Source organism: Acidaminococcus nyctereutis (assembly GCF_052216985.1).
GTDB lineage: Bacteria > Bacillota > Negativicutes > Acidaminococcales > Acidaminococcaceae > Acidaminococcus > Acidaminococcus fermentans_A.
In genome coordinates, this window is record NZ_JBQOUY010000005.1 from 54384 (window position 1) to 112054 (window position 57671).

The following is a 57671-nucleotide window of genomic DNA, read 5'->3' on the forward strand; positions in this document are numbered from 1 at the left end:
TTTTCATGAAAATATTATATCATGGAAATCCTGCCGCAAAAACAACGTACCAAATTCGATTTGAGTCAGCTAAGGTGCTTCTCAAAGGCTCTTGATATCCTGAAGTAAATTTTTTCTTTTCCCGACGGATAGGGAATCTGCACGTCTATACAGGTATCCACCCAGCAAAATAAGCAAAAAACCAGCATCCCGGTCAATTCAGACTGTTGGTTGCTAGAATGAAAATCGAGTCAGCATCAGTCCCGGAGTCAGCAGGACCGATGATGGATATCCTTGGACTTCCCCTGCTGCAGGGAAACCAGGAATCGGGTAAAACAGTCGTTGTAGAAACGGAAGTCTGCAAACACAGGACTAGTGTGCTTTTCTGCAGATTTCATCCGTTGTTCCGCTCGTATACTGCCGTGGAATCCGTAGGATCCCGACAGCGATTAAGGTTCCCAGCCATAAGATTTACTCCTCCAGTCCCTTCCTCACCTTGTCCAGGGCCCTTTTATAGCGTCCATAAAGCGTTGACACTGGACTCCGGAAGGCCTTTCCCAGGGATTTCCAGGGGGTCCGCTGGCCGGCAGCAAGATAGACGAGCCGCTGTTCGGCGGGGGTAAGGCATTGGAGCGCGTCCTGTAGTTCCCTCCGTTGTAGCCGCAAGGTAAAGTCTTCCGTGTAACATGGTTCCTGAGTCTGGTCATAGAGTTTCTCCTTCAGCCGGAACCGGAAGCTGTTTTCCACATACTCTTTTTTCACGTAAGCGGGTTGACCGATGAGATTGGTCACTTCCACGTAATCCAGTTTAGCTTCTCCAGAAGCCTGTTTCTTTTCTTCCACCACCATGTCTCCTTTCCAAAGACCCTGGCAGCCAGATGGCTGTCAGGATTTTTTTCTTTTTGATCACTTTTTCTTTTCTTACTCTATCCTAACCTAAACTAACCTGTGGCTTCCGTTGGTATGCCCGCTGGTATGTCAAAACCTGCAGAGCCAGGCTGGATGGGCTTATCCCTCCTCCTTTCCAAAATCTTTTCCGGCTGCCTGGCTGTCATCGGGCTGCCAATTGTCATCCGGTCCGTCATACCACAGGGCTTCCCCCTGGCTGTCATCCAGGCTGTCCCAGGGGATGCCAGGCTGGCTGTCAAGGCGGCTGCCCGGATGGCTGACATAAGATTTACAATTATCCAGGACAGCGTAGCTTCTATCACGTAGAACTGTAATGTAGCGTTTCTCCTGGTGGATACTCGGGGTGTACCGATCTTTGCGGATCCAGTTGTGCTGCCCCCAGTGGGTGATGCAGAGGACTCCGCTGATGAAGGGGTTCACAAAGCCGGATCGTTTCAGCTCTTCCAGAGATTCCCTCTGACATCCGCCGAGCCTCACGATGCCCAATTGGTCATACGGCGGCAGGCCATAAGAAAAGCACTCCTTTCTCTTTCGCAATATTCTGTCTATAAGAAAAGCCAGGACCCATGGAAGAGACCCTGGCTCCGGGACAGCATTCACCGGTTGTCCCTGTCGTTTTTTCTCGCTTCCCTCCTTTGCTTTCCTTAGGGCAGAATGTCCATCATTTCTTCAATGGGCAGATTGGTCACTTTGCTGATTTCTTGCAGAGTCCTGATGGATGGCATGTACTTGGGGTTCTGTTCCCTGGTGGCTTTCTTCATACGGGGCAGGGTACGGACGGAAATCCCCGTATCTTCTGACAGCTGTTTCATGGTGATCTCGTGGAATGTGAGCCAGAAGAAAAGTGATTGAAATACAGGCATCTGCAGCATCTCCTTTAAATAAGGTTTTAGTTATAGTTCTTATTATACTTATGCAGAAATATCTGTAAATACTTTGGACACATGTGTCCGCTCCGCCCGAAAAGATGCGCCGGAAAACAGTTTGAAGTGTAAACCCTGTAAGATACAGGGAGTGTATCGTCCATGTGGTGGCAGGGGGACTGGCTCGGCTCCGTTCGAAAAAAAACTCGAAAAAATCTCCCTTCCCGTCTCTTATCCAGTGTAAGGAGGCGACGATATGGAAGAAATCAGACGGCAGGACCTTCTGGACCTGGCCTCCAGGGCCTGGGGGCGCATCCGGAAGATCTATCTCCACTGGACGGCAGGAGGGTACGACCAGCTCTTCCCGGACTATCACCTGTTGGTCCGGGGGAACGGGAGCCTGGTCACCAGCACCCGGGACTGGACGGAAACCCTCCCCCACACCTGGAACCGGAATACCGGCAGCCTGGGCATCGCCTTGTGCTGTGCCAAAGATGCCGTGCTCTATGCCGACGGCACCTTCGACCTGGGGGATCATCCCCCCTTGCGGGCCTGTCAGAAGTCAGACTTCAGATTGTTGGCGATGAACAGGACAAGACCTGCTGCTAAACCGTACAGAGCTGACGTCTGACGGCTCAAGGCCCCTTTGGGGCCGTGTCTGACTTCTTTTTATACCGTCTCAAGGCCCTCTTCTTTTCTCCCCCGCCCCCTTACACTCTCTGACCTGAATCATCTTGCAAACAGTTGACTATGGACGACCTGACCCTGCTGGCCAGCCAGGCTGCTCAGTACGGCTTCCCCATGGTCATCTCCTGGTACCTGTTGGTATGCATGGAAGAGAAACTGGAGAACCTGACCCAGAGCATCGAACGGCTGCGCATGGCAGTGAAGATGGAATAGAGAAAAAGGGGTATTGCACGTGTGTGGCTTCCACATGTGCAATACCCCCTTCGTCATACGTCATACGCTTATGGATAGAACCTGAAAACAATATTTCTTGTATAAATTTCAGTACAAAAAACAGATCTATAGAAGTTGCCAGTCACTACCTGTTGCTGTCCTTCTATAGATCTGTTTTTTCATTCCAACTCAAACGCACCCGTATACAGCTGCCAGTACATCCCTTTTTGGGCCAGGAGCTGCTGGTGGGTGCCTCTTTCTTTGATTTTCCCGTGGTCCAGCACCAGGATCTGGTCCGCGTTCCGCACTGTGGACAGCCGGTGGGCGATGACGAACACCGTCCTGCCTTCCATCAGGGCATCCATCCCCCGCTGGACGATCTGCTCCGTCCGGGTGTCGATGCTGGAGGTAGCCTCGTCCAAAATCATCACCGGGGGATCCGCCACCGCCGCTCGGGCAATGGCCAGCAGCTGGCACTGGCCCTGGCTGAGCCCGGCCCCGGCGCCCTTCAAAACCGTCCGGTACCCCTGGGGCAGGTGCCGGATGAAGTCATCGGCCCCGGCCAGTTTGGCCGCTGCCACACATTCTTCATCGGTGGCCTCCAGCCGTCCGTACCGGATATTTTCCAGCACTGTGGCGGTAAACAGCACCGTATCCTGGAGCACCATCCCCAGGGAACGGCGAAGGGCCCCCTTCCGGATCTGTTTCAGGGGGATTCCGTCGTAGGTTATGGTCCCGGAGGAAAAATCATAGAACCGGGTCAGCAGGTTGGTGATGGTGGTCTTCCCGGCTCCCGTGGCCCCCACCAGGGCGATTTTCTGTCCCGGCAGGGCGTCCAGGGAAATGTCCTGGAGGATGGGCTTGCCCTTTTTATAGCCGAAAGAGACATGGCGGAAATGGACTTCCCCGGTAAGGGGCCGCCGTTCCTCCCGGCCCTTCCCTTGGAGGATCACCCAGGCCCAGTGCCGGACTCCGGCGCCTCCTTCTACTGGCCGCAGTTCCACGGTGCCCCGGTCCTCTTCCGGTTCCTCTTCCAGCAGTCCGAAGATCCGCTCCGCCCCGGCCATGCCCATGACTATGGCGTTGATCTGGGGAGAGATCATCTGGATGTTGGCGGCGAACTGCCGGCTCATGCCCAAAAAGGGCACCATCACCGCCAGGCTGAAGGGCAGCTCGGACAGGGACAGGTTGGGCACCTGCCGTTCCAGGAACAGTCCCCCGCAGGCCGCCACGATGATGTAGATCAGATAGCTTACATTGTTCAGGATGGGCATCAGGATGTTGGAATACCGGTTGGCCTGGTACGACGCCTCATACAGGGCCTGGTTCACCTGGTCGAACGCCCCCCGGGTGGCTTTTTCGTGGTTGAACACCCGGATCACCTTGCTCCCGGTGATGCTCTCTTCCATGAACCCTTCGCAGGCCCCCAGGGTGTGCTGCTGTTCCATGAAATACCGGGCGCTGCGGCCTCCCACCTTCCGAGTGATGGCCACGGACCAGAAGGAGCCGCCTACCACCACAAGGCTCATCCAAAGGCTGTAATACAGCATAATGGCCAAAAGCACCGTCAGAGTCACGGCGGTGACGCACAGCTGGGGAAAGGCCTGGGAAATCAGCTGCCGCAGGGCATCCACGTCGTTGGTGTAATAGCTCATCAGATCCCCCCGCTGATGCCGGTCGAAATACCCCAGAGGCAGGGATTCCATATGGCTGAACAGCTTTTCCCGGATCTTGGCCAGGCAGCCCTGGTTGAACACCGCCAGCAGCTGGTTGTAGACCACATTGGCCGCCAGGGACACCAGGTACAGCAGGGCCAGTATCCGCACATACCCGTAGATTTCCGGCCGGACCGCGGGCCAGGACAGGTTCCGGGTCCAGGCGTCTTCCAGCACCGCTACCACCTTCTGCATGAATACCGCCGGCAGGGCCAGGATCCCTGCATTGAGGAAGATCAGCCCCAGGATGGCCGGCAGCAGTCGGGGATAGAACCCCCACAGGGCCTTGAAGGACCGCCAGGCCATTTTCCGGCTGAGGATCTTTTTCTTATGCCCCATGGCAGCTCCCCTCCTCTCCAGTCAGGTTCTGGGACCGGGCCATTTCCTGGTAGATGGCATCGGTCCGGAGCAGCTCCTGATGGGTGCCGATCCCGTGGATCCGCCCTTTGTCCAGCACCAGGATCCGGTCCGCCCGTTCCACCGAGGAAATCCGCTGGGCGATGATGAAAGTGGTGGTGCCGGGAAGGGCAGTGGCCAGGGCCTCCCAGATGGCCCGGTCCGTCCGGGTATCCACGGCGGAGGTGCTGTCGTCCAGGATCAGGATCTTGGGCCGTTTCAAGAGGGCCCGGGCCAGGCACAGCCGCTGCTTCTGCCCCCCGGACAGATTGGTGCCCCCCTGCTGGATCCAGGTGTCATACCCTTTGGGCAGCCGGCGGATGAAGCCGTCCGCACAGGCCCAGCGACAGGCTTCTTCCAGCTCTTCCTGCCCGGCCCGGGGATCCCCCCACCGGAGATTGTCCGCCACAGTACCGGAAAACAGCAGATTCTTCTGGAGCACCATGGCCACGCTGTCCCGGAGGACTTCCAGCCCGTACCGGCGCACATCCACGCCCCCCACCCGGACAGATCCTGCAGTCACATCGTAGAGCCGGGGGATCAGCTGGACCAGGGAGGATTTGCCGCTGCCGGTGCCCCCCACGATGCCCAGGGTCTCCCCGCTCCGGATGGAGAGGGTGATGTCCTGGAGCACCGGTTCCCCGGTACTCCCTTCATATTGGAAAGAGACGCCGTCGAACGCCACGGACCCGTCCCGGACGGTTTCCACCGGCTGCTCCGGGGAGGTGAGGGTGCTCTGTTCCTCCAGCACTTCCCGGACCCGCTGGACCGATTCTTCCGTAAAGGTGAGCATCACCAGGATCATGGATACCATCATCAGGGACCCCAGGATCTGGAAGCTGTAGGTGAGCAGGGTGGAAAACTGCCCGATATCCAGCAGCTGCCCCCGACTGGTGACGATGAGCCGAGAGCCCTGGGTCAAAAGGAAGATCATGACCCCGTAGATGCAGATCTGCATCAGAGGGTTGTTCAGGGCCACATACCGCTCCCCTTTGGTGAAGAGGGCCTGGACCTTCCGGGCCGTGGCGTTGAATTTTTCCTTTTCCGTTTCTTCCCGGACGAAGGATTTCACCACCCGGATTCCCTTGATGTTTTCTTCCACCTTGTCATTCAGGGCATCGTACTGGGGGAAGCCCTTCCGGAACTGGGCCACGGACAGCACAGCGATTTTATACAGGCCCCAGCCCAGCACGGGGATCACCACCAAAAAGCACAGGGCCATCCGTCCTCCCATGTACCAGGCCATGAAAAAGGAGGCCAGCAGGTTGAAAGGCGCCCGGAAGGCGGTGCGCACCAGCATCATAAAGGCCATCTGGATATTCTGGATGTCCGTGGTGAGCCGGGTCACCAGGGAAGCGGAAGAGAACCGGTCGATGTTGCCAAAGGAAAACTGCTGGATCTGGCTGAACACATCCTGTCGCAGGTTCCGGGCAAAGCCGCAGGACGCCCGGGCACAGGTGATGCCTGCCCAGTAGCCGCAGAAAAGGGCGCAGAGGGCCATCAGGAACAGGATCCCGCTGAAGTGGAGGATCCGGTCCAGGCCGCAGCCTGCCTTGACCTCGTTGATCAGCAGGGCGATCTCATAGGGGATCAGAGCCTCGAACACCACTTCCCCCATCACCGTGATGGGGGTCAGGAGGGCATCTTTTTTGAATTCCCGGAGGGAGCGGAACAGCAGGCTCCAGGATTCCCGCCGAGTCCCCCCGCCTGCTGTTCCAGCACCGTTCCGCATTTTTTCCATAGCGATCACCTATTTCGTTTTCCAACTGCCGCTCAGTTCCCGCTGGCCAGGGCCAGGCCGTATACATGGGCCACGCCGCCCCGCTTCAGGGTTTTGGCCGCCTCTTCCAGGGTACTTCCGGTGGTACAGATATCGTCACAGAGCAGCACGATATCCGGCAGGTCTTCCTGCCGGCCCAAGGTAAAGCAGCCTTGGATGTTCTTTTTCCGTTCTTCCGAAGTGAGCCCGTACTGGGGCCGGGTAGCCCGGTTCCGGACCAGCAGGGTCTCCCAACGGTACCCGGCTTCACGGCACCAGGGCCGGAAGATCTCTTCCGGCAGGTCGTATCCCCGCTGCTTCCTCCGTTCCGGGTCCGTGGGGATACCCGTAACAGCCAGTTTTACGGAAGGAGGCAGCTGCCAGGAGAATTTCTTTTCTCGTCGGACCCCCTGGCTCCACTCTTCCGCCAACCGGGGCAGCAGGTCTTCTCTTTCTCGGAACTTGGCCATCTGCAGGGCTTTTTGGATGCCGCCGGCATAATCCAACAGGAAGAACAAACCATCCAGATGGGGACAGTCCAGACTGCGAGGCTGAAAAGCACGGGGATGCCAGATCCCCCTCCGGCAGGGATCGCAAAGAGCTCCTCTTCCCCGGACTTCCTCCCCACAGCCTGGACAGTGATGAGGGTAGAAAAGAGATTGGAGCAGGGACAGGATGGATGAGAACATGGGACACCTCCGGGAATCGTTCATCGTTTGTGGTTCATCGTTGGACCCCCTACCCGTGCAGGCACGGAGCCCACCCCCCTTGCGTCCATTTCTGTCCGTCCCCTGAAAGGGGCGGGGGACCGTTGCGCTTGCGCAATGGTGGTGGAGTCTGACTTCTTCATTCACCATACCTCTTCAGCCGCTCTGCCAGCAGGCTGTACCGCTTCCGGGTCTTATCGTTTTCCACCGCCAGGCGCAGGGCCCGCTGGCTGCCAGCCAGATACACCTGTTTCTTGGCCCGGGTGATGGCCGTGTAGAACAGATTCCGCTGGAGCAGGAGATAGTGGCTCATCACCAATGGCATGATGACGGCGCCATATTCGCTGCCCTGGGATTTATGGACACTCATGGCATAAGCCAGGCGCAGGTCTGAGATCTCTGCGCCTTCATAGGTCACGGCTTCCCCCTCTGCCCGATCCGGGAAATCCACTGTCACATAAGCCCCCTGGATGCTGCGAACCCGCCCGATATCTCCATTGAACACGTTCTTATCATAATTGTTCCGGATCTGCATCACCTTGTCACCTTCCCGGAGGGCCAGGAAACTGGTATGGTATTCCCTCTTTTCTGGATCCGGCGGGTTCACCCGGGCCTGGATCAAAGTATTCAGGTTCTCCACCCCGCACAGGTTCTTGTGCATGGGGGTCAGCACCTGGACATTTTCCAGAGGGTCCTGCCCTGCCAATCTGGCGTACAGATCCACCACATAATACATGGTCTCTTCTTCCGTAGCGAATTCCTGGAAACTGAAATCCTTCTCTCCCTCCCACTGGGGCATCGCTCCCTGGTTGATCCGGTGGGCATTCCGGACGATGGGGCTCAGTTCCGCCTGCCGGAACACATTCTCCAGGCGGACGATGGGCATGGTCCCGCTGCGGATGATATCCTGGAGCACGGAGCCGGGTCCTACGCTGGGCAGCTGGTCCACATCCCCAACTAAGATCAGCCGGCAGCCCAGAGGCAGGGCTTTCAGCAGGTTGTACATGAGCACGATGTCCATCATGGAAGCTTCATCCACGATCACGGCATCCGCCTCCAGGGGATTGCTTTCATCCCGGCCCCAGAAGGAATCGCCTTCTCCGTTAGGGGTATATTCCAGCAGCCGATGGACGGTCTGGGCTGGCTTCCCAGCACTTTCTGCCAAGCGTTTGGCAGCCCGTCCTGTAGGCGCTGCCAGGAGGATCTTGCATCCCGCCTGTTCCATCACCGAAAGGATCCCCTTGATGACCGTGGTCTTCCCGGTGCCGGGACCGCCGGTGAGCACAAAGACCCCGTGATCCACGGAAGCTTTCACGGCTTCTGCCTGTTCTGGCGCCAGATGGATCCGTTCGTCCTGTTCCCATTCCCGGATGATCTTTTGGTAATCCACCTTCCACAGGGCATTCACATTATCCCGGAGAGCCAGCAGCCGATGGGCGACCCCCTCTTCTGCCCAGTACAGGTATTCTGGGTATACGCACACATGGTCTCCCCTGTCTTCCGTCCGGAGAAGATTGTCCCTCAAGAGCTGCTGGAACACCTGCTCCACTTCCAGGGGATCCAACTGGAGGACTTTGGCCGCCATATCCACCAGCCACCGGTCCGGTACACAGGTATGACCCTGGCTGGCGCCTTGGAGCAGGGTATAGTGGATTCCTGCCCGGATCCGGTCTTCATCATGCTCATCCACTCCCAGATTCCTGGCCAGGGCATCTGCAGTACGGAAACCGATGCCGTCCACTTCTTCTGCCAGGCAATAGGGGTTGTTGCTGATCCGGGTCACCGCCGTATTGCCGTAGAGAGCCTGGATCCGGGGGGCATAATTCCCGCTGATGCCGTGGCTCTCCAGGAAAAAGATCAGTTCCCGATTGTCTTTCAGCTCTCCATAAGAAGCCACGATGGCTTCTGCCTTTTTCTTCCCGATGCCGTTGACTTCCCGCAGCCGTTCCGGAGATTGCTCCAGGATCTTCAGGGTCTCTTCCCCGAACTTGTCCACGATCCGCTGGGCCATGGCCGGACCCACGCCCTTCAAGACGCCGCTGCCCAGCATCTTCACCAGGCCTTCTGCTCCCTTAGGCTGGACAGCTTCCCAGCTCTGGGCTTGGAACTGCCTCCCGAACCGGGGATGGTCCCCCCACTCTCCCACAAGGCGCACCTGTTCTCCGGCAAAAGGAGCCCGCCCCTTATAGACAACGGAAATCGTCCCCACTTCCGGATTTTCTCCCCGGAACACACAGAAGGTCCCTTCTGCAGCCTGAAATACGATATTCTTTATGGTGAGTTCAATAGATACTGGTCCGGACATGCCCCATGGTTCCTCCTGAACATATGTTTTACTTATTATAGCACAGTTTTCCGTTTTTTTTGACAGTGCCTATTGAATTACGGTATAATGAGGAAGCTGAAATCAGGACAAAATTTGAAGCATCCCAAAGGAAGTGAACGCCACGTGATTGGAAAAGGTACCCAAGCTGCATTGGACATGTACCGTTGTATGGAAGAAGTCGTATTCGATAAAGAAAAGATCAGAGATATATTAGAAGAAGCAGCTGAACGCTTCATTCTGAAGGAACTGGCCCTATATGCTACGGAGAATGATGAAGGGGACGATTTTTGCTTCGTCATGCTGTGTACCAATGGCCATATTTTCCTCCATGTATTCCCCAGTTACGGCTATGTGGAAGCCGATGTCTTTACGCTGGAAAGCGCTGCCAGCCCGGAACAGGTAGCGGTGTTCCTGCGCCAGGAGTTCGGACCTGACCAGACCAAACTCACCACCCTGAAGCGGGGAGACTATGGCTCGATCAAAGACATGAAGCCCCAGCGGAAAAAGATGGTCAAACCCATCCGCCGGGCCAAGAACGCTGGCGCCAAACTGAAGAAATTTATGACCTGGAAAAAGAACAAAGAATGAAGAAGGCGGCCAAGGGCCGCAAGAGACCAGCACAGCTGGCTCTGCTAAAAAACTAAGCTGTGGAACCTGCCCGGCCAGAAATGCCGGTCCCTGTTTCACAGCTTCTTTTGCAGACAAAGGAAGAACGCATCATGAAATACATCTGTTGGGATATCGACGGGACCCTGCTCCTGACCAATTATGCGGGAGTCGCCGCCATGAAAGATACCATCAAGGAATTGTACGGCCTGGATCAATTTGAATTCACCTACGGCATGGCCGGCCGGACGGACACCTATATCGCCCGCAAAGCCATCGAAGGCATCCAAGGCTGCTGCAGCCCGGAAGAAATAGCCCATATGCTCACTGCCTACGGCCACAAGCTGCCTGCGTCTTTGGTGGAAAAAAACGGGCACCTGCTCCCCCATGTCAAAGAGACCCTGGAATGGATCCGGCAGGATCCCGGGACCACTTCCCTGCTGCTCACCGGGAACTGTGAAGCCGCGGCCCATGCCAAGCTCCAGTATTTCGGCATCGAAAAGGAATTCGACTATGGCCGCAGTGCCTTCGGGGAAATCAGTGAGCTCCGGGACGATCTGTCCAAGGCATTATGGGAAAAAGTCCAGGAGGCAGATCCTGCCGTGACTCCCGATCAGCTCATCGTTGTAGGAGATACGCCCCATGACATCACCTGTGCCCAAGCCATCGGTGTCCGGAGCCTGATCGTCCTGAAGGGTTCTTCTTATCCAAAGGACCGTCTGGAAGTCTATCATCCCTGGAAAATCATACCGGAACTGCCGGAAGATCCCCGTGACTTTTCTGCCATCCTGGAGGAGGCCTGAACCATGTTTGGAAAGAAATCATTTCTCACGCTCCTACTGGTTTTTGCTATGGCTGTACCCGCCCTGGCCTACCGGCAAAGCGATGTGGACCAGTTGCAGGCCACCCGTTCCTGCCCAGGGGGAGATCTGCGGGGAGCCTATCTGCGGGATGCGGACCTAACCGGTGCCAACCTCCAGGGGGCAGATCTGAGCTATGCCAATCTGACCAATGCCATCCTGGAAGATGCCGATCTGAAAGAAGCCAACCTCCAGAAAGCCAGCCTCCGCAACGCCTATATGGCCGGTTCCGATCTGGAAGGAGCGGACCTATCCAACGCCAATTTTTCCCATACTGTCCTGAACCGCAGCTCCCTGGTAGGGGTCACTGCGTACCGGACCAGTTTCTCCCATGCACTCCTGACTTTCGCCAATCTGTATACGGCGGATCTGCGGGAAAGCAATTTCGACTATGCCAATGGAGCCATGGCGAATTTCTTTTCTGCCAACCTGGCCCGGAGCTGGTTCTTCGGCACTCAGCTGCGGGGGGCCAACTTTACCTCTGCCAATCTGTACAATGCCCGCCTCCGCCGAGCCAGCCTGCCGGAAGCCAATTTCAAGAACGCCAATCTCATGAGTGCCTCCCTGGAAGAGAGCAATCTGAGCAAGGCCGTGCTCACCAATGCCAATCTGGATGATGCCGACCTGAGCCACGCCAACCTGGAAGGGACCCAATTCACCAGTACGGAACTGGAAATGGCATACAGGAAATAGAAAGAAGGGGTTGTTGCACGTGTGAAGACCACACACGCGCAACAACCCCTTTGTTCACATTACCCTCTCCAAGATCTGTTCCGGCCGGTCGATGAGGGCGGTGGGTTCCAGGGCCGCCAATTCATCCCGGTCCCGGAAGCCCCAAGTGACCAGGAAACAGTCCATGCCAGCGTTGTCCGCTGTCTTTTTGTCCACTTCGGAATCGCCCACATATACGGCCTGTTCTCGAGAGATCCCCAGTTCCTCCAAGGCCTTAAACACCGTATCCGGTGCCGGTTTCCGACGGATCTCCCTACTTTCCCCGATGGCCACCTGCAGGGTTTCCGGGAAATACCGGTCCCGGAGTTCCAATACTGCCGGGTGTGCTTTGTTGGAGACGATGGCCATCCGGATGCCCTTCTGCTGCAGCTGGCAGAGCAGTTTAGGGATTCCCTCATAGGGGCGGGTCTCTTCATGGCAGTGTTCCAAATAATATCCCCGGAAAAACTGGAAAACCGCCTGGAACGGCTCCTCTCCGATATCTTCAGGCAGCGAAAGCCGCAGCAGCCTTTCCAGCCCATTGCCCAGGGCCCGCCGCACCTGCAGCCGGGTCCGGGGGGCATAGCCGTATTTCCGGCAGGCTGCATCTACGGCCTTCCACAGATCCGTCAAGGTATCCAGCAAAGTCCCATCCAGATCAAAGATCACTCCTTGATATTTCATGGATATCCCCTCCTCTTTCATGGATGATTGTCCATGGAAGAATCTGTCTTCCATGGACCTACAGGGAAGATGATACCACATCCTGCCAAATTATGATACAATAAAAGAATCAAACTGAAGGAGAGTGCGTCCATGAAAATCGTACGTTCTTTATTCTTATCCGCCATCCTGGTACTGTCAGCAGCCCTGACAGTCTTTGCTTCCCCGGAAGCTCCCACCGATCAGGAAGTAGCCCAGGCTTTCCAAGAAGCCAACACTGTTTTCGAATGGTTCGAACACCATCCGCTAAAAACAGACGGCAAGGGAGAACGAGACACCGGATATATGATCTACTATACGGTAGCCGACAAAAAGTATCCCACTATGCTGGCCCTGAAGACCCGGGTCAATGAATGTTTCACCGAAGCCCTGTCCAGTTTCATCATCAGCGACAGCCGGATGTACCGGGAATTTGATGGGAAGCTGTATGTGGCCCCCAGCGCCAAGGCCCAGGATCCCCGGAAAGGGACTTCCACCATCAACATCGTCCGGGAATCCCCCACCCGCATCAACCTGGAGATTTCCACTCCCATCATGGAAGATCCGGTCCATGGGAAGACCAATGTGGTGGAAACCAAAAAGACCATCTTCCCTTATGTGAAGACCTTGAAAGGCTGGCGTTTCTCCTATTTTGAATCGCTGGAATAAAAAAAAAGGGGGCTGTTGCACGTGTGAAAACTACACACGCGCAACAGCCCCCTTTTTTACACAAATCACTTGCCTTCTGCTGCAATGGCGTCGCTGGCGCAGACAGCCACTACATCCACTACGTCCTGGGTGGAGCAGCCGCGGCTCAGATCCAGGACAGGTTTTGCCAGGCCCTGTACCAGAGGCCCCAGGCAGGTAGCACCGCTGAACCGTTCAACCAGTTTGTAGCCGATGTTGGCAGCACACAGGTTCGGGAAAATCAGCACGTTAGCATGACCGGCCACTTTGGAGCCAGGAGCCTTCCGTTCGCCCACTTCGGGAACCAGGGCAGCATCAGCCTGCAGTTCGCCATCGAAAGCGAAGTCTACGTTCCGGGATTTCAGGATTTCAACGGCTTCTTTGACTTTGTCCACTTCTTCACCGGAGCCGGAACCTTTGGTGGAGTAGCACAGCAGAGCCACTTTCGGTTCTGCGATTTCCAGGGTGGTCTTAGCCCGTTCAGCGCAGCTGACAGCGATATCGGCCAGCTGTTCAGCGGTCGGTTCGATGATGACGCCGCAGTCGCCGAAGACCAGCTTGCCATGGTCGCCCAGGTTTTCTTTGTCGCTCAGCACGATGAAACCGCTGCATACGGTCTTGTTGCCGGGTTTCACCCCTACAACCTGCAGACCGGCTTTGATGGTATCAGCAGAAGTCCGGGTAGAACCGGAAACGACGCCGTCAGCATCGCCCATGGCCAACAGGCCAGCCCCAAAGAAGGTGGTATCATTCAGCATGATTTCCCGTGCTTTTTCCACGGTCATGCCCTTTTTCTTTCTCCGTTCTGCGAAATAAGCACACAGTTCGTCCATCTTTTCATAGGTTGCAGGGTTGACGATCTTCACGCCGTCAAAGCTGATGCCCAGACGTTCTGCATCTTTCTGCAGCTTTGCAGGATCCCCTACCAGCACGATTTTAGCAAAACCTTCCTTCGCAACGATAGCAGCAGCCTTCAGAGCTCTGTCACTGTCGTTTTCCGGCAGCACAATCACCTTTTGTGCAGGTTTAACACGAGCCTTCAGTTCGTCCATAAATGCCATTCCAAATCACTCCTACCCAAATATTAAAAGGCTGGCGCCAAGCGCCCCTTTTCACAGTCTATATTATATCACTTTTTACACCAATGCCAAATCAGAACTTTTCCCAATGTAAAACAGGTAATATTCTGATAATACAGGGGAATAGAGAGGGGGGCTGTTGCATGCGCAACAGCCCCTTTTTGAGGTCTCGGGTCTCGAGTCGTGAGTCTCGAGACCCGAGACCGAGCCGCTATGCGGCTTATGAGAACGGGGGTGTGGATTTTTTCACACCCCCGACCAGCAGCCGCCGTCAATGGTCAGCCGATACCGCCCAGGGCGGCCCCGATGACCAGGGCAGCAATGGCAATGACACAGAACACGTATTTCCCTAAGGGATAGAACCAAGCGCCGATGGACGTTTCCCGTCCGGTATTGACAGCCTTGAGGACGAATTCTTTTCCGCCCACCCAGTAGAACATCAGGCCAGCCAGGACAGCACCCAAGGGGCAGATGTAGATGGAGACCACGTCCATCCATTCAGACACGATGCCCTGGATGAGGAGGGCCGATACACAGCCCAGCACCCCGATGGTGGCTACAGCCGGCATCCGTTTAAAGCCGAACTGTTCCTGGAGGGTAGCGACCGGAGCTTCATACAGGTTCACCAGGGAGCTGACCCCGGCGAACAGCACACAGATGAAGAAGATGATGACCACCAGACGGCCTGCGGGCATGCCGTTGAACACCGGGATCAGATGGATGAACATCAGGCCGGGTCCGCCGGAATAGAGCTTTTCACCGGTGATGGCCATGGCCGGGATGATCACGCAGGCGGCCAGCATGGCGGAAAGCAAGTTGAAGAATGCTACATATTTGGCAGCCCCCACCACGTCTTCCTTATCGCTGAGGTAGGATCCGTAGATGACCGTACCGCTGCCGGCGATGGACAGGGTGAAGAAAGCCTGGCCGAAGGCATAGACCCAGACAAACGGATTCTTCAGCCCCTCCGGATTGAACGTGAAGATATATTAGTAGCCGGCTTCCGATTTATCCAAGATGAACACATAGCAGAGCAGGAACAGGAACATGGTGAAGAGGGCCGGCATCATGATCTTGTTGGCTTTTTCGATGCCGCTGGCAACCCCCATCCCCATGATCAGGAAGGAGCCCAGGCAGGCCACGATCAGCCAGAAGTTGTTGCCGAAAGTAGTGGCTGTGGTTTCAAACAAGCTGGCGATCTGAGGCAGGTCCTGCCCCATGGCCGACAGGCTTCCGGTAAAAGCCAGATAGGTGTATTTCACCACCCAGCCCACCACACAGGTATAGCCGATGGCCAGGGCCAGGGAGCCCAGCACAGGGATCATGCCGATCCATTCCCCCTTCTTCCGGTCATGCCAGCGCAGTTCCGTGGCCGTACCAAAGGCGCCGATGGGGCCGGCTTTGGCGATCCGTCCAAAAGACATTTCTTCGATGACGCCGGTAGCGGCGATCAGGATGACAAAGAAGAAAAAGGGGATCAGGAAAGTCATCCCGCCGTATTTCGATACCATGACGGGAAAGCGCCAGATATTCCCCATGCCGACGGCAGATCCGATGCAGGCTAAGATAAATCCCCACTTGGACTGGAATCCGTCCCGCTGTCCTTCTGCTATGTCAGAGGCTGCTTTTCCTTCTTGCTGTAAATCGTTCACTCTATAGAGCTGTTCATTGATTGCAGTTTGTTCATCCATAGTTTTCTTCTCCTGGGATACAGTAAAAACATTATAGCATTTGGTGAAATAATTTGAAATGATAGAAAATGAAAGCAAATAAGAAAGGAGCGATTCCTTAAGGGGTAAGGAATCGCTCCTGAGCCAGTGGATAAAGAAGCGTGTAGGCGTTCCTTCTCTTTGGAGTTGCCTATTTCTTATTTTTGGTCTTCAGAAGGAGCATAGGGTTCCAGGAAGGCATGGAAGTGACGCATGGGCAGTTTGTGGCCCCAGACGATGCGCATGTTGGGGATGCTGGCCCGGTCTTCGTACAGTGCCTTCACAGCAGCGATCACATAGTCCAGGTGTTCCTGGGTCAGACGGCTGCGGTCGATGGCGAACCGTACCACGTTGGCCAGTTCTGCCTGCTGTTCCGGGGTCTTCAGGTCGTATTCCATGGAATAGTCGCCCAGTTCGGAAACCCGGATGCCGTAGCGGCGGATCAATTCCAGGGAGAAGCCTTCCCCGGCGAAGGTGGTATGATCCCGTTTTCCGTCGAAGAATTCATCCATATTGATGTACACAGCGTGGCCGCCAGCCGGCAGCACAACCCCTTTGACACCGGCTTTGTAGAAGCCCTGGGCCAGGTATTCGCACTGCTGTACCCGTTCGTGCATGTAGTTGAAGTCACAAGATTCATACAGGCCTACGGCCAGAGCCATGATATCCCGGCCGCTCATGCCGCCGTAGGAATCGTTCCCGTAGCAGGAGATCTGTTTCACTTTTAGCAGAACGCCCACGTCGGTCTTGATGGAGCCGTCTTCGTTGAAGTCGGAGAAATTCTTCCAGAACAGGCCTCTGTCGCGGAAGGCCAGCATGCCGCCCATATTGGCATGGCCGTCTTTCTTGGCAGACATGGTGAAGGCATCGCAGTAGGAGAACATTTCGGAAGCGATTTCTGCAATGGATTTATCTTGGTAGCCTTCTTCGTTCATCTTGATGAAGTAGCAGTTTTCTGCCCATCTTGCCACGTCGAATACCAGCGGGATGTTGTATTTATGAGCGACCCGGTTGATTTCTTTGATGTTGCCCATGGAAACAGGCTGCCCGCAGATGGGGTTGTTGGTGATGCAGGTGAAGATCAGGGGAATATTTTCCGGACCTACGCCCTGGATCAGCTGTTCCAGTTTCTCGATGTCCATGTTCCCTTTGAACGGGTTCTTTGCGTATTTGCCGCCTTCGGGGACTTCGTACAGGATTTCCTTATGATACAGGTTCCGGGGGATGGAGCCCATTTGTTTGATGTTCCCTTCGGTGGTATCGAAGTGGCCGTTGGAAGGAATGGTGAACACTTTGCCCGGATGGCGTTGGGCCAGGATCTTCCGGACGATTTCCATCAGGACAGATTCCGCAGCACGGCCCTGTTGGATGATGAAGCTGTTGGGCCGTTCCATCTGGGCAGCGCCGCCGTTGAACAGGCCGCCTTCATATTCGCACAGATAGACTTCGTCCATCATTTTTTCCACGTCCCGGCAGTCGGTGCGGACCAGGTCGATGATCTTCTTCCAGTTCTTTTCGCCGCCCCGTTCGAAGATGTCCCGGAACGTATCCAGCAGTACATAGTAACCGGTGTTCCGTCCATAGGCTTCATCGCCCAGGAACAGGCTGGCCCACTGTTGGTTGGTCATTGCGGTGGTGCCGGAGTCGGAGAGCATATCAACGGTCAACATGCCGGCAGGGAAAGCGAATTCATTGTAGTGGGTAGCTTTCAGGGCCCGTTCCCGCTGTTCTACAGTGACATCAGGGATATCACGGACAGCGAAGGTGTAATGATGAGGAGCAGGGACGTTCAGTGGATACGTTTTCATAAGATATACCTTCTATAATTGGGTGCTGTCACCCGATGGATTATACGAGACACCCCGGTTATCGCAGCTTCTCCACAGAGCATCAAATAACGATGAGCGGTCAGTATCTGTTTGGCACAATCAGGAGTGAGGATAAATTATTGCATTTTAAGTTTATTTTCTTATTTAGTTCCTGATTGCATGTTTATAATACCTTTTTATCAGAAATTTGTCAACGCTTTTCTCGTTTATTTATTTTTTTCTTTTGTTTCAAGATTATTTTATCATTATCGTCCTTGATATGATATTTTTTTATTAAATCGTTGTAATTTTGCTGACTCCATAGTAAAATAGAGAAAAACAGAGTCTGAAGTACAATAAGAAAGGAGACCACGATGTCACCCTTCCAGCTCAGGAAATTCACCCAGCTCGTAGAATTCTTAAGTCTCACCCTAGGACCGGATTACGAAATCGTTCTTTATGATATGAAACAGGAGACACCCTGTGTAGTGGCCATCGCTAACGGCCACATCACCGGCCGGACGGTAGGCGCCCAGATGACGAAAGGCGTCCGGGAGATGCTGGCCCAAAAAAGTTATGAAAAAGAAAAATGGAAGCTGAACTATCAGGGGGTTTCCGCCAACGGCCATCTGCTCCGCTGCTCCATCATGTTCCTCAAGGATAAGGACGGCAGCCTGATCGGCCTTCTGTGCATCAATTTCGACGATTCCCGGTACCGTGCCCTATCTTCCAAAGTCTACAGCCTATGCCATCCGGACCAGTACATCAATGCAGAACCCAGCTTCTTTTCCTATACTGATCTTCATGCCATGGATCTGGAAGACAGAGGGGAACCGCCCATCCTCAAGAGCCCGGAAGCGGTTTCCTTTCTGGCAGCAGCCGTGGAGCCAGCTCCCTCCCAAGAGCCAGAAGCTCCCGGAGAACCTGGCAGTTCCCTGGACACCATCTTAGAGGGGGTACTCCAGCAGGACCTGTCTGCTTCCCCAGTACCTGAAAAAATGCCCCAGCAAAAGAAGCTGGATCTGACCCGTACACTGGAGCAAAAAGGCTTCTTCCTGCTGAAAGGAGCCGTCCCTAAGGCGGCGGAAGCCCTCCACTGCTCCCAAGCCACCATGTATCGCTATCTGGCCCAAATCAAAAAGGAAAAGGAATAAAAAAGGGACTGTGAAAAAATGATTCTTCATTTTTTCACAGTCCCTTTTTCATTCCCCCAACTTCAAGCTTGGATCCGCATTCAAATCCAAGCTGGCGAAATCATGGTTCAGATACTGGTAATATCCCCTCACCCCGATCATCACCGCGTTATCCGTGCAGAGGATGGGTGTGGGATGGACCAGTTCCGCCCCGGCTTCCCTTGCCCCCTTTGCCAGCGCTTCCTGGAGACGCCGGTTGGCCGAAACCCCTCCGGCCAGGACGATTTTCTTCAGGCCTGTAGCCCGGATGGCTTCCTGGCTCCTTTTCACCAGTACATCCACGATGGCCTGCTGGAAGGAGGCCGCTGCATCTTCTCGGCGGAAACCGTTTTTCCGCTGTTCTTCTGTATGGAGGTAATTGATGACGGCACTTTTCAGGCCGCTGAAGCTGAAATCAAAACAGCCGGATAAAAGCGGCCTGGGAAAATCTACAGACGCCGGATCGCCGGTCTGGGCCAGCCGTTCGATTTCCGGGCCTCCCGGATAGGGCAGCCCCATGAACCGGGCGATCTTGTCGAACGCTTCTCCGGCCGCATCGTCCCGGGTCTGGCCCAGGAGCCGGAAGGTATTGTAATCTTCCACCACCAAAAGGGAAGTATGTCCCCCGCTGACCACCAGGGCCAGGAAGGGCGGCTGCAAGTCCGGATCGGCCAGGAAATTGGCAAATACATGGCCTTCCAGGTGGTTCACCCCAATCAACGGTTTCCCGCTGCCCAGGGCCAGCCCTTTGGCAGCACTGAGGCCCACCAGGAGCGCCCCCACCAGTCCCGGTCCATAGGTGACCGCGATGGCGTCCACGTCCTGCAGTGTCATGGCCGCGTCGGTAAGCGCCTTATGGATCACCGGCATCACATGCTCGATATGTTTCCGGGAAGCGATTTCCGGCACCACGCCTCCGAATTTCCGATGGACCAGGATCTGGGTGGATACCACATTGGACAGCACTTCCCGTCCGTTCCGCACCACTGCCGCAGCCGTTTCGTCACAGCTGCTTTCGATTCCCAAGATATTGATTGCTTTTTCCGTCATGATCTCCTCAATTCATAGGTCACGGCGCATCAAGATGGCCGCTTCCCCATTGTCTCCATAGTACCCGGGACGCCTCCCGCATTCCGCAAATCCCACATGGTCGTAGGTCCGGCGGGCAGGGAGATTCCCTTCCCGGACTTCCAGTGTCATTTCTGTCGCTTCCAGCCGGACGGCTTCCGCCAGCATAGCTTCCAAGAGGGCCAGTCCCAGCTTTTCCCCCCGCCGTTTCGGGTCCACTGCCAGGCGCATGACCTGGGCTTCTCCAGCCACCAGCCAGAAGCCCCCGAAAGCCACAGGCCGGCCCTGATCCAACAGGGCGATATAATGGCTCAGCCGGCCCGTCAATTCCTCCACCCAGGTCCCTTCCGTCCAAGCTTCGGCGAAGGAACCTGCGTCCAAAGGCAGCAGCCAGGACAGATCTTCCCGGATGAGTGGCCTTACCGTCCTTCCGGATGTCTCTTTTCCCATAATTCCTCCGCTTCCGACCGACGGATATAGAATGGGTCCATACCGAAATAGCTGTGGAGATCCCCGCCCGGTACATACTGGGCTGCGCCCAGGATGGCCACCGAAGAGCCTCTGGGCAGACGGGCGCTTTCCGGAGCCAGGCTGACCCGGTCACAGTTTTCCGTACCCGGCACCCGATGGCATTCTCCCATGAGGATGGCCGGTTCTTTCCCTTCTTGGAGCTGTGCGGCCAGTTCTTTGGCTGCCGCGATCCGCACCGGTCCACTTTCCACCAGGCGGTCTTCTTCCCATCGGTAGCTGCCCACATACAGATTGCCCTTCTGGGCATCCAGAACGGGTACCAGCCGTACCCCTGCCACCGGCAGATTATAGGCGATAGCCTTCAGGGTATCCACAGCCACCAGGGGCAGACCCAAAGCATAAGCCATAGCCTCCGCCGTAGCCATGCCGATCCGCAGACCCGTAAAGGAACCCGGTCCCCGGCTTATGGCGATCAGCTCCAGCTGTTTTTTTTCTACCCGGGCCAGCTTCAGCAGGGTTTCCAGCTGGGGCACCAGCCCCTCCGAATGGGTCAGCCCCACATTCACTTCCAGGCTCCCTAAGATTTTCTTGTTGTCACAGACGGCCACGGAGCAAACCCGGGTCGCTGTATCGATTCCCAATGTCAGCACGTTTTCAACCTTCCCAGCCCTTTGGAGCCACGAGAGCCCGGGCCAATTCCTCATACCGCCTGCCATGGGGGCACAGTTCGATCTGCCGTCCCTCTCCCTGGCGTGTCAATTTCAATTCCAGATTCTCTTCCGGCATGTATTCCGGGAACAGTTCCGCCCACTCGATGAACGTCACCCCGTCACCGCCGGCATATTCGGAAAACCCGATATCTTCCAGTTCCTCCGGCCAGTTGATCCGGTACAGGTCGAAATGTTTGATGTTCAGCCTGCTGCCATGGTAGACATTCATCAGCGAAAAAGTGGGAGATGTCACTTCCTGTGGATCCACGCCCAGTGCCACGGCTGCCGCGGTCGCCAGACAGGTCTTCCCCGTTCCCAGGTCCCCGTCCAGGAGAAATACATCCCCGTCCCGGCACAGGCGCCCTAACTTCCGGCCCAGTGCCTCCGTAGCCTCTGCATCAGCGCAATAGACAGTTTCTGCCATACATACACCGCCTTCCCGTTCATTGCAATTTATAATTATAGCATAAAAAAGGGGTGTTGCATAATGGCAACACCCCTTTGGTCGCGAGCCTGGACGTACAAGATTTCCGTTCGATTTCTCACCCAAAGAAGGCACTGCCAAACCCTTTTATTTTAAAAGCAGCACCCTCCGGGCTGTACCAACAAGCCCGCGACTCATGCCCCTCGGCCCGTGACTGGTTTCTGCACTGCAGAAACCGCTTATTCCCCCACCGGGCCAGCGGATGCGATATCTTCCGTCACTTCGCCCTGGAATTTCTTGAAGTTCTCCTGGAACAGCCGTGCCAGTTTCCGAGCCGTCTCGTCATAGGCAGCCTTGTCTTCCCAGGTGCTCCGGGGATTCAGTACACTACTGGGTACATTGGGGCAGGATTTGGGGATGGAGACCCCGAACAGTGGCATGGTGGTCCAGCCTTCTTTCCCCAGTTCTCCGTCCAATGCGGCATGGATCATGGCGCGGGTATAGGCCAGCTTCATCCGTTTGCCCACACCGTAAGGGCCGCCGCTCCAGCCAGTGTTCACTAGGTATACATTGGTGTCATGCTCAGCGATCCGTTCGCCCAACAGTTTGGCATAGGTCAGCGGAGGCAGGGGCAGGAAAGGGGCTCCGAAAGCCGTAGAGAACGTAGCCTGGGGTTCCGTGATCCCTCGCTCCGTCCCAGCCACTTTGCTGGTATAGCCGGTGAGATAATGGTACATGGCCTGTTCCTTGGTCAGTTTGGAGATGGGAGGCAGCACCCCGAAGGCATCGGCCGTCAGGAAAATGATGTTCTTGGGATGACCGGCCATGCTGGGCAGTTTGGCGTTAGGAATATAGTCCAACGGATAGGCCACCCGGGTGTTTTCCGTGATGCTGCTGTCGGAGAAATCAGGCACCCCATCCTTGGGGTCCACCACTACATTTTCCATAACGGCACCGAAACGGACGGCCCGGTAGATTTCCGGCTGACTGTCTTCCGTCAGATCGATGCACTTGGCATAGCAGCCGCCTTCGATGTTGAATACACCGTTGTCTCCCCAGCCGTGTTCATCATCTCCGATCAATGCCCGCTGGGGATCGGCAGACAGCGTGGTCTTGCCCGTACCGGACAGACCGAAGAACAGAGCTACGTCCCCTTTCTTGCCTTCGTTGCAGGAGCAGTGCATGGTCAGGATATCCTGGAGCGGCAGCAGATAATTCATGACGGAGAAGATGGATTTCTTCAGTTCTCCGGCGTACATACCGCCACCGATCAAGACAACTTTTTTATCGAAATTCAGGATGATGAAGGTTTCCGAATTTGTGTGATCCACAGCCGGATCCGCTTCCACACTGGGCAGGGAGATCACCGTGAAATCTTCCTGGACCGTGCTGGGTTCATCGGTCTTGATGAACAGCTGGCTGACAAATACCGTCTGCCAGGCCATCTCGTTGATAAACTTCACTCGGATCTGGTACTTGGGGTCAGCTCCGGCCTTCACATTCTTTACGTAGACCCGATGGGTCTTGATGTATTGTTCGCACTTGGCATACAACCGGTCAAAGGTCTCCTGGCTGCAGGGCTGATTGTTGTTCCAGTTCACCACATCATGGGTCAGCGGAGTATCCACAATGAATTTATCCTTGGGAGAACGGCCCGTATGGGTCCCGGTGGTCACCCGCAGAGCGCCCCTGTCCGAAAAAGTCCCTTCCCCATTGCGGATGGCTTCTTCGATCAATTCTCGAACGCTCAAATCCCTTACCGTTTCTTTCGCTTCGGCTAACAATCCAGCACTGATCATTTGTTTTTCTCTCCTATATCCTTCTATTGGCCTCCAAAGGCGGAGATGCCGCTTTTTGTATACATAGAACATTATATGCTATTTTTTCTGCCTTGACAACCGCGGTATTCTGAAAATTAAAGCAGAAAGGGGGTGTGAAAAAATTCACACCCCCGATCGCGAGCTGCGGGTCACGGGTCGCGAGCCTGGACGTTCAAGCCGTTCTGTATTTTTCTATAGGATAGTACGACAAAATCGGCTGAAAGCAGCGAAACCGAATCTTCGGGCTTGCACCAACAAGCCCGCGACTCACGACTCGAGACCCGAGACCTCAAAAAGGGGCTGTTGCGCATGCAACAGCCCCTTTTCATCAATACAAAATCTTGTTGGCAATGACCATCCGCTGGATCTGGTTGGTGCCTTCGTAAATCTGGAGGATCTTGGCATCCCGCATCTTCTTTTCCATGGGATAATCTTTCATATAGCCGTAACCGCCCATGATCTGGACTGCATCGGTAGCCACTTCCATCGCCACATCGGAAGCAAAGCATTTGCTCATGGCTGCTTCTTTGCCGAATTCCACGCCCTGGTCCCGCATCCAGCAGGCTTTGTGGACCATCAGCCGAGCGGTCTCTACTTTCATAGCCATATCAGCGATCATAGCTTGGACCATCTGGAAGGAGGCGATGGGCTGGCCGAACTGTCTTCTTTCCCGGGCATAATGGGCTGCGATATCCAGGCAGGACTGCGCCAGCCCCACAGCCACAGCCGCCACGAAAGGACGGGCGCTGTCCAGGGTATTCATGGCGATGCGGAAGCCCTGTCCTTCCCGGCCTACCCGCATAGATTCCGGAACCACCACATCTTCCAGGATCAGTTCACATGTATTGGAGGGACGGATCCCCATCTTGTCTTCTTTCCGGCCTACGCTGAAGCCCGGCGTATCTTTGGGGACGATGAATGCAGTCAGCCCGCGGATCCCGCCAGTTTTCCGGGTGTTGGCAAATACCAGGAAGCTGTCGGCGATGCCCCCATTGGTGATGAAGACTTTATTGCCGTTCAGCACATAGTGGTCCCCGTCTTTGACGGCCTTGGTGGCCACGGCCCCTGCATCGGAGCCGGCTCCCGGTTCCGTCAGGGCAAAAGCAGCCAGTTTGCCAGCATTCAGCAGGTCGCACTGGTATTTTTTCTGCTCCTCGTTGCCGGCCAGCAGGATGGGATAGGAAGCCAGGGCATTGGCCGCAATAGACGTAGCGATACCGGCACAGCCCTTGCCCAGTTCTTCATAGATGGTAGCAATGGTGATGCTGTCCAGACCAGGGCCGCCATATTCTTCCGGAACAACCAGGTTCAGCAGGCCCATATCCCCTGCCTTTTGGAAGATCTCCGGTCTGGCATGGTTCTCCCGGTCCATTTCTTCCGTATAGGGAACGATTTCCTTATCCACGAAATCCTTCACCATCGCCTGTAAATCCAGCTGTTCATCGGTTAATGCGAAATCCATAAGGTTCCTCCTGTTTTATGGTTTTATTCTCGATTTTAAGCCTAAATGTAGGAATATTTTACCACTTTTTAGGAATTTCGTCAAAATGGCCGATGACAAACATGGTCCCCGTCACGTCAGCCATCTCTTTCCCTGTATGGTCATAGATCATGACCCGGGTCACCACCGTAGAACGTCCGGCATGGACCAGCGAAGCCTTGGCCCATACTTTTTCTTTTGCACTGGTATTGCTCAGGAAGTTGATGGAACTGGAAAGGGTGACCACTTTGCAGCCGATGCTGTAGCCCACAGCCCCCATGGCCGTATCCGCCAGGGTAAAGAGCGCTCCCCCGTGGATCACCCCGTACCGGTTGCCGTGCTTATGTTCTGGATCGGCATCCATACTCAGTTCACAGTATCCACATTCTACTTTTTCCAGTTTCACGTCCGCCAGCTTCATGAACGAATTCTCTTCAAATTTCCGGACCATCCATCCTGGGATTTCTTCTGCTGTCAGCAAAGCCTTCACTCCTCTTCCTTATTCCACGATTCCTGTAAATTAGAGTATATACACACGTACCCGCCGACGGCCCCATTCCAGCGCCTGTCCGCGGTTATCAAATGCTAAGTCGATCTTATTGCCCTTGATGGCTGAACCGATATCGCAGGCAAATCCTTCGCCATAGCCCATTATGTACATCCTTGTGCCCAGAGGGATGATCACCGGATCCACCGCCACCACACCTCGGCGCATCATGGCACCCGTATAAGTGACCCCTGTGACTCCCGGATCCGACGGGCTGTATCCCGTAGCTTCCATGATCCAGGTCTTCCGGAAACGACCAAAGCTCAGGCCGCTCTGTTTGCTCATCAAATTGTAGATGGACCAGGTCACTTCCCCGGTCTGTGGTTTGCGATTCCTCTGTTGGAATTTCTTTACGGCAGTCTGCGTCCCTTTTCCGAACTCTCCATCTATGTCGCCCGTATAGTACTTCAATTTAGACAGCATAGCTTGTACTTCTTCCACTTTTTGACCCTTAGACCCGAAGACTGCCACCGGTTTCACGGCGGCAGCCTTTCCAGTCAGGGGCATCAGGACAAGAAGCAGGAGCGCCAGCAGGAGACCAAAGGTCTTGCGTTGCACAGCGCAGCAGCCTCCTTTCCGTATCTCTTACAGGATATTGTTCTTATAGTCCGTATACAGGCCTTCCAGTTCTTCCATCTTGGCATCCAGGGTCTTCTGCAGGTCGGAAGCCTTGTCGAAGTCTCCATCGGCAAAAGCCTTGCCGATCTGGGTGAACAGGCTGGTGCTGGTATCCGTATCTTTGGCGATCAGGACCCGCAGTTCCTGGACTCTCTGCCACATGCCGTCATCCCAGGCAGTGCTGCTTTCGCTGGCCACCGGTTTCATAGCGGCCACTTTCGTCCGGTAGTCGGGGATGGTATGTTTCAGCAGTTCCGTCTGCCAACGGATCAGGGCACCGGTCTTGAAGGATTCCAGGTAGGCCGGTTTGATGATATCGCCGGCAGTGAGTACGGCAACTTTTTCCGGATACTTTGCAAAGGCTTTGCAGTTTTCCCATACCGTTGCAGGAGGAGCACCGAAGTATTTATCCCGTTCTTCGTCGGTGTAATCTTCGAATACATCGTTTTCCGAACGATACTGTCTGTTTTTTTCCAGATAGAAGCCTTCTTCTCCAGCCTTCTTGGACAGTTCCGCACACAGTTCAGCGGTGGTCTTGCCGGAACCCAGGGCCGCTTTGATGCCGTCCAGAGCAGCCAGGTAGAAGCCAGCCAGAGCCATATAGGTATTGGTGAAGGGGTTGGGAGCCCGCATTTCGAACCGGGTAGCTTTGGGGTTGTCCAGATCGCGGATCAGGCCCGCCAGGATGGTACGGTTCCGGGAAGGATCATCCGGAGCTTTGCCCAGGGAGGTCACGATGCAGATCGGAGCTTCGAACCCAGGTTTCAGCCGTTTGAAGGCGTCAGTGGTGCAGGATACGATGGGGTTCAGGACTTCATAGTTCTTCAGGATCCCCATCAGGGCGCCATACCCTACGGCGGACAGGAAGTCTTTCGTCATATCAGCCGGGCTCATCAGGTTATAGAACTTGCCGTCTTTGGTGATGCAGCCCAGTCCTACATGGGTGTGTTCCCCGCTGCCAGCCACCCCGACGATGGGTTTGGCCAGGAAGGAGACTTCCAGACCGTTGGCGCGGAAGACTTCTTTCACCAGGGTGCGGACCAGGATCTCATTATCGGCTGCCTGGAGACCGTTGGAATATTTCCAGTCGATTTCCAGCTGTTCATTGACATGGGTCATATTGCCGTTGGCATCCAGCTGGCCCCGGACACCGCCCACTTCTTTGTGGCCCATTTCCGGTTCCAGTCCATAATAGCCCAGCAGTTCCACAGCCTGTTCCAAAGCCGTCCGGACATTGCCCCGGGTACGAGCCCAGTATTGTTCCTGCATGATCTGGGAGGAGGACAGGGCTTCCGTGGAAACATCTTCCGTAGGAGTCTTGACCCAGAATTCCAGTTCCGTAGCACTGGTGGAAGTGATTTTTTCCACGTCGGCGGGATCGAAGGCCAGTCCAGGGACCTTGCCTTCTGCCTTCATGGCTTTCAGGATCTCATCTCCCACATATTCCAGGGTGCTCTTCAGCAGATACCGGGAATCCACGAAATCCCCGTTGTGCTTCAGGAAGCAGGGGACACGCAGGGTCCCAACCAATTTGCCGGTTTCCGGATCGATGTGGTCCAGGTTGTAGTCCACGAACCATTTCACGGACAGGTCAGCCACCATATCTACCCGGGCATCGTTCAGGGAAGCCACTCCGGGCAGCACTACGGAAGAACCGTCGGTCTGGGCCGTATGGCTGTAAAGCATGGTTTCCATATCGTCCAGCAGGGCGCTGATAGGAACTTTTTCATCCGTATCATTGCCTGCAAAGTCAATGCCCATGAAGGACACAAATTTAATCTCAGGATGTTGGTTGAGTAAGACTCGTAAGGTTTCCGGTGTTAATTCGCTGGGTTGAATCACGTAAAGCAAATCTTTTTCGTACATAATCATGTACCCCTTTCCCCTCGATAGTTCTTTTTGAATACTTGGCTTTGACTGGAGCCACAGCAGGCTGCTGCCGAAAGTTCCGTTTACTCTTACCTTTACAAAACCTGTATCCTTTTGTCTTCGATTACGTGGTTTATTATAGCACAAAACTTTTCCATAGCCTAGAGGAAAATGGACTTTTTTCGAATATTTTTATATGGTAATTTTCTATCGTTCGATTTTAGCTCTTTTGGATGGGATTTTTTTCGTTCTTTATTGATAGAAAGGTTACATAAAAGAGTTTTCCCGAACTTTAGTGCAGTAATAGAAGGAGCTGTTGCACGTTTGGTGCAACAGCTCGGTCTCGAGTCTCGGGTCTCGAGACTCAAAAAAGGGGGTGTTGCAAGCAATGTGCAACACCCCCTTCATTTCCCTACGATCTGCCGGTAGTGCTGCCGGGCATCCCGGTAGGCGGCTAATATGGCCTTTCCGGAAGAGCCGAAATACCGCTGTTCCACTTCCTGTTCCAGGAACAGAGATTCCTCCAGGATGCCATGGTGGAGGAACAGCTTCCGGATAAACGTCCTGGTCAGCTTCAGGGTGGCATTACAGTCCACATCCACGATTTCCCCGGTCTCTTCCACCACTTCAAAAGCCATATAGAACACTCCATAGATCTTGGTAATGGCATTGTCCATATTGGTCCGGGCTTCCCCGGTGATGTAAAGGGTACGTTTGTCCATGTGTCTGTGCTCCTTTGGGGTGATTGTGAGGGTGTTGCACGTCCTGTGCAACACTCCGCTCTCGAGTCTCGAGTCTCGGGTCTCGAGCCGAAAGAGGGGTTGTGGCACGTGTGTGGTTATCACATGCCACAACCCCTTTATTATACCAATTACGCCATCATTTTCAAAACATATCCACAGATCAGTCCGGCAAAATTCCCTACAGCGGCCCCTAAGACACCCATCAGGACCCCGATGCCCGCATAGGATTCATTATAGGCCGAAGCTACGATGGGAGCCGAAGCAGCCCCGCCGATATTAGCCAGAGAAGCAGTAGACACCATGCACAGATCCCAGTGGAAGAGCTTGGAAAGTCCGTACATCCCGATCACATGGACCACCAGGATGAAGAAACCGTAGACCACCCACATGGGAGCACTCAGGAGATCTGTTACAGAGGCCGTGGAGGCCAGCAGGGAAACCACAGCATACAGGTACACGCTGGACAGTTCTTCCACCGCCGGCACTTTGCCCAGAGGGCTCATGGCACATACCAGGCCCAGGACGGTGACGAACACCGTGGTCATGGTCCCTTTATCGAACATGGCCAGCCCTACGCCCTTGAGCATCGTATTGAGAGATGCCCCCACGCTTTGGGAAATGGCAGAAACCAGCAGAGAAACACCGATCAGGAAGATCCAGTCAGCCGCCGCTGCCTTTTTCTTTTCCTTGGCCACTTCCGCCGCCGCTGCATCAGCCACGGCCTGGAGTTTAGAGGTGTCTGCCTGGACAGAATCGTTCCATTTGTCCGCATGCTTCACCATCAGGAGCAAGAGGGCGATCCACACGGAATAGCACACCGTATCCAGCGCCAGGGCGCAGCTGTAGGCACCGGCATCCACCGGCAGGGCCGCCTGCATGGCCGCCATATTGGCAGAGCCGCCCACCCAAGAAGCATAGAGTGCTGCTACAGCCCCCCAGGTATCGTGGCCCAAGTACCCTTTGAAGATAGGATACCCGATGACAAACCCGACGAACAAGGTCACCGAGCAGCCCAGGAAAATGGCCACCATCCGACCGCCTAATTTAGCCAGTTTCCGGAAGTCACAGCGCAGCAGCATGACAAAGATCATGGCATACAGCAGATTGTTTTTCAGGGCTTTATAAGCTGCGGACACTTCTTTCGAATGATACAGGCCCATGGTACAGAAGACCATGTTCAGCACATAGATCCACACCAGAGGCGGGACCAGATTGAAGATTTTCCATTTGGTGTACTTTTCCAGAGCCAGCAGGACCCCTGCCAGGCACATGAGGAAGGCTATATAGGTAAAGCCATTGGTGATGACCATCTTGCATCTCTCCTTTCATTCTTCCCTGCAGCAGGCTACTCCTCCAGATATCGGATGCCCCGGATCCCGGTGACACCCAGTCCCGGTGCGTCGCTGACCGTGATTTCCTTTTCATTGAATAGAGCACCGCCTTCCACCGGATCTTCGGAACAGAGCACGGGCCCATCCAGATCCACCCGGGTGATGATCTTCCGGGCGCAGGCCAGATGCACCGCCGCATTGACGCTGACCTTGGCTTCCAGCATGCAGCCGATCATGCACTCTACCCCGCACACCTCTGCCAAAGTAGCGATTTTCAAAGCGTTGGTGAGCCCGCCGCATTTCATCAATTTGATATTGATCAGGTCCGCTGCCTGCATCTGGACGATCTTCAGGGCATCTTCTACGGAGAACACCGCTTCGTCGGCCAGCACTGGCACATAGGACCGTTCGGTCACATATTTCAGCCCTTCGTAATCATGGGCCTTCACCGGCTGTTCCACCAGTTCGATATCCAGCCCTTTATCCTGCATCTGGTTCAGCAGGCGCACCGCCTGTTTGGGGCTCCAGGCCTGGTTGGCATCGATGCGGATCCGGACATCCGGTCCCACCGCTTTCCGGACAGCGGCCAGCCGGGCCACATCCAAGGAGGGATCGATCCCCACCTTCACCTTCAGGGTATCGTACCCCCGCCGGATGGCATCCACCGCATCCCGGGCCATTTCTTCCGGAGGATTCACGCTGATGGTGATATCCGTGACGATCTTGTTCCTGGCCCCTCCCAGCATCTTGTACACCGGGATCCCGTATTTCTTCCCATACAGATCCCACAGCGCGATATCCGCAGCCGCCTTGGCACTGGTATTTTTCACGATGCAAGCCTGGACGGCCTGGGTGATATCTTCGAAATCATCCACATCCCGGCCCACCAGTGTCTTGGCAATATGGTCCTGGAAGGCGCCCAGGATGGCACCGGTGGTATCCCCAGTGATGGCCCCGGTAGGAGGCGCTTCTCCAAACCCCACTTCTCCAGTATCTGTATGGATTTCCACAATGACATCTTCTACACTGTTCACCTGACGCAGAGCCGTCTTAAACGGTACCCGCAGAGGAACAGAGATTCTCCCTAGACGGACTTTGGTAATTTTCATCGGCTTCCCCTCCTTATTTATTGCAACGGATTTGTTTTTTCCCTCATTCAGAGCCGGCCGCGCCGGCTTCCCTAGGCCGCTGACCGTTGACAGCTGACTGCCTTTTACTTCGCCAGCCGATACAGGGCCTCTGCATAGATCTTCGCATTCAGCACCAGCTTGTGGATTTCCCAATATTCATTCGGGAGATGTTCCCGCACCGTATCTCCTGGGAAAATGGGTCCGAATGCCACGATGTTAGGGATGCTCTTGGCATAGGTGCCGCCCCCGATGCAGATGGTCTTCGGTTCAAACTCTGTCAGTTCCCCATATACTTGGAGCAGCGTCTGGATATAATCCGTCTTGGGGTCCACATACAAGGCTTTTTTATGGGCTTCGCTGACCTTCTGGAACCCGGCGGCTGCAAACTGGTCGTCCAGCTTAGGCGCACATCCGTCATAGCTCTTGGTCACAGGATACCGATAGTTGATCTTCAGCGTCAGCTTCCCTGCGTCCCCTTGGATGACGCCCATATTGAAGGACAGCTTCCCGGAAGCCGCGTCTTCCAGACAGATGCCCAAGGATTCTCCGTGGACTTCCAAGCCGATCTTGTTCCCTAAGAAGGCCAATGCCTGCTGGAGATCATCGGCAAAAGGCAGCTCCGCCAAAGCTGCCAGCAGCCGCCCGATGGCATTTTCCCCTTTTTCTGGGGAAGCCGCATGGGCCTGGATTCCCTGGGCTGTCACTTTCAGTCCTTCCGGGATCACTTCCCATTGGACTTTGGGGTCCTTTTCTCCATACCGTTCCAAGATCCGGGCCGCTTCCGCCGGTTCGCATTGGAGAAGAGCCGAAGCCAGCGCTGGCACCACATTGAAAGCCGATCCTCCCTTGATTTCTTTCAGGATCAAAGGCCCGGATTGGGCATACTCCCGTTCAAAAGTCACGTTGATGATGCCCTTTTCCCCATTGATCACCGGATATTCTCCGTCAGGGGTAAAACCGCACACCGGGATTTCCCCACCTTGATCCAAATAATACTGCATGTCTTTGCTTCCGGTTTCTTCATTGGTCCCGAACAGGATCCGGATCCGTCGCTTCAGGGGGACGCCGCTGTCCTTCAGGGCTTTCAAGGCATACAAGGCTGCCACAGTCGGCCCTTTGTCATCCATGGTGCCCCGGCCATAGACATTCTCTCCATCGGCTTCTCCGCCATAGGGGTCCCGGGTCCAGCCATCCCCTTCCGGCACCACATCCAGATGTCCCAGGACAGCTACCATTTCCGGGCCTTCCCCATATTCACACCAGCCCATGTAATTGTCCACATTCTGCGTCCGGAAGCCCATTTTTTCTGCTTCTTCCAGCATGTAGGCCAGACACCGGGCCGGCCCAGGGCCGAAGGGTTTTCCTGGAAGGGCTCCTTCCTGTACGCTTTTGATCCGGACCGCTTCCTGCAGGGTCTTGACCATTGCTTCACGATTTTGTTCTACCAGTTTGGCCAGTTCCATGGCACAACCTCCCTTGCTGTTTCTCCTCCAGGGATGCCGGGATAAAAAAAGGCCCAGCAAGGCGCACTCCATCCTTGGGCACCTCTGCTGGGTCTCATAATGCTTGCTGGACTATTGGGATAGGCCACACAAAATGAAACAGCATCCCTTCACGGTCTTTCATAGTAAGTGTAGCGCATCGTAGTATCCTTGTCAATCAATTTGTCGGAAATCTTAACATTATATAGTATCCTGTATACATGTTAGACCGATTTTGTTTCCAATTCTTCTTCATACTCTTCCAGCACTTGTTCAAAAGCTTCCCGGCTCAAGCACTGGTTGATGGCGTTCCGGTAATGGGCACTGTGGGGCAGGCCGGTGAAATAACAGGCTCCGTGGTGCCGCATTTCCCGGATGGCCACCTTTTCTCCCTTGCAAGCAGTCAGATCTTGCAAATGGCGCCGGACCATGGCGAACCGTTCTTCCAAGGTCACGGTCGGAATGGGTTTCCCTGCCAGTGCCTCCTGGATTTCCCGGAAGATCCAAGGGTTTCCCTGGGCTCCCCGGGCCACCATGACCCCATCACAATGAGCCGCTGCCCAAAGATCCAAAGCATCCTGTGCCGTGAATACATCTCCGTTTCCCAGCACGGGGATGGAGACCGCTTCTTTGACCTGACGGATGATCTCCCAATCGGCTTTTCCGCTGTAGAACTGGCCTCGGGTACGGCCATGGACCGCCACAGCGGCCACGCCGGCTTTTTCCGCCAAGCAGGCGATTTCCACTGCATTCCGATGTCCTTCGTCCCAGCCGGCTCGGAACTTCACCGTCACAGGCCGGTCCACTGCATCGACCAGCGCAGCCATGCAGGCATAGGCCCGCTGGGGATCTTTCATGAGGGCGGATCCTTCCCCATTGGCCACGATCTTATGTACCGGGCAGCCCATATTGAAGTCTATGATATCCGCCCCATGGTCTGCCACGATCTTAGCCCCCTGGGCCAATTCTTCCGGTACGGACCCGAACAGCTGGACGGCCACAGGATGCTCCCGGGGATCCACTTCCAGCATGGCGAAAGTCTTGGGATTTTTGAACAGCAGCGCCTTGGCACTGACCATTTCCGAAACCGTATAATCAGCTCCCAATTCCCGGCAGATCACCCGGAAGGGCAGATCCGTCACCCCAGCCATAGGGGCGAGAGCGATGACCGGACGGCAAGTCCGAATATCATCGAAGAAACGTTGTTCTGTCATAAAGCACACTCCTGTCAGGTCACGGGTCGCGACCCCTTAGGCCATTGACAGCTTTTATCTATTCATCTCATGCAAAATCCGCAGGCCTTCCAGGGTCAGGAAGGGTTCCACTACGTCCACCAGATCGGATTCACTGGCCATGAGCTTGCCGAATCCGCCGGTAGCGATGACGAATGCCTGTCCGCCCAGTTCTTTTTTCATCCGGGTGATCAGCCCGTCCATCTGCCCTACGAAACCGAAGATGACCCCGGACCGCATGGCATGGATGGTATCCCGGCAGATGGCTTTCGGCGGTTTGATCAGCTCGATCCGAGGCAGTTTCGCTGCCTTCTGGAACAAGGCTTCCGTAGAAATCCCGATGCCCGGAGCAATGGCCCCGCCCAGATATTCACCGGCCGGTGTCAAGGCACAGAAGGTGGTAGCGGTACCGAAATCGATGATGATCAAATTGCCCTTGTCCCCATACAGGTTGTGGGCAGCTACCGCATTGACAATCCGGTCTGCCCCGATCTGGGAGGGATCATCATAATCCAGTTTCAAGCCTGTATTGATCTCACTGGTGACCACAAAAGGTGTGATGCTGAAGAAGCGCTTGCACATATTGCACAGGGGAACCAGGAGAGGCGGAACCACCGTGGAAATGATGATGTTTTCAATATCCTTCATATCCATTCCACTGTAGGCAAACATGCTCCCCAGGATGATGCCGAATTCATCCGAAGTACGGGACCGGCTGCTGGATATCCTCCAGTGTGCCTGCCAGCTCTTGCCATCGTGAACGCCTACTACGATGTTGGTGTTGCCAACATCCATTACCATTAACATGGTGAACCCTCCATATCGGTTTCTAAAATGATGGCCGGCCTGGGACTCCCGCAGGAAAGACCTGCTGCAGATCTTCCGGACTCCTCTCCGTTCAGGTCCGGTCCATAAACGATTTAATTATAGGTGGAACAGGGGGAGTTGTCAAGGAAAAGGGGCTGTTGCAAGAGCAACAGCCCCTTTTCAGGTCGCGGGTCACGGGCCGTGAGTCGCGTGCTTGTTAGTGCAGACCAAATATCCTGTTTTCCAGATTTCAATCCGATTTCATCTTATCCTCATCTGGAAAAGAAACGAAAGGTTTGACCGTCCAGGCTCACGACCCGTGACCCTCAGCCCGCGACCGGGGTTTGAATTCTTTCACACCCCCTTACTCCCACATCCCCCCTGACTTCAGGGCCCGGCGGATACGGATGCCCAAGAAGGCAGTGATGAAGGCTTTTACAATGTCCAGGGGCAGGAAAGGAGCCACGGCAAGGAGCATGGTCTTTTCCCAAGTCATGGGCTTGTGGAGGAAGAAGGCAAAGCTCAGCCTGAACCCGATGGCTCCGATGACATAGCAGATCACCGTCACTCCGGCCAAAGCCAGGAAGTTCTTCCCCAGGCTGTCTCCTGCCCACCGGCCATGGCTGATCTTGCCTGACAGCCAGGCTACAGCCAGGAAACTGAGGATAAAGCCCCCAGTGGGCCCAGCCAGCATCACAAGGCCCGCCTGGCCTTGGTTGAACACCGGCAGCCCCACGCAGCCCAGGATCAGCCAAACCAACACGGCCGCCGTTCCCCAAACCGGTCCCAGCAGGAATCCCCCCAGCTGGGCCATCAAAGTCTGGAGAGTCACCGGCACCGGTCCTACAGGAATGGTCACATAAGAACTCATGATCATCAGAGCAGTGAACAAAGCCGCTCCCATCATATTCCGTGTGCGGTTCATGCGTATTTCCCCTTTCCCTTAGCCGGCCGGATGGACACATCCCCGGCCAGGACTGTTTCCACCGTCCCATCTTCTTTCTTCACCTGGAGAGCTCCCGTATCGTCGATATCTAAGGCCGTACCGATATAGGTCTTATCCGGGGCGATGACTTTCACCTGTTTGCCCAAAGTGATGGAAAATTTCCGCCACTGGTCGAAGATCGGCCCGAATCCTTCCCGGCAGGCAATTTCATAATACTGTTCCATGTATTCCAGGACCTTGGCCAAAAGGGCCACCCGGTCCACTTTTTTGCCCGTCACATCTGCAATAGAAATGGCTGCCTGGCGCAAATCTTCTGGCACCATTTCCCGGGGGACACAGACATTGATCCCGATACCCACTACCAGGTAATTGATATGGCCGAATTCCGCGCTCATCTCCGTCAGGATCCCCACCAGCTTCCGGCCTTCTAGCAGCACATCGTTGGGCCACTTGATCTGGGCCTCCACATGGCAGACTTCCCGGATGGCCTGGACCACTGCCACAGCGCTCAAAAGGGTCATTTTAGGGGCTTCTTGGGGAAGGAAGGTGGGTTTCAGCAGGAGAGAGAACCACAGGCCCTTTCCCTTGGGGCTGAACCATCCCCGAGACAGCCTCCCCTTGCCCCCGGTCTGTTCTTCGGCTACACAGAGGGCCCCATCGGCCGCCTCTTTATCCGCCAGTTTCTTCAGGACTTCATTGGAACTGGTGACGCTTTCCTGATAACAGATGGCATGGCCCAAGAATCGCGTATGGAGCTGGGCAGCGATTTCCGAAGGCAGCATCTTATCTGGGATGGAAGTCAGTACATATCCTCTTTTCGTATAGGCTTCGATGCCGTACCCTTCTTTTTTCAACGTCTGGATATGCTTCCAGATGGCCGTCCGGGTGATGCCCAGCGTATGGGCCAATTCTTCCCCAGAAACCGGTTCCGGAGCTTTTTCACGGAGGATTTTCAGGATTTCAGTACGCATGACAGTCTTCCTTTCGTTCCCCATAGAGGGGGAATATGTTAACCTAATGGTCTGGAAAAAGGGGTGCTGCAAAAGCAGCACCCCAGGTCGCGAGTCGCGGGTCGCGAGCCTGATTCCAATGGAATTTCTCCTCCTTTTCTTGTCTATGCAACAGAAGAGAATCCATGGTCCGATTATAAAACAGTATCTTTCGCAATACACCGAACAAGCTCGTGACCCGTGACCCAAGGCCCGCGACCCAGTCTGCCGCTAAGTGGCAGACACTTCACCCCTGCGGCACTTCTTTGGGTACAGGAGCCACCACGGGTCCTTCGGCCGGTTCTTCAGACGGCACCGGACCGATGGGAGCCGGGGTCCCATCCTGGGGTTCCTTCGGTTCCTGCTGGGGCGGTACTTCCCCTTTTTCCAGGATATGGCCATATTTCAGCAGTTCTTCGATTTCATGGCCTTCCAGGGTTTCCCGTTCCATCAAGTTCTGGGCGATCAGGTGCAGCTTGTCCATGTTATCGGTCAGGAGCTTCACCGTACCTTCATAGGCTTCATCGATGTACCGGCGGATTTCCCCATCGATCTGGGCCGCTACTTTTTCACTGTAATCATTCTGCCGGCCGATATCCCGTCCCAGGAACACCTGTTCCTGCCGATGGCCGAAGGTCACAGCCCCCAGCACTTCACTCATGCCGTATTCACAGGTCATCCGCCGGGCCAGTTCTGTAGCCCGCTGGAGGTCGCTGCTGGCACCGCTGGAGATTTCACGGAGTACCAGGGCTTCCGCCACCCGGCCTCCCAGCAGCACCTTCAGCTGATCCAGCATCTCGCTGCGGGTGGCATAATACCGGTCTTCCGTAGGCAGGCTCAAGGTATAGCCGCCTGCCCGCCCCCGGGGTATGATGGTGACTTTATGCACCGGATCCGTATGATCCAGCAGCATCCCTACCAGGGTATGGCCCCCTTCATGGTAAGCCGTCAGTTTCTTTTCCTCATCCGTGATGACCCGGCTCTTCCGTTCCGGTCCCATCATCACCCGTTCTGCCGCTTCTTCCAAATCGCTCATGGTGATGGTCACCTGGTTGTGCCGGGCAGCCAGCAAAGCCCCTTCATTCACCAGGTTGGCCAGATCCGCTCCGGTAAAGCCCGGAGTCTGCCGGGCAATGACCCCCAAGTCCACCGTAGGATCCATGGGTTTGCCTTTCGTATGGACCCGAAGGATGGCCCGGCGTCCCCGGATATCCGGCTTGTCCACCACGATCTGCCGGTCGAACCGGCCTGGACGCAAAAGAGCAGGGTCCAGGATATCCGGCCGGTTGGTGGCAGCAATCATGATGATCCCTTCATTGGCTCCGAAGCCATCCATTTCCACCAGCAGCTGGTTCAGGGTCTGTTCCCGTTCGTCATGGCCCCCGCCCAGACCGGCGCCTCTCTGCCGGCCCACGGCATCGATTTCATCGATGAATACGATACAGGGCGCGTTTTTCTTGGCCTGGTCAAACAGATCCCGGACACGGGACGCCCCTACACCTACGAACATCTCCACAAAGTCAGACCCGGAAATGCTGAAGAAAGGCACGCCGGCTTCCCCGGCCACAGCCTTAGCCAGCAAAGTCTTCCCTGTACCGGGAGGCCCATAGAGCAGCACCCCTTTGGGGATCTTGGCTCCCAGCTGGTTGTACTTCTGAGGTGCCTTCAAAAATTCTACTACTTCTTCCAGTTCCTGCTTGGCTTCGTCCGCCCCGGCCACATCTTTGAAGGTGACCCGGCTCTTGCCGTCCCCATAGAGTTTGGCTTTGCTCTTGCCAAAGCTCATGACCCGGCTGCCGCCGCCCTGGGCATTGTTCATCATGAAGAACCAAAGGATCACGATGACCACCATGGGCAGGATGGAAGTGAGGAGATTGCTCAGCATGGAGGGCTGAGGCGGCAATTCCGCCTTGATTTCCACATTCCGGGCCCGGAGAGTATCCACCAGTTTCTCATCCCGGGGAGCGATGGTGGTGAATTCTGCCCCGTTCTTCAGTTTGCCCCGGATCACAGAATTGTCCACAATGGTGACATTCTTCACTTCGTCCTGCTGGACTTCTTTCATGAAGTTGCTGTAGCTCATTTCATTCTTCGGCGTGCTGGATGCATTGTAATAATCATAGATCCAGACCCCTACAATGACAATGAGCAGGTAAAACACGAGATTGCGGATAAACTTACTCACACTTGAACTCCTTTCCTGCCTAGGATCCCTTGGAAAGGGAAAATAGACATGGAGAATTATTTTTCATAGACGGACCGTTTCAGGATACCGATATATGGCAGGTTCCGGTATTCTTCATCATAGTCCAGGCCAAAGCCCACCACGAATTCATCGGGGATCTCGAACCCGGCATAATCCGGCAGCACTTTCACCAGACGGCGTTCCTTCTTGTCCAGCATGGCAGCCACTTTGAGGCTCTTGGGGTTCCGGTTGCGGAACAATTCTCCCACGGCTTTCAGGGTCAGCCCGGTATCGATCACATCATCCACCAGGAGGATGTTCTTGCCGGCCATGTTCCGGGACGTATCATAATCGATATCTACCTTGCCAGAGGATTGGGTGCCGGCCCCATAGGAAGAAGCCTTGATGAAATCGATCCGCACCGGCACGGTGATGCGCTGGGTCAATTCCGTCAGGAAATAGGCAGCTCCTTTCAGCAGTCCGATGACCACCAGTTCCTCCCCTGCATAGTCCCGGCTGATCTGGGCCCCCATCTCAGCAATACGGGCTTTCAAGGTCTTCTCATCGATCAATACTCTTTCAATTTTTTCGTTCATTTCTCTGACGCTCCTTCTGCGCTAACTTGGCGGCCCTTTCTGCTTCTCGGGACCGTTGGTTCTTTCCCGCCATCAACCGGCCGTTCAGATAGATCAGCCGGACATTCCCAGGGACATCCAACGCTTTGTTGCCCACTCCCCGGGCAATCATTTCCAGGATTTTCTGCACGTGGTCATATCCTAGTTCGGCCCCGCCAGCTTTCCGGACCAGGATCCGGATCACTCGGCTGCGGAGGGCCAAGGGCAATGCCCCGAATTCTTTTTCCACTTTTACATCGACGGTGCCGAACACCTCCCGGCCATAAGCCCGGAGATAGCGGCCGGCCAGTTCCTCCAGATAGGCCTCATCACTGGCTGCCAATCGTGCCGCCTGGGCCAGCTGCCTGCTGATCTGGGGATTCTGGGTTTCCAGCAGGGGCAGGAGTTTCTTCCGCACCCAGTTCCGTTTGAAAGCCAGGTCTTCATTGGTACTGTCCAAACAGTAGGTCAGCCCCTGTTCCGCACAATACGCTTCCGTGTCCCTCCGGGTGATATCCAGGAAAGGACGAGCCAGGGATCCGCTCACTGGCAGCATGCCCCGCATACCCCGTGTCCCGGTTCCCCGGAGGAGGTTCAGGAGGACCGTTTCTGCCTGATCATCCTGGTGATGGGCCAGGAAAATGCCGCTGGCTCCCACTTCTTCCCGGCATTGTTCCAGAGCCTCATACCGCAGCTTCCGAGCCGCTTCCTCCAGGGATAAACCTTCTTCCTGGGCCAGGGTTCCCGGGTCCACGTCCATCCGCCGGAAATCCAGCCCCCGGGCCCGGCAGTAGTCCTCCACCAAGGCCGCATCCCGTTCTGCTTCTTCGCCCCGGAGATGATGCTGGACATGGACCACCAGGACTCTCACGCCGTCTGCTTCCCCCTGCCTGGCCATGACATCGGTGAGGGCCAGGGAATCAGCTCCTCCGCTGCAGGCTGCCACTGCCGGGGAAGGGGGCTGCCACAGAGGGGAAGCCGCTACCAGCTGCCGCAGACTGTCTTCTAGTATACTCACGCTTTCACCTTCTAATTAAAAAAGGTACTTCCGAGGAAGTACCTTTTGTGTGTTCATCAATCTCCTCTGCGAGCACCACGGCCGCCCCGTTTGGATTCCGTATTCCGTTTCAGATCCAGCAGACGATCATCACTTTCTTTCAGGAACTTAGAAAGCTTGTCTTCGAAGCTCATGGGTCCCTGTGCTCGGGGAGCTCCATGGAAGAGTTTGCCTTCAAACCGCTTCTTGCCGTCGAACCGTTTATTGTCCAGATGTTTGTTCTCGAAATGCCGATTTTCCCCAGCCAGTTTCCGTTCCGGAGCAGGAGCAGGAGGCATCAGGGCTTTCAGGGACAGGCCGATTTTCCCTTTGTCATCGATGGAAACCACCTTGACCGTAACCTTGTCCTTAACCTTGAGGAAATCATGTACATCTTTGACGAAGACATTGGAAACCTCAGAAATGTGAATCAGACCAACCTTATTTTCGGGCAATGACACAAATGCACCAAAATTCGTAATCCCGGTGACAATACCATCTACAACTGCGCCTTTTTCCAAAGCCATAAGTCAAAGACATCCTCCTTTTTCAGTGGGTATTACGTTAACCATTATACCGTTGTTAACGATTTTTCGTCAAGGGGGAAAAGGGGCTGCCACCGAAGCGGCAGCCCCTCTGGTCAACGGTCAGCTGACAATCCTATGCTTCTATCCCCTCATATTCATATCCCGCCTTCAGTATGGCGCTCTTGAAGTCGTTTTCTGGGACATTCCGGGTTTCGGTGACTTCCACGGTGCCGGAATTATGGTCGGCTTTGGCGCTGATGACTCCCTCCAGCCCTTCCAGAGCCTTTTTCACCCGGCCTTCGCAGTGGGCGCACATCATGCCTTTCACTTTCAGGGTCACAGTGGTCCCAGCAGCTGCCTTAGCTGCCGTTTTTCCTTCTCCGGTCACTTCATAACCGGCTTTGGCCACCGCCTGCTGTACCAAGGCATAATCCAGAGGGTGGGTCACCGTGGCTTCCACGGTCCCGGCCGTGTGGTCCGCCTGGGCGCTGACGACCCCGTCCAGCCCTTCCAGGGCCTTCTTCACCCGGCCTTCGCAGTGGGCGCACATCATGCCTTTCACCTGATAGGTCACCTGAGTGCCGGCCGCTGCCGGTACCGGGCAGGCAGCCGGCTGGGGAGCCAGGTCCGCTTTTTCTACCAGATCCGCTGCCGGGTTCTTCCGTTTCTTGTCATGCCGGGCATCATGGAGGTTGAACAGGTTCAGCCGCAGGGCATTCATGCACACGGTGAAACTGGACAGGCTCATGGCAGCCGCTCCTACCATGGGATTCATCTTATAGCTGAACAGGCCAGCTGCCAGCGGGATGCAGATCATATTGTAGAAGAAGGCCCAGAACAGGTTCTCGTGGATGTTGGTCACCGTGCCCCGGCTCAGCCGGACGGCTGCCGATACATCTGTGAGGCGGCTGTTCATCAGTACGATGTCCGCTGAATCGATGGCCACATCGGCCCCAGCACCGATGGCGATGCCGATATCTGCCCGGGTGAGGGCCGGAGCATCATTGATGCCGTCCCCTACCATAGCCACCAGGCCTCCGGCTTTCTGGAGTTCCCGGATCACAGCTTCCTTGCCTTCCGGCAGGACGTCGGCCACCACTTTATCCACCCCAGCCTGCCGGCCGATGGCTTCTGCAGTCCGTTGGTTGTCCCCGGTGACCATGACCACTTCGATCCCCATGTTCTGGAGTTCTTTGATGGCCTTGGCGGAGTCTTCCTTGATCACGTCAGCCACGGCGATCATCCCGGCCAATTTCCCATCTTTGGCAAACACCAGGGGCGTCTTGCCCTGGCTGGCCAGTTCCCCAGCTTTGGCTTCCAGGGTGCTGTCCACAACCCCCAGGCTCTTCAGAAAGCTCAGGCTGCCGCCGATGAGTTTCTCTCCTTTCTGGAGGACTTGGAGCCCATTCCCCGGCAGGGCCTGGAATCCATCCACGTCTTCTGCCTGGAGCCCTTTGGCCTGGGCTTCTTCTACCACCGCTTTGGCCAGGGGATGTTCGGATTTCTGTTCCAGGTCATAGGCCAGCTGGAGCAGGCTTTCTCTGGTATACCCTTCTGCAGGCACCACATCCGTTACTTTGGGCTGGCCCTGGGTGATGGTCCCGGTCTTATCCAAGGCCATCACAGCTGCCTTGCCGGCATTTTCCAAAGAAGAAGAAGTCTTGAATAGGATACCGTTCTTGGCTCCCACCCCGCTGCCTACCATGATGGCCACAGGGGTTGCCAGCCCCAGGGCACAGGGACAGGCGATGACTAAAACAGCGATGCCCCTTGCAATGGCAGAACCCAGAGGGGCCCCGGCGATCAGCCAGCCGATGGTGGTGATCACAGCAATGCTGATGATGGCCGGTACAAATACGGCAGAGACCTTATCTGCGATCCGGGCGATGGGGGCCTTGGTGGCCGCCGCATCGCTGACCAGCTTGATGATCTGGCTCAATGTGGTGTCTTCCCCGACCCGGGTAGCTTCACATTCCAGATACCCGGATTGGTTGATGGTCGCCGTAGAGACCTTATCCCCCGGCTTCTTATCCACCGGCAGGCTTTCCCCCGTAAGGGCGCTTTCGTTGACGGCAGAATTGCCTTTGACGACCACCCCATCCACCGGGATATTTTCCCCGGGACGGACGGCAAAGATATCCCCTTTCTGCACATCATCGATGGATACGGTGACTTCTTTCCCATCCCGGATCAGCACGGCTGTCTTGGGAGCCAATTTCATGAGCCCTTTCAGGGCGTCGGTAGTCCGACCCTTGCTCATGGCCTCCAGCATCTTCCCCAAGGTGATCAGGGAAGGGATCATAGCCGCCGTTTCAAAGTATAGGTCATGCATATACATATGGTGGAGTTCTGCAAAAGGAGTCCCGTGGACCGTCAGGAACGTGATGTCATAGAATACGGCCAGGCTCCAGAAAAAAGATACGGAAGAACCCAGGGCCACCAGGGTATCCATATTGGGAGCCCCATGGAACAGGGTCTTGAAGCCGCTGGTGTAAAAGTCCTTGTTGATGTACATGACGATGATGGCCAGCAGCATCTGGGTGAGCATCAGCCCCAGATGATTCCCGTCCAGGAGGGCCGGCACCGGCCAGTCCAGCATGTTATGGCCCATGGTGATGTACATCAGTACGAACAGGAACCCCAGGGAAGTGAACAGTCGGCGGCGGAGCCGAGGCGTCTCATGGTCCTTCAGCGCCTCTTCATCGGCCGCCAGTTTCTCAGCCAGTCCCTGCTTGACCTGGGCAGCCCCTTTGACGGACGCCCCATACCCTGCGTCCTCCACGGCTTGGATGATATCCCTGTCGGAGGCGGTCCCTTCCACCCCCATACTGTTGGTCAAAAGGGATACGGAAACACTCTTGACACCGGGCACACCAGCAACTGCCTTTTCCACATGTGCCTGGCAAGATGCACAGGTCATACCCGTTACGATATATTGCTTCATGGTCAAACCTCTCTTTCTTATACCCTACCTAGGTATCCTTTGCTATGTCCCTATGATACCCCACATGGGTAAAAAAGTCAAGGGGCTGTTGCACACGCAACAGCCCCTTGGCTTAAAACAGTTCGATCTGGTCCGTCTTGGGCATCCCTTCCAGAATCCCCAGTTCGTCTAAGATCTCCACATTGGATGTACTGATCTTGGCCCGGTTCCGCAGATCTTCCTGGGAAATGAAAGGCCCTTTCTTCCTGGCTTCCACGATTCCTTCCGCCGCCACTCCCCCGATGCCTCCAATGGCACCCAGCGGGGGCAGCAGCCCTTTTTCCGTCACCAGGAATCTATGGGCATCGGATTTGTACAGATCCACTTTATCGAACACAAATCCCCGTTCCAACATCTCCACGCACAGTTCCATATAGGTGGCAGTATCCTTGTCATTGACGGAAGCCTTGGTCCCCTGGTTGTTCACGTTCTGGATGAACCGCTTCATATAATCCAGGCCCTTGTGGACCAGAGTATAGTCAAAGTGGGGCGCCCGGACCGTAAAGTAGGCGGCGTAGAACTCCTTGGGATGGTGCACCTTGCAGTAGGCGATCCGGTAGGCACTGAGCACGTAAGCCACGGCGTGAGCCTTGGGGAACAGATACTGCAGGGTGGTACAGGCTTTAATGTAGAATTCCGGGATATGGGCCTTTGCGAAGGCTTCCAGCTGGTCCGGCTTGAACCCTTTCTTGTGGGCCTTTCCTTTCCGGCTCCATTCCATGATCCCGAAAGCCATGCTGGGTTCCATCCCCTTGTTGATCAGCCAGTTCATGATATCGTCCCGGGTAGAGATGGTATCTTCGGTAGGCGTCCCCGCCTTGATCAAATCCTGGGCGTTGTTCAGCCACACATCGGTGCCATGGGAATAGCCGGAAATGCGCAGAAGGTCGGAAAAGTTCTTGGGCTTTACATCCGAGATCATCTGGCGCACGAAGCGGGTGCCGCATTCCGGCACCCCGTAAGTGGCCACGTCTGTCCCGATCTGCTCCGGAGTCACCCCCAGGGATTTGGTGGACAGGAACAGCTCCATGGTATCCGGATCCCCGATGGGGATGTTCCGGCAGAAGTCTTCCCCCAGCATCCGGTCCAGCATTTTGATCACCGTAGGATCATCGTGGCCCAGAATATCCAGCTTGACGATCCGTTCGTCAATGGAGTGGAAATCGTAGTGGGTGGTAATGGTGCCGCAGCTGGGATCATCCGCCGGATAGGACACCGGAGTGATGTAGTGGACATCCAAGTTCCTGGGGATGACTACGATGCCCCCGGGGTGCTGGCCGGTGGTCCGCTTCACTCCGGCCAGTTTAGGGATCAGTCCTTCGATGAAGGCGGTCCGTTTCGGTTCGCCCCGGGTCTCGTAGTACTTCTTGATATACCCGTAGGCCGTCTTATCCTTGATGGTCCCCAACGTACCGGCCCGGAACACATTGTCCCGTCCGAACAGTTCTTCCGTGTATTTGTGGGCCCGGGGCTGGTATTCCCCAGAGAAGTTCAGATCGATATCCGGCACCTTGTCCCCATGGAATCCCAGGAATACGGCGAACGGGATGTTGTGCCCGTCCCGAATCATAGGGGTACCGCATTCCGGACAGTCCTTCTCCGGCAAGTCGAAGCCAGACCCTACGGAGCCGTCGGTGAAGAATTCCGTATGGTAGCAGTGGGGGCACCGGTAATGGGGTACCAGGGGGTTCACTTCTGTGATGTTCAGCATAGTGGCCACAAAGGAAGACCCTACGGATCCCCGGGACCCTACCATGTACCCGTCGTCGTTGGATTTCTTCACCAGCAGGTGAGCAATGTAGTACAGCACCGAGAACCCATTGCCGATGATGGAGGACAGTTCCTGCTTCAGCCGGTCTTCCACGATCTTCGGCAGATTGGGGCCGTACCATTCGTGGGCTTTGGCATAGCTCAGGGATTCCACCTTTTCCTTGGCCCCAGGGATGGTGGGCGAATACAGCTGGTCCCGGTCGGGCACCGGTTTGAAATGCTCCACCTGGTCGCTGATCTTGTTAGCGTTTTCCACCACCACTTCATAGGCCCGGTCTCCCAGGTAGGCAAACTCCTCCAGCATCTCTTCGGTGGTCCGCAGGTACAGAGGGGGCTGTTCCTCGTCGGGATACCCCATCCCCGCCTGGAGGATCTTCCGGGCCAGGGCGTCTTCCGGATTCAGGAAGTGGACGTCGCAGGTGGCCACCGTCAGTTTCCCCAGTTCGTCCCCCAGGGCCAGGATCTTTTTGTTGATGGCCTGGAGGTCTTCCACCGATTTGATATCCGGGAACCGGGGATCCCGGATCAGATAGTTGTTGTTGCCGGTGGGCTGGATTTCCAGATAATCGTAGTAGGAGGCGATTTCCTTCAGTTCCTCGTCCGGCACCCCGGCCAGGATGGCCCGGTATACTTCCCCCGCAGCACAGGCAGAGCCGATGATCAGCCCGGCCCGGTACTGGTCCAGCAGGCCCTTGGTGATCCGGGGCCGTTTGGGTTTGCCGCCGAAATACTGGAGGTGGGAAAGGGACACCAGCCGATACAGGTTCCGGAGTCCTTCCACGTTCTTGGCCAGGAGGATGATGTGGTAGTTCTTCTTATCCTCCCGGCTGTGGCACAGATAGCCTTCCACCCCGTAGATCAGCTTCAGTTCCCAGCCGTTCTTTTTGGCCAGGTCCTTGGCTTCATCGTAGGCAAAGGGGAAGGCCTGGACCACCCCGTGGTCCGTCAGGGCCAGGGCTTTGTGGCCCCAACGCACAGCCGTATCCACCAGTTCCTTGATGGGGGTGAGTCCGTCCATCTTGCTCATCTTGGTGTGGCAGTGGAGCTCCACCCGTTTGACTTCCGCCTTGTCTTCCCGGAGTTCCACCGGTTCCTTCATGATACCCTTGACCCCTACCATCACCAGCTCGGAGTTGGCGTATTTGTCCACGGTGATGTTCCCCTGGATCTTTACCAGGGACCCTTCCGGGATCTTGGCCTGGAGGTCCGCACATTCCTTCTGGTTCTTCTTGGGATCATTGCCCTCATTCCGTTCCCCGAAGCGGATCTTGGCAAAGAGCCCTTCCGTAGCGTCGGTGAGCTTGATGGTGAGCATGACAGCTCCCGTCCGCAGTTCCCGTTGTTCGAACCCCACGACCGTGCCTTCTACCACCACATTATTCTCTTCTTCCACCACTTCTGCCATGGTCCGGGCCTTTTTGGTGATCTTCCGGCCGAAGACCACCCCATCTTTGCTCAGGCCTTCTTCCGTACTCCCTTGGACAGCTTCCAGGGCCTTCTGGTACTCCTCACTCTGGAAAAAGTCATCTTCCGGAGCTGCTTCCTCTTCCGGTTCCGGCTCTGGCAGGGGGATTCCTTCCTCCTCCAAGCAGGGAGCCACCGCCTGGTCCCCATGTACATTGACGAATGTCACCTGAGCGACAGAACAGGCAGCGGCCAGCTTTTGGGCTACCGCTGCCAGTTCCTGTCGTTCCAGAAGTGTTGCTGCTGCATCATATGAAATTTTCCAGGTGTTCCTGGCTTCATCCACTTCCACATACCGGATGGGGAATGTTTCTACACAGTGGCGCTGTTCTGGACTCAGGTCCAAGGTCACCATGAAATCCAAGAAAACATGTCTGTTGGGTACGATTTTATAACGACTTGAATTCATTCCAACCTCATCATTCATCCTGCAAGACGACTTTCTGCACGGCCTTGGTACTCTTCAGCCCGCTGATGATCTCATTGGCATTGTAGTACTTCCCGATTTTCACCGCCAGATCCACTTCCAGTACATTCCGCTGAGGATCATTCCGCATCCCTAGGATCCGGGTCTTGATGTTCCGTTCCTGGAGATACCCCATGACCTCCACCATGCTGTCAGGATTTTTGTTGACGATCACATGGAGATTGCAGCGGGTGGCTTTCCCCGCCGGCAGGACTTTCTTCTCCAAGCCCCGGATCATGATCAGGGTCACCAAAGTAATGCCCGTGGTGAAGATGCCCACCGCCAACATCCCGCATCCTACGGTAAGGCCGATGGCCGACACGATCCACAGGCTGGCAGCCGTGGTGAGTCCTTTCACCGTCAGTCCTTCGTGGAGGATGGTTCCGGCCCCCAGGAAGCCGATGCCGCTGACCACCTGGGAGGCGATCCGGGACGGATCCCGGTACTGGGGATGGCCGTCGATGCCATAAATGGAAACCACCATCAGAAGAGCCGAACCAGTGGCCACCAGCACATGGGTCCGCAGTCCCGCCGGCCGGTCCCCGCTACTCCGTTCCAAACCGATCAGACCGCCCAAAAAGGCGGCCAACAGGATCCGCAGAGTCATCTGTGCCAGCATTTCGTTCTCCATGCCATCACCTCCAATTACGGGCTGCAGAAAGCAGCCCGGGTCGCGTGCTCTGTTCCATTGAATCAAACGGCCGTCTTTCCTGTCTATAGAAACATGCTCTGCTCTTTTCTGCAAAGCAGCAGGATTCTATAGGGATTGCGGTCAAAGCCCGCGACTCACTACCCGCGACCCGTGACCCAATTACAGCGCCTTATCCAAGATCTCCCGGATGGCTTGGATCCAATCCCCATCAAAGGAGACATCGGCCATTTCTCCATTGCACCGGAGCTTGGTTTCCATGGCATTCCGCTTCATGGTCTTAGGCCCGATGACGATCCGCAGGGGGCAGCCGATCAGGTCCGCATCCTTGAACTTCACCCCGGCCCGTTCGTCCCGGTCATCCAGCAGGGTATCGATGCCGGCTTTGTTCAGGGCGTCGTGGATCTCCACTGCCTTCTGCCAGCTTTCCTCGTCTTTCACGTTCATGGCCAGTACCATCACCTGATAGGGAGCGATGTTCTTGGGCATGATGATCCCGTCTTTGTCATGGTGCTGTTCGATGGCAGCAGCCAGGGTCCGGCCCACGCCGATGCCGTAGCAGCCCATCACCAGTGGCCGTTCTTTTCCATCCGCATCCAGATAGGTGGCATGGAGGGCTTCGCTGTACTTGGTATTCAGCTTGAATACCTGCCCCACTTCGATGCCCCGTGCTTCCTTCAGATGTCCGTCACAGTGGGGGCATTTGTCCCCGGCTACGGCAGTGCTGATGTCGGTCACCTGGGTGTACACGAAATCCCGGGAAGGTTCCGCATTCACATAGTGGACGTCCTTTTCGTTGGCTCCGCAGCAGACATTGTGCATATTCATCACAGACTGATCGATGAGGATGACGGCCTTATCCTTGTCCAGGCCGATAGGCCCCATGAATCCAGGGACCGTACCGGCTTCCCGGATCAAATCATCCGGCGCCATTTCCACTTCATTGCAGCCTACTGCATTCACCACTTTGGTATCGTTGACTTCCTTGTCTCCCCGGACAAAGCACAGCACCAGTTTCCCTTCGTCGGTGACAAAGGCTACGGCCTTGACGCTCTTTTCCACAGGAGCCTTCAGGAAACGGCACACGGCTTCGATGGTATTGCAGCCAGGGGTCTCTTTCTTTTCCAGAGGCAGAGCTTCTTCCGCAGGAGCTTCGATGACAGCACATTCTGCCTTTTCCACGTCCGCGGCATAATCACAAGTATCGCAGTACACGATCCCAGCTTCCCCGCTGTCCGCCAGAGCCATGAATTCGTGGCTTCCCTTGCCGCCGATGGCACCGCTGTCCGCTTCCACCGGCCGGTAATCCAGGCCACACCGGGTGAAGATTCGGGCATAGGCATCGTATTCATCCTGGTAGGATTTATCCAGCCCTTCCGCATCTTTGTCGAAGGAATAGCCGTCCTTCATGATGAATTCCCGGCTGCGCATGAGCCCGAAACGGGGTCGCTTCTCATCCCGGAATTTGCTCTGGATCTGGTACAGGGTCACCGGCAGCTGCCGATAGGACCGGAGATCATCCCGGACCAGGGTGGTCACTAGTTCTTCATGGGTGGGCCCCAGGCAGAAGTCCCGGCCGTGCCGATCCTTCAGTTTGAACATCTCCGCCCCGTAGGCCGGCCACCGGCCGCTTTCCTGCCAGATTTCCGAAGGCTGGACTATGGGCATCATGATTTCCTGGGCTCCGGTGGGGACCATTTCCTCCCGGATGATTTCCTCGATTTTCCGCAGGCTCCGCCAGGCCAGGGGCAGATAGCTGTACAGCCCGCCGGCCACCTTTCGGATATATCCGGCCCGGAGCATCAGCTTGTGGCTTTCGATGACGGCTTCAGCCGGGACCTCTCTGAGAGTGGGAGCGTACAATTGGGAAACGCGCATGTTTATAACTTCCTTTCGTCTGTGATCTTATGGATTTCTTCAAACAGTTCTTCTACCAGCCGGTCTTCCGGCACCTTCCGGAGGATCTGTCCCTTCCGGAACAGCAGGCCTTCGTCCTTGCCTCCGGCAATGCCCACATCGGCTTCCCGGGCTTCTCCCGGTCCGTTCACCACGCAGCCCATGACCGCGACGGTAATAGGTTCCGGGATATCGGCCAGCCGGGCCTCCACCTCTTTGGCCACCTTTTCCAGGCTCCAGCAGGTCCGCCCGCAGGTGGGACAGGATACCAGGGTGGGACCGTGCTGGCGCAGGCCCAAGGATTTCAGGATCTCGAACCCGGCATCGATTTCCGCCAGGGGATCCCCGGTCAGAGACACCCGGATGGTATCCCCGATGCCTTCGGCCAGGAGGGTCCCGATACCTACAGCGCTCTTGATGAGGCCGCTGTGGATAGTCCCTGCTTCTGTGATCCCCACATGGAGGGGATAATCGCATTCTTTGGCCATGAGCCGGTAGGCGGCCAGGGTCAGGGGCACATCGTGAGCTTTGAGAGAAATGACGATATGATCATAATCCATTCCTTCCAGGATACGGATATGCCGCCAGGCAGCTTCCACCAGGGCTTCTGCCGTAGGATGCCCATACTTTTCCAAAAGATCCTTGGGCAGGGACCCCGCATTGACACCGATCCGGATGGGCACCTGCCGCTCCCGGGCGGCATCTACTACCTTTTCCACCCGCTCTCGGCCCCCGATGTTCCCCGGGTTCAGCCGCAGGGCATCCACCCCGCTTTCCAGGGCCGCCAGCGCCAGCCGGTAATCGAAATGGATATCCGCCACCAGGGGGATGGTGATCTGTTTCCGGATTTCCTTCAGGGCCTGGGCCGCTTCCAGGGTAGGTACGGCACAGCGGATGATTTCACAGCCCCGATCCGTGAGCCGGTGGATCTGGTCCACAGTAGCGGCGATGTTTTCGGTCTTCGTATTGGTCATGGACTGGACGGCCACCGGGTTCTCTCCCCCAATGGTCACCTGCCCGATGCCCACCGTACGGCTTTTTCTTCTTTCCATAGTTCCCCTCCTACTGCAGCAGATCATGCATGGTGGCAAAGATGGTCAAGGCAATGATGCAGGCCACACCGATCATCTGGATGATTTCCTTGGCCCGGGGCGCCAGCGCATGGCCCAGGATCCCTTCCACTACCAGCACCAGGAACTGTCCTCCATCCAAGGCTGGAATGGGTACCAGATTCAAGACAGCCAGGTTCAAGCTCAGGAAGGCCATGAATTCCAGATAGGGAATGGCTCCCTGGGCGGCTACATCCCCCGCCATATGGGCCACTCCGATAGGACCGGCGATTTCCGCATTGACTTTCCCGGTCACCATCCTCCGCAGCCCGTCGACCATGGCCCCAGTGATCCGGATCACGGAAAGAGCCGCGGTCTTCAGGCTTTCTCCCAGGGAAAGGGATTTGTGCTCGATCCGGGGCCGGACCCCGATGAGGAACCGTTTGCTTTCTCCATCATACCGAGGCTGCAGCCTCAGCTCCTGCCGGTTTCCCTGCCGCTGGATCACCAGGTGGCTCTCTGCCGGCCCGTTTGCCTGGACAAGGCCATTGATCTCGTTCCAGTGGGACAGGACCTGCCCATTGATGCTCACCAGCCGATCCCCGATCTGGAGCCCGGCTTCCGCTCCGGGATAGCCTTCCATCAGCCCCCCCACTACTGGTTCATCCACCGGGATTGCCATTCCCTTGAAGGCGAACACACCGAAGAGGATCAGGAAGGTCAGCAGGAAATTCATGCAAGGGCCGGCCAGGATCACCAGCATCCGGGCCCATAAGGGCCGGCCATTGAAGCCTCGGGACGTCACCGCTTCCCCTGGCTCCATACCGGCAATCCGGTTGTAGCCCCCCAAGGGGCAGAGCCGGAGAGAATAGAGGGTCTCCCCTGCTTTTTTCTGGAACAGCTTGGGCCCGAAGCCGATGGAAAACTCCGTCACCAGCATACCGGTGCCCTTGGCTGCCAGAAAATGGCCCAGCTCATGGACCGTGATCAGTACACCAAACAAGACAATGGCTGCTAAGATGGTCAACAAAACAAATCCTCCTATGGTTCCTGCTGTACAAAAGCTTCTGCTCTTTCCCGGGCTTTCCGGTCCGCTTCCACGATGGTCCCATAGGAATCCACCGGAAGGGGCTCCGTAGCCGACAGGACCTTCTCAATGAGATCCGCAATCCCCAAGAAAGAGATCTTTCCCTGGAGAAACGCTGCTACCGCCACTTCATTGGCTGCATTGAAGGTACAGGGCAGGATCCCGCCCTGTTTGCCCGCCTGGATGGCCAAAGGGAGAGCCCGGAACAATTCGGTGTCCGGTTCGTAAAAAGTCAGGGCTCCGGCTTTCACCAGATCCAGCTGGTCGAAGGCTACCGGCCAGCGGTCCGGCCAGCTGAGGGCATATTGGATGGGCAGCTTCATGTCCGCCACCCCCAATTGGGCCATCACAGCCCCATCGCTGTATTCCACCAGGCTGTGGACGATGCTCTGGGGGTGGATCACGGGGACGATCTTTTCATAAGGGGCATCGAATAGCCAGTGGGCTTCGATCACTTCCAGTCCTTTATTGGCCAGGGTAGATGAATCGATGGTCACCTTGGTACCCATGGTCCAGGTGGGATGGTGGAGGCACTGTTCCACTGTCACGTTCTGGAGCTCCTCCCGGCTCTTTCCCCGGAAAGGTCCTCCAGAAGCAGTGAGCAGGATCCGCTTCAGATCCTTATGGGCATTGCCCTGGAGGCACTGGAAAATAGCACTGTGCTCACTGTCCACGGGAGTCAACCGGACCCCGTTTTTTTTCACCGCCTCCATCACCAGGCTCCCGGCCGCCACCAGAGTCTCCTTATTGGCCAGGGCGATATCTTTCCCAGCCTGGATAGCTGCCAGGGTAGGCCGGAGACCGGCATAGCCCACCATGGCTCCCAGTACCGTATCCGCTTCCGGACAGGTGGCCACTGCCATGATTCCCTCCGGACCGCTGAGGATCTCTGTAGGTCCGCTGTACCGTGCCTTCAGACGCCAGGCTGCTTCAGGATCGGACAGAGCTGCTGCCAGAGGATGGAACTTCCGGATCTGGGCTTCCAGCAGCCCATCATTTTCATGGGCCGCCAGGGCCACCACCTGGAGCCGTTCCGAGTTGGCCGACACCACATCCAGGGTCTGGGTACCAATGGATCCCGTGGACCCCAATATTGCGATTTTCTTCATGGAAACCTCCTTCAGCCCAACAGGCACAAGGTAATGAAATAATAGGCAAAAGGCACCGAGAAAATCAGGCTGTCACACCGGTCCAGCACACCCCCGTGGCCAGGGAAGAAATTGCCGGAATCCTTGATGTCACAGGACCGTTTCAGGATGCTTTCCACCAGGTCTCCCAGGGGAGCGAAGAATCCGATGCCCACCCCCAGGAGCAGCACCGGTACCAAGGGATATTGAAGCCACAGGGAACCTAAGAGCCACACAGTGGCCACGCAGCCGATGAAACCGCACAGGGCCCCTTCCCGGGTCTTTTTGGGGCTCACCTTGGGGAGCAGTTTGGTCTTCCCGAAGGCCCGTCCCCCGAAATAAGCAAAGGTGTCACTGGCCCAGGTGGCGAACATCACCGTCCACAGCAGGGCTTCTCCCAGGCTCACCGTCCCCCAGACGGGGATGGTGTGGAGAGGACCGGTCAGTTCCCGGAGCAGGATGAAATGGGCAAAAGGCAATCCCAGGTACACGAGAGCCATACAGGTCAGGCCGGTGTTTTCCGGGAAATAGCCCTGGGCATAGAAATAGAGCCCCTCCAACAGCACCAAAAGGGAAAATAGGGTGACGAGAGGCAGCAGCCAATCCGGTTTCCCCAGCCCGGCTGCTCCGATCAGGAGAGCCGTACCCAGAAGGCCTGTGGCCCGGTACACCTGGATCCCGTCCCGGGTCAGCATATTCCGGTATTCCCGGAAGCCCACCAGTCCCAGGAGCAGTACTCCCAGGGCAAACAGCAGGCCCCCCATCTTAATCAATAACAATGCGATAGGGATGGCCACAATGGCCGTCCGTATTCTCTGTCCCATAGTCAGCGCCTCTTATTTCTGATTCAGGCCACCGAACCGGCGGTCCCGTTTCTGATAGCTGGACACCGCTTCCGTCAGCAGGGCTTCGGAAAAGTCCGGCCAGAAAACAGGGGTGGTCCAGAATTCCGAATAGGCGATCTGCCAGAGCATGAAATTGCTCACCCGCAAATCGCCCCCGGTGCGGATCAAAAGATCCGGTGCCGGCAGTCCCCGGGTATACAGGTGTCCTTCGATGGTCTTTTCATTTATAGCATCCGGTGCCAGGGTCCCCTGCTGGACAGAGCCGGCGATTTCCCGCACAGCCTCCACCAATTCCCGCTGGCCACCGTAATTGATTGCGATGTTCAGGATGATTCCCGTATTGTCCTTTGTCACGTCCAGGGCATGATCCATCTTTTCCTGGACAATGGCAGGCAGCCCCTCTCGAGAGCCCATGAAACGGATACGGACGTTATATTGATTGAATTCTTCCAGTTCACTGGTCAGATACTGGCAAAGGAGATCCATGATGAAGCGGACTTCCGTAATGGGCCGTTTCCAGTTTTCCGTAGAAAAGGCATAGACGCTCAAGGCTTTGATGCCCAGATGATCCGCGAACTTCACGATCCGCCGCAAAGTCCGGGCGCCCTCTGCATGGCCGAAGGTCCGGGGTTTTCCCTGGGCTCTGGCCCACCGGCCGTTGCCGTCCATGATGATGGCCACATGGCGGGGGATCAGATCCGGTTGGAGCATGGAGGTATCCACCCCGTCGATTTCCGGGATGGGTTCCGGTTTGGAAGTGAGGCCTAAGAGTTTTTTCAGCATTGGCATACCCCTATAAAAAAATTTGCGCAGCCTGCTTACGCGGGCTGCGCAACAACGCCAGAAAGCTTATTCAGCTTTGATAGCGCCAACCGGGCAAGCGCCGGTGCAAGCATCGCAATCGATGCAGCTGGCTTCGTCAACCTTGTACTTGCCGTTGTCTTCAGCGATTGCACCTACCGGGCAGGTCCCAGCGCAGGAACCGCAGCCGATGCATTCGTCTTGGTTAATTTTGTGTGCCATTGTCAGTACACCTCCCTTCGAATTTGCAACCAACAATTATTTGTAATTTATGGTCAGACACAACAGTCTGCTTAAGGACATAAGCAGAACCATCATGCCAGACTTGCGCAGGATGGTGGAAATAAGGCTCTGCCCGGACGATTTCTGCCTGCCAGCCGGCTGCCTCCAGCTTTTCCAAAGCCAGTGCCAGGGGCCGCGCCAGAACATCGGGTGCCTTGGGAGATGCCGTCATCACACCGACATGACTTCCTTTTCTTTTTGGGCCAGCACATCATCGATTTTCTTAGTGTACTTATCCGTCAGCTTCTGGGAAAAATCCGTTGCGTCCTTGGCATCATCTTCCGTGATTTCCTTAGCTTTGACTTGTTTTTTCACAGCGTCATTGAAATCCCGGCGGATATTCCGGATTTCCACCCGGCTGGCTTCGCCTTTTTTATTGACCACTTTTACCAGTTCCTTCCGGCGTTCTTCCGTCAGGAGAGGCAGGTTCAGGCGGATCACGGTGCCATCATTATTCGGATTCAAGCCCAGGTCAGAGGTCATGATGGCCTTTTCAATGGTCTTGAGCAGGCTCCGGTCCCAGGGCTGGATCACAATCATACGAGGTTCCGGGACAGAGACGTTGGCTACCTGGGTCACCGGCGTGGGAGCCCCATAATAGTCCACTTTGACCTGATCCAGCAGGGACGGCGTAGCCCGCCCAGTACGGATATTGGTCAGTTCATTCCGGAGCGCTTGGAGCGCTTTATCCATTTTCTCTTGGGTCTTGGTTTGCAGTTCTTCCAATGTTGCCATTTAGAATCCTCCTACCAGGGTTCCGATTTCCTCACCGGAAGCAGCCTTCAGGATATTCCCTTCGGCGTCGATGTTGAAGACTACGATGGGAATATGGTTATCCATACACAGGCTGATTGCGGTGGAATCCATGACACCCAGATTTCTTTGAATGACTTCGATATATTCCAGATGATCGAATTTCACAGCCGTGGGATTGACGGCCGGATCACTGTCATACACGCCGTCCACACCTTTTTTGGCCATCAGGATGGCATCCGCTTCGATTTCAGCCGCCCGCAGAGCAGCCGTGGTATCCGTAGAAAAATACGGATTGCCCGTGCCAGCTGCAAAGATCACCACCCGGCCCTTTTCCAGATGCCGGACAGCTCTCCGACGGATATAAGGTTCCGCGATGGCTCTCATTTCGATGGCCGTCTGTACCCGTGTAGGTACGCCACGGTTTTCCAGGGCATCCTGCAAAGCCAGGGAGTTGATCACGGTCGCCAGCATCCCCATATAATCGGCCGTTGCCCGGTCCATCCCTTTGGAGGCGCCAGCCAATCCTCTCCAGATATTGCCGCCGCCGTTGACCACAGCCACATCCATACCGCTTTCCCGGACGTCCTGGATCTGTGCCGCAATGGCATCCACCGTCTTGGGATCGATTCCATAGCCTTTCTCACCGGCCAGGGCTTCCCCACTGAGTTTCAGAATTACGCGTTTGAACTTTCTTTTACCCGACACTGACAGTACCTCCCACAGAGTTCCGCAGATCTTGAACAAGAAGCCATACACCCGCTCTGATGATCTCCGTCAGATCCAGTTGCCCAGCATCTGTCCGTTCCTTATCATTATAGGTGAATTTTATCTTTCCTGCAAGACTGAATCTAAAATGCCCCAAAAAACAAGGGGCTGCCGCACAAGCGAGAGCCCCTTGCAAGAGTGTTATTTTACGAAGCTGGCGACTTCAGCAGCGAAGTCTTCCTGTTTCTTTTCAATGCCTTCGCCCAGCTGGAAGCGGACAAATCTCTTTGCTTTGGCATTGTGTTCCTTCAGCAGGGTGCTGATGGATTTATCCGGATCTTTGATGAATTCCTGATCCACCAGGCAGATTTCCTTATAGAATTTCTGGATACGGCCCTGCACCATCTTTTCGATGATCTTTTCAGGTTTGCCTTCATTCTTAGCCTGTTCAGCCAGGACTTCTTTTTCATGATCCAGTTCGCTGGCAGGGACCTGGGTCCGGTCCAGATAAGACGGGTTGGCAGCTGCGATGTGCATAGCCACATCCTTAGCCACTTCCGCATCTCCGCCTTCCAGTTCTACCAGGACGCCGATCTTGCCGGCCCCATGGATGTAGTGTCCCAGGGTATCATTGCCATATTCATACACAGCAAACCGCCGGATATCGATCTTTTCACCGATCTTAGCGATGGCTTCCGTGATCACTTCGCTGACTTTCTTGTCCGTGCCTTCGAAGGTCTGTTCATTCAGAGCAGCCACATCAGCCGGTTTATGAGCCGCGATATGTTTAGCGACGCTCAGTACCAGGCCTTTGTATTCATCGGTATTGGCCACAAAGTCGGTTTCGCAGTTGACTTCCACCAGGACAGCCACCT

The 57671-nt window shown here is 55.7% G+C and carries 52 protein-coding genes and 1 pseudogene (1 of these 53 only partly in view); 7 read left to right on the plus strand and 46 right to left on the minus strand.

Translation table 11 applies throughout. The features are described 5' to 3' along the window. Positions 1-450 precede the first annotated feature (450 nt). The 3 genes from ACTUHY_RS04280 to ACTUHY_RS04290 all read right to left on the minus strand — a co-directional run bounded on the left by ACTUHY_RS04280 (position 451) and on the right by ACTUHY_RS04290 (position 1751). On the minus strand, positions 451-822 hold the full coding sequence (locus ACTUHY_RS04280; protein WP_442826711.1) for a sigma-70 RNA polymerase sigma factor region 4 domain-containing protein: 372 nt from the start codon (positions 820-822) through the stop codon (positions 451-453). 165 nt (positions 823-987) lie between these two features. After that, on the minus strand, positions 988-1374 hold the full coding sequence (locus ACTUHY_RS04285) for a hypothetical protein (protein ID WP_442826712.1): 387 nt from the start codon (positions 1372-1374) through the stop codon (positions 988-990). Between the two features lie 158 nt (positions 1375-1532). Continuing rightward, positions 1533-1751, minus strand: coding sequence for a helix-turn-helix domain-containing protein (locus tag ACTUHY_RS04290; RefSeq protein WP_442826713.1), 219 nt, complete (start codon positions 1749-1751; stop codon positions 1533-1535). Positions 1752-2007: 256 nt separating this feature from the next. On the opposite strand from ACTUHY_RS04290, the gene ACTUHY_RS04295 reads away from it, so the two are divergent. Together ACTUHY_RS04295 and ACTUHY_RS04300 are read left to right on the plus strand one after the other, a co-directional pair. Continuing rightward, positions 2008-2382 (plus strand): peptidoglycan recognition protein family protein, encoded by a 375-nt coding sequence (locus tag ACTUHY_RS04295; protein WP_442826714.1) that lies wholly within the window; start codon positions 2008-2010, stop codon positions 2380-2382. Between the two features lie 119 nt (positions 2383-2501). Next, positions 2502-2651 carry a YvrJ family protein gene (locus ACTUHY_RS04300; RefSeq protein WP_442826715.1) on the plus strand — a complete coding sequence of 50 codons (150 nt, stop codon included), beginning with the start codon at positions 2502-2504 and terminating at the stop codon, positions 2649-2651. A gap of 179 nt (positions 2652-2830) precedes the next feature. Here ACTUHY_RS04300 and ACTUHY_RS04305 read toward each other — a convergent pair whose 3' ends face one another. The 4 genes from ACTUHY_RS04305 to recD2 form a co-directional block, all read right to left on the minus strand. Next, a complete protein-coding gene (locus tag ACTUHY_RS04305) occupies positions 2831-4705 on the minus strand; it encodes an ABC transporter ATP-binding protein (RefSeq protein WP_442826716.1) in 1875 nt (624 codons plus the stop codon). Further along, positions 4695-6494 (minus strand): ABC transporter ATP-binding protein, encoded by a 1800-nt coding sequence (locus ACTUHY_RS04310; protein ID WP_442826746.1) that lies wholly within the window; start codon positions 6492-6494, stop codon positions 4695-4697. The genes ACTUHY_RS04305 and ACTUHY_RS04310 overlap by 11 nt, the downstream gene beginning before the upstream one ends. A gap of 41 nt (positions 6495-6535) precedes the next feature. Next, positions 6536-7210, minus strand: coding sequence for a ComF family protein (locus ACTUHY_RS04315; protein WP_442826717.1), 675 nt, complete (start codon positions 7208-7210; stop codon positions 6536-6538). A gap of 157 nt (positions 7211-7367) precedes the next feature. After that, positions 7368-9533, minus strand: coding sequence for an SF1B family DNA helicase RecD2 (gene recD2, locus ACTUHY_RS04320; RefSeq protein WP_442826718.1), 2166 nt, complete (start codon positions 9531-9533; stop codon positions 7368-7370). A gap of 177 nt (positions 9534-9710) precedes the next feature. Here recD2 and speD point away from each other — a divergent pair, with 177 nt between their 5' ends. The 3 genes from speD to ACTUHY_RS04335 all read left to right on the plus strand — a co-directional run bounded on the left by speD (position 9711) and on the right by ACTUHY_RS04335 (position 11713). Then, a complete protein-coding gene (gene speD, locus ACTUHY_RS04325; RefSeq protein ID WP_442826747.1) occupies positions 9711-10142 on the plus strand; it encodes an S-adenosylmethionine decarboxylase in 432 nt (143 codons plus the stop codon). 131 nt (positions 10143-10273) lie between these two features. Continuing rightward, positions 10274-10963 carry an HAD family hydrolase gene (locus ACTUHY_RS04330; protein ID WP_442826719.1) on the plus strand — a complete coding sequence of 230 codons (690 nt, stop codon included), beginning with the start codon at positions 10274-10276 and terminating at the stop codon, positions 10961-10963. Between the two features lie 3 nt (positions 10964-10966). Beyond that, the gene (locus tag ACTUHY_RS04335; protein ID WP_442826720.1) at positions 10967-11713 is read left to right on the plus strand and encodes a pentapeptide repeat-containing protein; all 747 of its coding nucleotides are present in this window, start codon (positions 10967-10969) and stop codon (positions 11711-11713) included. A 54-nt stretch (positions 11714-11767) separates the two neighbouring features. Here the strand turns inward: ACTUHY_RS04335 and ACTUHY_RS04340 are convergent, their stop codons facing one another. Beyond that, complete coding sequence (locus ACTUHY_RS04340; RefSeq protein WP_442826721.1) at positions 11768-12415, minus strand: HAD family hydrolase; 648 nt, start codon at positions 12413-12415, stop codon at positions 11768-11770. A 132-nt stretch (positions 12416-12547) separates the two neighbouring features. Between ACTUHY_RS04340 and ACTUHY_RS04345 the strand changes: the two genes are divergently transcribed. After that, entirely contained in the window at positions 12548-13102 is a 555-nt protein-coding gene (locus ACTUHY_RS04345; protein ID WP_278676180.1) for a hypothetical protein, read from the plus strand. A 65-nt stretch (positions 13103-13167) separates the two neighbouring features. Here the strand turns inward: ACTUHY_RS04345 and pta are convergent, their stop codons facing one another. From pta to ACTUHY_RS04360, 3 genes and pseudogenes are all read right to left on the minus strand, one after another. Next, the gene (pta, locus tag ACTUHY_RS04350; RefSeq protein ID WP_278675472.1) at positions 13168-14181 is read right to left on the minus strand and encodes a phosphate acetyltransferase; all 1014 of its coding nucleotides are present in this window, start codon (positions 14179-14181) and stop codon (positions 13168-13170) included. Positions 14182-14477: 296 nt separating this feature from the next. Beyond that, positions 14478-15890 (minus strand): annotated as a pseudogene (locus ACTUHY_RS04355) (sodium-dependent transporter). Between the two features lie 176 nt (positions 15891-16066). Beyond that, on the minus strand, positions 16067-17716 hold the full coding sequence (locus tag ACTUHY_RS04360) for a tryptophanase (RefSeq protein ID WP_442826722.1): 1650 nt from the start codon (positions 17714-17716) through the stop codon (positions 16067-16069). Between the two features lie 374 nt (positions 17717-18090). Here ACTUHY_RS04360 and ACTUHY_RS04365 point away from each other — a divergent pair, with 374 nt between their 5' ends. Further along, entirely contained in the window at positions 18091-18870 is a 780-nt protein-coding gene (locus ACTUHY_RS04365) for a helix-turn-helix transcriptional regulator (RefSeq protein WP_442826723.1), read from the plus strand. Between the two features lie 48 nt (positions 18871-18918). On the opposite strand, the gene tsaD is transcribed toward ACTUHY_RS04365, so the two are convergent. The 35 genes from tsaD to tsf all read right to left on the minus strand — a co-directional run. Continuing rightward, entirely contained in the window at positions 18919-19938 is a 1020-nt protein-coding gene (gene tsaD / locus ACTUHY_RS04370; protein WP_442826724.1) for a tRNA (adenosine(37)-N6)-threonylcarbamoyltransferase complex transferase subunit TsaD, read from the minus strand. Between the two features lie 12 nt (positions 19939-19950). Then, positions 19951-20406 (minus strand): ribosomal protein S18-alanine N-acetyltransferase, encoded by a 456-nt coding sequence (gene rimI, locus ACTUHY_RS04375; RefSeq protein ID WP_278675463.1) that lies wholly within the window; start codon positions 20404-20406, stop codon positions 19951-19953. Continuing rightward, positions 20376-21077, minus strand: coding sequence for a tRNA (adenosine(37)-N6)-threonylcarbamoyltransferase complex dimerization subunit type 1 TsaB (tsaB, locus tag ACTUHY_RS04380; RefSeq protein ID WP_278675461.1), 702 nt, complete (start codon positions 21075-21077; stop codon positions 20376-20378). The genes rimI and tsaB overlap by 31 nt, the downstream gene beginning before the upstream one ends. Before the next feature lie 4 nt (positions 21078-21081). Further along, complete coding sequence (tsaE, locus tag ACTUHY_RS04385; protein WP_278675460.1) at positions 21082-21561, minus strand: tRNA (adenosine(37)-N6)-threonylcarbamoyltransferase complex ATPase subunit type 1 TsaE; 480 nt, start codon at positions 21559-21561, stop codon at positions 21082-21084. Positions 21562-21800: 239 nt separating this feature from the next. Further along, positions 21801-23360: a phosphoenolpyruvate carboxykinase (ATP) gene (gene pckA, locus ACTUHY_RS04390; protein ID WP_278675458.1), complete on the minus strand. Its 1560-nt coding sequence runs from the start codon at positions 23358-23360 to the stop codon at positions 21801-21803. 349 nt (positions 23361-23709) lie between these two features. After that, a complete protein-coding gene (locus tag ACTUHY_RS04395) occupies positions 23710-24843 on the minus strand; it encodes an acyl-CoA dehydrogenase family protein (protein WP_278676010.1) in 1134 nt (377 codons plus the stop codon). Positions 24844-24901: 58 nt separating this feature from the next. Continuing rightward, a complete protein-coding gene (locus ACTUHY_RS04400; RefSeq protein WP_442826725.1) occupies positions 24902-25342 on the minus strand; it encodes a PaaI family thioesterase in 441 nt (146 codons plus the stop codon). A gap of 39 nt (positions 25343-25381) precedes the next feature. Further along, positions 25382-25966: a 3D domain-containing protein gene (locus tag ACTUHY_RS04405; protein ID WP_278676012.1), complete on the minus strand. Its 585-nt coding sequence runs from the start codon at positions 25964-25966 to the stop codon at positions 25382-25384. Between the two features lie 27 nt (positions 25967-25993). Further along, complete coding sequence (locus ACTUHY_RS04410) at positions 25994-27892, minus strand: type I glutamate--ammonia ligase (RefSeq protein WP_347567808.1); 1899 nt, start codon at positions 27890-27892, stop codon at positions 25994-25996. Positions 27893-28299: 407 nt separating this feature from the next. Then, positions 28300-28617 (minus strand): DUF3870 domain-containing protein, encoded by a 318-nt coding sequence (locus ACTUHY_RS04415; RefSeq protein WP_442826726.1) that lies wholly within the window; start codon positions 28615-28617, stop codon positions 28300-28302. 149 nt (positions 28618-28766) lie between these two features. After that, the gene (locus ACTUHY_RS04420) at positions 28767-29948 is read right to left on the minus strand and encodes a DUF819 family protein (protein WP_442826727.1); all 1182 of its coding nucleotides are present in this window, start codon (positions 29946-29948) and stop codon (positions 28767-28769) included. A 35-nt stretch (positions 29949-29983) separates the two neighbouring features. Next, the gene (locus ACTUHY_RS04425; RefSeq protein WP_278675130.1) at positions 29984-31078 is read right to left on the minus strand and encodes a dipeptide epimerase; all 1095 of its coding nucleotides are present in this window, start codon (positions 31076-31078) and stop codon (positions 29984-29986) included. Between the two features lie 104 nt (positions 31079-31182). Beyond that, complete coding sequence (gene pepV / locus ACTUHY_RS04430; RefSeq protein ID WP_442826728.1) at positions 31183-32562, minus strand: dipeptidase PepV; 1380 nt, start codon at positions 32560-32562, stop codon at positions 31183-31185. A gap of 242 nt (positions 32563-32804) precedes the next feature. After that, entirely contained in the window at positions 32805-33794 is a 990-nt protein-coding gene (dusB, locus tag ACTUHY_RS04435) for a tRNA dihydrouridine synthase DusB (protein ID WP_442826729.1), read from the minus strand. A gap of 54 nt (positions 33795-33848) precedes the next feature. After that, entirely contained in the window at positions 33849-34619 is a 771-nt protein-coding gene (locus ACTUHY_RS04440) for a type III pantothenate kinase (protein WP_278675138.1), read from the minus strand. Positions 34620-34983: 364 nt separating this feature from the next. After that, positions 34984-35544 (minus strand): biotin transporter BioY, encoded by a 561-nt coding sequence (locus tag ACTUHY_RS04445; RefSeq protein WP_442826730.1) that lies wholly within the window; start codon positions 35542-35544, stop codon positions 34984-34986. Further along, positions 35541-36536 (minus strand): biotin--[acetyl-CoA-carboxylase] ligase, encoded by a 996-nt coding sequence (locus ACTUHY_RS04450; protein WP_442826731.1) that lies wholly within the window; start codon positions 36534-36536, stop codon positions 35541-35543. Before ACTUHY_RS04450 ends, ACTUHY_RS04445 begins: the two co-directional genes overlap by 4 nt. Positions 36537-36801: 265 nt before the next feature. After that, the gene (ftsH, locus tag ACTUHY_RS04455) at positions 36802-38739 is read right to left on the minus strand and encodes an ATP-dependent zinc metalloprotease FtsH (RefSeq protein WP_442826732.1); all 1938 of its coding nucleotides are present in this window, start codon (positions 38737-38739) and stop codon (positions 36802-36804) included. 56 nt (positions 38740-38795) lie between these two features. Beyond that, positions 38796-39335 carry a hypoxanthine phosphoribosyltransferase gene (gene hpt / locus ACTUHY_RS04460; protein WP_442826733.1) on the minus strand — a complete coding sequence of 180 codons (540 nt, stop codon included), beginning with the start codon at positions 39333-39335 and terminating at the stop codon, positions 38796-38798. After that, positions 39319-40371, minus strand: a complete 1053-nt coding sequence (gene tilS / locus ACTUHY_RS04465) for a tRNA lysidine(34) synthetase TilS (RefSeq protein ID WP_442826734.1) — start codon at positions 40369-40371, stop codon at positions 39319-39321. Before tilS ends, hpt begins: the two co-directional genes overlap by 17 nt. Before the next feature lie 56 nt (positions 40372-40427). Then, a complete protein-coding gene (locus ACTUHY_RS04470) occupies positions 40428-40916 on the minus strand; it encodes a S1 RNA-binding domain-containing protein (RefSeq protein ID WP_442826735.1) in 489 nt (162 codons plus the stop codon). A 133-nt stretch (positions 40917-41049) separates the two neighbouring features. Beyond that, the gene (locus ACTUHY_RS04475) at positions 41050-43860 is read right to left on the minus strand and encodes a heavy metal translocating P-type ATPase (protein WP_442826736.1); all 2811 of its coding nucleotides are present in this window, start codon (positions 43858-43860) and stop codon (positions 41050-41052) included. A 112-nt stretch (positions 43861-43972) separates the two neighbouring features. After that, positions 43973-47488: a PolC-type DNA polymerase III gene (locus tag ACTUHY_RS04480; protein WP_442826748.1), complete on the minus strand. Its 3516-nt coding sequence runs from the start codon at positions 47486-47488 to the stop codon at positions 43973-43975. Positions 47489-47552: 64 nt separating this feature from the next. Next, entirely contained in the window at positions 47553-48230 is a 678-nt protein-coding gene (locus ACTUHY_RS04485) for an MgtC/SapB family protein (protein ID WP_442826737.1), read from the minus strand. Positions 48231-48410: 180 nt separating this feature from the next. Next, positions 48411-50126, minus strand: a complete 1716-nt coding sequence (locus ACTUHY_RS04490; protein WP_442826738.1) for a proline--tRNA ligase — start codon at positions 50124-50126, stop codon at positions 48411-48413. A gap of 2 nt (positions 50127-50128) precedes the next feature. Next, positions 50129-51196 carry a flavodoxin-dependent (E)-4-hydroxy-3-methylbut-2-enyl-diphosphate synthase gene (ispG, locus tag ACTUHY_RS04495; protein WP_442826739.1) on the minus strand — a complete coding sequence of 356 codons (1068 nt, stop codon included), beginning with the start codon at positions 51194-51196 and terminating at the stop codon, positions 50129-50131. A 10-nt stretch (positions 51197-51206) separates the two neighbouring features. After that, positions 51207-52223 (minus strand): RIP metalloprotease RseP, encoded by a 1017-nt coding sequence (rseP, locus tag ACTUHY_RS04500; protein WP_442826740.1) that lies wholly within the window; start codon positions 52221-52223, stop codon positions 51207-51209. Between the two features lie 11 nt (positions 52224-52234). Beyond that, positions 52235-53389: a 1-deoxy-D-xylulose-5-phosphate reductoisomerase gene (locus ACTUHY_RS04505; RefSeq protein WP_278674752.1), complete on the minus strand. Its 1155-nt coding sequence runs from the start codon at positions 53387-53389 to the stop codon at positions 52235-52237. A gap of 11 nt (positions 53390-53400) precedes the next feature. Continuing rightward, entirely contained in the window at positions 53401-54231 is an 831-nt protein-coding gene (locus ACTUHY_RS04510; protein ID WP_278674751.1) for a phosphatidate cytidylyltransferase, read from the minus strand. 12 nt (positions 54232-54243) lie between these two features. Continuing rightward, a complete protein-coding gene (locus ACTUHY_RS04515; protein ID WP_442826749.1) occupies positions 54244-55035 on the minus strand; it encodes an isoprenyl transferase in 792 nt (263 codons plus the stop codon). Positions 55036-55101: 66 nt separating this feature from the next. Next, the gene (locus ACTUHY_RS04520) at positions 55102-55275 is read right to left on the minus strand and encodes an indolepyruvate ferredoxin oxidoreductase subunit alpha (RefSeq protein ID WP_012938723.1); all 174 of its coding nucleotides are present in this window, start codon (positions 55273-55275) and stop codon (positions 55102-55104) included. Continuing rightward, positions 55259-55507: a hypothetical protein gene (locus ACTUHY_RS04525; RefSeq protein WP_442826750.1), complete on the minus strand. Its 249-nt coding sequence runs from the start codon at positions 55505-55507 to the stop codon at positions 55259-55261. The genes ACTUHY_RS04520 and ACTUHY_RS04525 overlap by 17 nt, the downstream gene beginning before the upstream one ends. Next, positions 55507-56070 carry a ribosome recycling factor gene (frr, locus tag ACTUHY_RS04530; RefSeq protein ID WP_278674749.1) on the minus strand — a complete coding sequence of 188 codons (564 nt, stop codon included), beginning with the start codon at positions 56068-56070 and terminating at the stop codon, positions 55507-55509. The genes ACTUHY_RS04525 and frr overlap by 1 nt, the downstream gene beginning before the upstream one ends. Continuing rightward, on the minus strand, positions 56071-56796 hold the full coding sequence (gene pyrH / locus ACTUHY_RS04535) for a UMP kinase (RefSeq protein WP_442826741.1): 726 nt from the start codon (positions 56794-56796) through the stop codon (positions 56071-56073). It abuts the gene before it with no gap. A gap of 201 nt (positions 56797-56997) precedes the next feature. Further along, positions 56998-57671 carry the 3' portion of a translation elongation factor Ts gene (gene tsf / locus ACTUHY_RS04540; protein WP_442826742.1) on the minus strand. The gene runs 208 nt beyond the window's last position, so only the last 674 of its 882 coding nucleotides appear in the window; the start codon falls outside the window, past its right edge; the stop codon is at positions 56998-57000.

Coding starts and splice junctions, on each gene's coding strand:
- ACTUHY_RS04290 (WP_442826713.1), bottom strand. CDS start 1,751: ATGCCTGTATTTCAATCACTTTTCTTCTGGCTCACATTCCACGAGATC.
- ACTUHY_RS04295 (WP_442826714.1), top strand. CDS start 2,008: ATGGAAGAAATCAGACGGCAGGACCTTCTGGACCTGGCCTCCAGGGCC.
- ACTUHY_RS04300 (WP_442826715.1), top strand. CDS start 2,502: ATGGACGACCTGACCCTGCTGGCCAGCCAGGCTGCTCAGTACGGCTTC.
- ACTUHY_RS04305 (WP_442826716.1), bottom strand. CDS start 4,705: ATGGGGCATAAGAAAAAGATCCTCAGCCGGAAAATGGCCTGGCGGTCC.
- ACTUHY_RS04310 (WP_442826746.1), bottom strand. CDS start 6,494: ATGCGGAACGGTGCTGGAACAGCAGGCGGGGGGACTCGGCGGGAATCC.
- ACTUHY_RS04315 (WP_442826717.1), bottom strand. CDS start 7,210: ATGTTCTCATCCATCCTGTCCCTGCTCCAATCTCTTTTCTACCCTCAT.
- recD2 (WP_442826718.1), bottom strand. CDS start 9,533: ATGTCCGGACCAGTATCTATTGAACTCACCATAAAGAATATCGTATTT.
- speD (WP_442826747.1), top strand. CDS start 9,711: ATGTACCGTTGTATGGAAGAAGTCGTATTCGATAAAGAAAAGATCAGA.
- ACTUHY_RS04330 (WP_442826719.1), top strand. CDS start 10,274: ATGAAATACATCTGTTGGGATATCGACGGGACCCTGCTCCTGACCAAT.
- ACTUHY_RS04335 (WP_442826720.1), top strand. CDS start 10,967: ATGTTTGGAAAGAAATCATTTCTCACGCTCCTACTGGTTTTTGCTATG.
- ACTUHY_RS04340 (WP_442826721.1), bottom strand. CDS start 12,415: ATGAAATATCAAGGAGTGATCTTTGATCTGGATGGGACTTTGCTGGAT.
- ACTUHY_RS04345 (WP_278676180.1), top strand. CDS start 12,548: ATGAAAATCGTACGTTCTTTATTCTTATCCGCCATCCTGGTACTGTCA.
- pta (WP_278675472.1), bottom strand. CDS start 14,181: ATGGCATTTATGGACGAACTGAAGGCTCGTGTTAAACCTGCACAAAAG.
- ACTUHY_RS04360 (WP_442826722.1), bottom strand. CDS start 17,716: ATGAAAACGTATCCACTGAACGTCCCTGCTCCTCATCATTACACCTTC.
- ACTUHY_RS04365 (WP_442826723.1), top strand. CDS start 18,091: ATGTCACCCTTCCAGCTCAGGAAATTCACCCAGCTCGTAGAATTCTTA.
- tsaD (WP_442826724.1), bottom strand. CDS start 19,938: ATGACGGAAAAAGCAATCAATATCTTGGGAATCGAAAGCAGCTGTGAC.
- rimI (WP_278675463.1), bottom strand. CDS start 20,406: ATGGGAAAAGAGACATCCGGAAGGACGGTAAGGCCACTCATCCGGGAA.
- tsaE (WP_278675460.1), bottom strand. CDS start 21,561: ATGGCAGAAACTGTCTATTGCGCTGATGCAGAGGCTACGGAGGCACTG.
- pckA (WP_278675458.1), bottom strand. CDS start 23,360: ATGATCAGTGCTGGATTGTTAGCCGAAGCGAAAGAAACGGTAAGGGAT.
- ACTUHY_RS04395 (WP_278676010.1), bottom strand. CDS start 24,843: ATGGATTTCGCATTAACCGATGAACAGCTGGATTTACAGGCGATGGTG.
- ACTUHY_RS04410 (WP_347567808.1), bottom strand. CDS start 27,892: ATGTACGAAAAAGATTTGCTTTACGTGATTCAACCCAGCGAATTAACA.
- ACTUHY_RS04415 (WP_442826726.1), bottom strand. CDS start 28,617: ATGGACAAACGTACCCTTTACATCACCGGGGAAGCCCGGACCAATATG.
- ACTUHY_RS04420 (WP_442826727.1), bottom strand. CDS start 29,948: ATGGTCATCACCAATGGCTTTACCTATATAGCCTTCCTCATGTGCCTG.
- ACTUHY_RS04425 (WP_278675130.1), bottom strand. CDS start 31,078: ATGAAAATTACCAAAGTCCGTCTAGGGAGAATCTCTGTTCCTCTGCGG.
- pepV (WP_442826728.1), bottom strand. CDS start 32,562: ATGGAACTGGCCAAACTGGTAGAACAAAATCGTGAAGCAATGGTCAAG.
- dusB (WP_442826729.1), bottom strand. CDS start 33,794: ATGACAGAACAACGTTTCTTCGATGATATTCGGACTTGCCGTCCGGTC.
- ACTUHY_RS04440 (WP_278675138.1), bottom strand. CDS start 34,619: ATGTTAATGGTAATGGATGTTGGCAACACCAACATCGTAGTAGGCGTT.
- ACTUHY_RS04445 (WP_442826730.1), bottom strand. CDS start 35,544: ATGAACCGCACACGGAATATGATGGGAGCGGCTTTGTTCACTGCTCTG.
- ACTUHY_RS04450 (WP_442826731.1), bottom strand. CDS start 36,536: ATGCGTACTGAAATCCTGAAAATCCTCCGTGAAAAAGCTCCGGAACCG.
- hpt (WP_442826733.1), bottom strand. CDS start 39,335: ATGAACGAAAAAATTGAAAGAGTATTGATCGATGAGAAGACCTTGAAA.
- ACTUHY_RS04470 (WP_442826735.1), bottom strand. CDS start 40,916: ATGGCTTTGGAAAAAGGCGCAGTTGTAGATGGTATTGTCACCGGGATT.
- ACTUHY_RS04475 (WP_442826736.1), bottom strand. CDS start 43,860: ATGAAGCAATATATCGTAACGGGTATGACCTGTGCATCTTGCCAGGCA.
- ACTUHY_RS04480 (WP_442826748.1), bottom strand. CDS start 47,488: ATGGTGACCTTGGACCTGAGTCCAGAACAGCGCCACTGTGTAGAAACA.
- ACTUHY_RS04485 (WP_442826737.1), bottom strand. CDS start 48,230: ATGGAGAACGAAATGCTGGCACAGATGACTCTGCGGATCCTGTTGGCC.
- ACTUHY_RS04490 (WP_442826738.1), bottom strand. CDS start 50,126: ATGCGCGTTTCCCAATTGTACGCTCCCACTCTCAGAGAGGTCCCGGCT.
- ispG (WP_442826739.1), bottom strand. CDS start 51,196: ATGGAAAGAAGAAAAAGCCGTACGGTGGGCATCGGGCAGGTGACCATT.
- ACTUHY_RS04505 (WP_278674752.1), bottom strand. CDS start 53,389: ATGAAGAAAATCGCAATATTGGGGTCCACGGGATCCATTGGTACCCAG.
- ACTUHY_RS04510 (WP_278674751.1), bottom strand. CDS start 54,231: ATGGGACAGAGAATACGGACGGCCATTGTGGCCATCCCTATCGCATTG.
- ACTUHY_RS04515 (WP_442826749.1), bottom strand. CDS start 55,035: ATGCTGAAAAAACTCTTAGGCCTCACTTCCAAACCGGAACCCATCCCG.
- ACTUHY_RS04520 (WP_012938723.1), bottom strand. CDS start 55,275: ATGGCACACAAAATTAACCAAGACGAATGCATCGGCTGCGGTTCCTGC.
- ACTUHY_RS04525 (WP_442826750.1), bottom strand. CDS start 55,507: ATGACGGCATCTCCCAAGGCACCCGATGTTCTGGCGCGGCCCCTGGCA.
- frr (WP_278674749.1), bottom strand. CDS start 56,070: ATGGCAACATTGGAAGAACTGCAAACCAAGACCCAAGAGAAAATGGAT.